Source organism: Arthrobacter sp. THG-b23 (genome assembly GCF_059091265.1).
This window is the reverse complement of the sequence record NZ_JBNHGM010000006.1, coordinates 57,555-112,882: the sequence shown is the minus strand read 5'-3', so window position 1 is coordinate 112,882 and position 55,328 is coordinate 57,555. Positions and strand designations below refer to the sequence as shown.

General features: G+C 68.1%; 56 protein-coding genes and 1 riboswitch (2 of these 57 cut by a window edge). Of the genes, 30 read left to right on the top strand and 26 right to left on the bottom strand.

Annotation, left to right across the window (positions count from 1 at the left end; translation table 11 throughout):
• From AC5RVD_RS12235 to AC5RVD_RS12215, 5 genes are all read left to right on the top strand, one after another.
• Positions 1-650: the 3' portion of a type III polyketide synthase gene (locus AC5RVD_RS12235; protein WP_494127045.1), read on the top strand. 526 nt of this gene lie to the left of the window's left edge; the window shows 650 of its 1,176 coding nt (coding positions 527-1,176); its start codon lies off the left edge, out of view; the stop codon is at positions 648-650.
• Positions 651-667: 17 nt separating this feature from the next.
• Positions 668-1,393: a class I SAM-dependent methyltransferase gene (locus AC5RVD_RS12230; protein WP_494127044.1), complete on the top strand. Its 726-nt coding sequence runs from the start codon at positions 668-670 to the stop codon at positions 1,391-1,393.
• On the top strand, positions 1,377-2,657 hold the full coding sequence (locus AC5RVD_RS12225; protein WP_494127043.1) for an FAD-dependent oxidoreductase: 1,281 nt from the start codon (positions 1,377-1,379) through the stop codon (positions 2,655-2,657). The genes AC5RVD_RS12230 and AC5RVD_RS12225 overlap by 17 nt, the downstream gene beginning before the upstream one ends.
• A 117-nt stretch (positions 2,658-2,774) precedes the next feature.
• On the top strand, positions 2,775-4,007 hold the full coding sequence (gene mshA / locus AC5RVD_RS12220; protein ID WP_494112696.1) for a D-inositol-3-phosphate glycosyltransferase: 1,233 nt from the start codon (positions 2,775-2,777) through the stop codon (positions 4,005-4,007).
• Between the two features lie 58 nt (positions 4,008-4,065).
• Complete coding sequence (locus AC5RVD_RS12215; RefSeq protein WP_494127042.1) at positions 4,066-4,578, top strand: GNAT family N-acetyltransferase; 513 nt, start codon at positions 4,066-4,068, stop codon at positions 4,576-4,578.
• On the opposite strand, the gene AC5RVD_RS12210 is transcribed toward AC5RVD_RS12215, so the two are convergent.
• Positions 4,575-5,804, bottom strand: coding sequence for a kynureninase (locus AC5RVD_RS12210; protein WP_494127041.1), 1,230 nt, complete (start codon positions 5,802-5,804; stop codon positions 4,575-4,577). The two genes, AC5RVD_RS12215 and AC5RVD_RS12210, sit on opposite strands and share 4 nt — an antisense overlap.
• A 154-nt stretch (positions 5,805-5,958) precedes the next feature.
• Here AC5RVD_RS12210 and AC5RVD_RS12205 point away from each other — a divergent pair, with 154 nt between their 5' ends.
• Both AC5RVD_RS12205 and AC5RVD_RS12200 read left to right on the top strand, forming a co-directional pair.
• Positions 5,959-6,402, top strand: coding sequence for a YciI family protein (locus tag AC5RVD_RS12205; RefSeq protein ID WP_494127040.1), 444 nt, complete (start codon positions 5,959-5,961; stop codon positions 6,400-6,402).
• A 50-nt stretch (positions 6,403-6,452) separates the two neighbouring features.
• Positions 6,453-7,670, top strand: a complete 1,218-nt coding sequence (locus tag AC5RVD_RS12200; RefSeq protein ID WP_494127103.1) for an RNA polymerase sigma factor — start codon at positions 6,453-6,455, stop codon at positions 7,668-7,670.
• Positions 7,671-7,690: 20 nt separating this feature from the next.
• On the opposite strand, the gene AC5RVD_RS12195 is transcribed toward AC5RVD_RS12200, so the two are convergent.
• From AC5RVD_RS12195 to AC5RVD_RS12185, 3 genes are read right to left on the bottom strand one after another with little or no spacing between them, the layout of a single operon-like run.
• Positions 7,691-8,587 carry a MaoC family dehydratase gene (locus AC5RVD_RS12195; protein WP_494112700.1) on the bottom strand — a complete coding sequence of 299 codons (897 nt, stop codon included), beginning with the start codon at positions 8,585-8,587 and terminating at the stop codon, positions 7,691-7,693.
• The gene (locus AC5RVD_RS12190) at positions 8,584-9,924 is read right to left on the bottom strand and encodes a 3-oxoacyl-ACP reductase (RefSeq protein WP_494127039.1); all 1,341 of its coding nucleotides are present in this window, start codon (positions 9,922-9,924) and stop codon (positions 8,584-8,586) included. Before AC5RVD_RS12190 ends, AC5RVD_RS12195 begins: the two co-directional genes overlap by 4 nt.
• The gene (locus AC5RVD_RS12185; protein WP_494127038.1) at positions 9,924-11,261 is read right to left on the bottom strand and encodes an acetyl-CoA C-acetyltransferase; all 1,338 of its coding nucleotides are present in this window, start codon (positions 11,259-11,261) and stop codon (positions 9,924-9,926) included. The genes AC5RVD_RS12190 and AC5RVD_RS12185 overlap by 1 nt, the downstream gene beginning before the upstream one ends.
• Positions 11,262-11,341: 80 nt before the next feature.
• Between AC5RVD_RS12185 and AC5RVD_RS12180 the strand changes: the two genes are divergently transcribed.
• The 6 genes from AC5RVD_RS12180 (at position 11,342) to AC5RVD_RS12155 (ending at position 21,331) form a co-directional block, all read left to right on the top strand.
• Positions 11,342-12,127, top strand: coding sequence for a TetR/AcrR family transcriptional regulator (locus AC5RVD_RS12180; protein WP_494112703.1), 786 nt, complete (start codon positions 11,342-11,344; stop codon positions 12,125-12,127).
• 62 nt (positions 12,128-12,189) lie between these two features.
• Positions 12,190-14,301, top strand: a complete 2,112-nt coding sequence (locus AC5RVD_RS12175; protein WP_494127037.1) for an acyl-CoA dehydrogenase family protein — start codon at positions 12,190-12,192, stop codon at positions 14,299-14,301.
• Between the two features lie 238 nt (positions 14,302-14,539).
• Complete coding sequence (locus AC5RVD_RS12170; protein ID WP_494127036.1) at positions 14,540-16,003, top strand: DUF3375 domain-containing protein; 1,464 nt, start codon at positions 14,540-14,542, stop codon at positions 16,001-16,003.
• Positions 16,000-16,833: a DUF4194 domain-containing protein gene (locus AC5RVD_RS12165; RefSeq protein ID WP_494127035.1), complete on the top strand. Its 834-nt coding sequence runs from the start codon at positions 16,000-16,002 to the stop codon at positions 16,831-16,833. Before AC5RVD_RS12170 ends, AC5RVD_RS12165 begins: the two co-directional genes overlap by 4 nt.
• 1 nt (position 16,834) lies before the next feature.
• Positions 16,835-20,161, top strand: a complete 3,327-nt coding sequence (locus AC5RVD_RS12160) for an ATP-binding protein (protein ID WP_494127034.1) — start codon at positions 16,835-16,837, stop codon at positions 20,159-20,161.
• A 147-nt stretch (positions 20,162-20,308) separates the two neighbouring features.
• A complete protein-coding gene (locus tag AC5RVD_RS12155; protein WP_494112708.1) occupies positions 20,309-21,331 on the top strand; it encodes a DUF808 domain-containing protein in 1,023 nt (340 codons plus the stop codon).
• A 154-nt stretch (positions 21,332-21,485) separates the two neighbouring features.
• On the opposite strand, the gene AC5RVD_RS12150 is transcribed toward AC5RVD_RS12155, so the two are convergent.
• On the bottom strand, positions 21,486-21,755 hold the full coding sequence (locus tag AC5RVD_RS12150) for a DNA gyrase subunit A (protein ID WP_494112709.1): 270 nt from the start codon (positions 21,753-21,755) through the stop codon (positions 21,486-21,488).
• A 65-nt stretch (positions 21,756-21,820) separates the two neighbouring features.
• Between AC5RVD_RS12150 and AC5RVD_RS12145 the strand changes: the two genes are divergently transcribed.
• Positions 21,821-22,258, top strand: a complete 438-nt coding sequence (locus AC5RVD_RS12145; RefSeq protein WP_494112710.1) for a protein-tyrosine phosphatase family protein — start codon at positions 21,821-21,823, stop codon at positions 22,256-22,258.
• 23 nt (positions 22,259-22,281) lie between these two features.
• On the opposite strand, the gene glgA is transcribed toward AC5RVD_RS12145, so the two are convergent.
• A complete protein-coding gene (glgA, locus tag AC5RVD_RS12140) occupies positions 22,282-23,478 on the bottom strand; it encodes a glycogen synthase (protein WP_494112711.1) in 1,197 nt (398 codons plus the stop codon).
• Positions 23,479-23,580: 102 nt separating this feature from the next.
• Here glgA and glgC point away from each other — a divergent pair, with 102 nt between their 5' ends.
• The 4 genes from glgC to AC5RVD_RS12120 all read left to right on the top strand — a co-directional run bounded on the left by glgC (position 23,581) and on the right by AC5RVD_RS12120 (position 29,565).
• Positions 23,581-24,861 carry a glucose-1-phosphate adenylyltransferase gene (gene glgC, locus AC5RVD_RS12135; protein ID WP_494112712.1) on the top strand — a complete coding sequence of 427 codons (1,281 nt, stop codon included), beginning with the start codon at positions 23,581-23,583 and terminating at the stop codon, positions 24,859-24,861.
• Between the two features lie 199 nt (positions 24,862-25,060).
• Entirely contained in the window at positions 25,061-26,080 is a 1,020-nt protein-coding gene (locus tag AC5RVD_RS12130) for a YeiH family protein (protein ID WP_494112771.1), read from the top strand.
• Between the two features lie 40 nt (positions 26,081-26,120).
• Complete coding sequence (pepN, locus tag AC5RVD_RS12125) at positions 26,121-28,736, top strand: aminopeptidase N (RefSeq protein ID WP_494112713.1); 2,616 nt, start codon at positions 26,121-26,123, stop codon at positions 28,734-28,736.
• Between the two features lie 175 nt (positions 28,737-28,911).
• Positions 28,912-29,565, top strand: coding sequence for a dihydrofolate reductase family protein (locus AC5RVD_RS12120; protein WP_494127033.1), 654 nt, complete (start codon positions 28,912-28,914; stop codon positions 29,563-29,565).
• Between the two features lie 26 nt (positions 29,566-29,591).
• Here AC5RVD_RS12120 and lplAB read toward each other — a convergent pair whose 3' ends face one another.
• The 3 genes from lplAB to AC5RVD_RS12105 all read right to left on the bottom strand — a co-directional run bounded on the left by lplAB (position 29,592) and on the right by AC5RVD_RS12105 (position 31,584).
• Positions 29,592-30,653 (bottom strand): lipoate-protein ligase LplAB, encoded by a 1,062-nt coding sequence (lplAB, locus tag AC5RVD_RS12115; RefSeq protein WP_494112715.1) that lies wholly within the window; start codon positions 30,651-30,653, stop codon positions 29,592-29,594.
• Between the two features lie 270 nt (positions 30,654-30,923).
• On the bottom strand, positions 30,924-31,259 hold the full coding sequence (locus AC5RVD_RS12110) for a DMT family transporter (protein ID WP_494112716.1): 336 nt from the start codon (positions 31,257-31,259) through the stop codon (positions 30,924-30,926).
• A gap of 10 nt (positions 31,260-31,269) precedes the next feature.
• A complete protein-coding gene (locus AC5RVD_RS12105; protein WP_493978495.1) occupies positions 31,270-31,584 on the bottom strand; it encodes a DMT family transporter in 315 nt (104 codons plus the stop codon).
• Between the two features lie 10 nt (positions 31,585-31,594).
• A riboswitch (guanidine-III (ykkC-III) riboswitch) is annotated at positions 31,595-31,660 on the bottom strand.
• Between the two features lie 95 nt (positions 31,661-31,755).
• Here AC5RVD_RS12105 and AC5RVD_RS12100 point away from each other — a divergent pair.
• Both AC5RVD_RS12100 and AC5RVD_RS12095 read left to right on the top strand, forming a co-directional pair.
• The gene (locus tag AC5RVD_RS12100) at positions 31,756-31,899 is read left to right on the top strand and encodes a hypothetical protein (protein WP_494127032.1); all 144 of its coding nucleotides are present in this window, start codon (positions 31,756-31,758) and stop codon (positions 31,897-31,899) included.
• Between the two features lie 36 nt (positions 31,900-31,935).
• Positions 31,936-32,490: a mycothiol transferase gene (locus AC5RVD_RS12095; RefSeq protein WP_494112717.1), complete on the top strand. Its 555-nt coding sequence runs from the start codon at positions 31,936-31,938 to the stop codon at positions 32,488-32,490.
• 43 nt (positions 32,491-32,533) lie between these two features.
• On the opposite strand, the gene AC5RVD_RS12090 is transcribed toward AC5RVD_RS12095, so the two are convergent.
• Positions 32,534-32,782, bottom strand: coding sequence for a hypothetical protein (locus AC5RVD_RS12090; protein WP_494112718.1), 249 nt, complete (start codon positions 32,780-32,782; stop codon positions 32,534-32,536).
• Between the two features lie 172 nt (positions 32,783-32,954).
• On the opposite strand from AC5RVD_RS12090, the gene AC5RVD_RS12085 reads away from it, so the two are divergent.
• Both AC5RVD_RS12085 and AC5RVD_RS12080 read left to right on the top strand, forming a co-directional pair.
• On the top strand, positions 32,955-33,323 hold the full coding sequence (locus tag AC5RVD_RS12085; RefSeq protein WP_494112719.1) for a hypothetical protein: 369 nt from the start codon (positions 32,955-32,957) through the stop codon (positions 33,321-33,323).
• Between the two features lie 281 nt (positions 33,324-33,604).
• Positions 33,605-34,471: an HNH endonuclease family protein gene (locus AC5RVD_RS12080; protein WP_494127031.1), complete on the top strand. Its 867-nt coding sequence runs from the start codon at positions 33,605-33,607 to the stop codon at positions 34,469-34,471.
• Between the two features lie 8 nt (positions 34,472-34,479).
• On the opposite strand, the gene AC5RVD_RS12075 is transcribed toward AC5RVD_RS12080, so the two are convergent.
• Positions 34,480-35,049, bottom strand: a complete 570-nt coding sequence (locus tag AC5RVD_RS12075) for a DapH/DapD/GlmU-related protein (RefSeq protein ID WP_494112721.1) — start codon at positions 35,047-35,049, stop codon at positions 34,480-34,482.
• A 384-nt stretch (positions 35,050-35,433) separates the two neighbouring features.
• Here AC5RVD_RS12075 and AC5RVD_RS12070 point away from each other — a divergent pair, with 384 nt between their 5' ends.
• Positions 35,434-36,282, top strand: a complete 849-nt coding sequence (locus tag AC5RVD_RS12070) for a hypothetical protein (RefSeq protein ID WP_494112722.1) — start codon at positions 35,434-35,436, stop codon at positions 36,280-36,282.
• Positions 36,283-36,364: 82 nt separating this feature from the next.
• Here AC5RVD_RS12070 and AC5RVD_RS12065 read toward each other — a convergent pair whose 3' ends face one another.
• The 5 genes from AC5RVD_RS12065 to AC5RVD_RS12045 form a co-directional block, all read right to left on the bottom strand.
• Complete coding sequence (locus AC5RVD_RS12065) at positions 36,365-36,859, bottom strand: hypothetical protein (RefSeq protein ID WP_494112723.1); 495 nt, start codon at positions 36,857-36,859, stop codon at positions 36,365-36,367.
• 154 nt (positions 36,860-37,013) lie between these two features.
• The gene (locus AC5RVD_RS12060; RefSeq protein ID WP_493978504.1) at positions 37,014-37,271 is read right to left on the bottom strand and encodes a type B 50S ribosomal protein L31; all 258 of its coding nucleotides are present in this window, start codon (positions 37,269-37,271) and stop codon (positions 37,014-37,016) included.
• Positions 37,272-37,376: 105 nt separating this feature from the next.
• The gene (locus AC5RVD_RS12055; protein ID WP_494112724.1) at positions 37,377-38,189 is read right to left on the bottom strand and encodes a TrmH family RNA methyltransferase; all 813 of its coding nucleotides are present in this window, start codon (positions 38,187-38,189) and stop codon (positions 37,377-37,379) included.
• Entirely contained in the window at positions 38,186-38,962 is a 777-nt protein-coding gene (locus tag AC5RVD_RS12050; protein WP_494112725.1) for a sulfite exporter TauE/SafE family protein, read from the bottom strand. The genes AC5RVD_RS12055 and AC5RVD_RS12050 overlap by 4 nt, the downstream gene beginning before the upstream one ends.
• Before the next feature lie 14 nt (positions 38,963-38,976).
• Complete coding sequence (locus tag AC5RVD_RS12045; RefSeq protein ID WP_494112726.1) at positions 38,977-39,765, bottom strand: ABC transporter ATP-binding protein; 789 nt, start codon at positions 39,763-39,765, stop codon at positions 38,977-38,979.
• Between the two features lie 106 nt (positions 39,766-39,871).
• Here AC5RVD_RS12045 and serB point away from each other — a divergent pair, with 106 nt between their 5' ends.
• Both serB and AC5RVD_RS12035 read left to right on the top strand, forming a co-directional pair.
• Positions 39,872-40,765 (top strand): phosphoserine phosphatase SerB, encoded by an 894-nt coding sequence (gene serB / locus AC5RVD_RS12040; RefSeq protein WP_494112727.1) that lies wholly within the window; start codon positions 39,872-39,874, stop codon positions 40,763-40,765.
• A 171-nt stretch (positions 40,766-40,936) separates the two neighbouring features.
• Positions 40,937-42,826 carry a transketolase gene (locus tag AC5RVD_RS12035; RefSeq protein ID WP_494127030.1) on the top strand — a complete coding sequence of 630 codons (1,890 nt, stop codon included), beginning with the start codon at positions 40,937-40,939 and terminating at the stop codon, positions 42,824-42,826.
• A gap of 18 nt (positions 42,827-42,844) precedes the next feature.
• Here the strand turns inward: AC5RVD_RS12035 and AC5RVD_RS12030 are convergent, their stop codons facing one another.
• Both AC5RVD_RS12030 and AC5RVD_RS12025 read right to left on the bottom strand, forming a co-directional pair.
• Positions 42,845-43,597, bottom strand: coding sequence for an SDR family oxidoreductase (locus tag AC5RVD_RS12030; protein WP_494127029.1), 753 nt, complete (start codon positions 43,595-43,597; stop codon positions 42,845-42,847).
• A gap of 154 nt (positions 43,598-43,751) precedes the next feature.
• Positions 43,752-44,486, bottom strand: a complete 735-nt coding sequence (locus AC5RVD_RS12025) for a beta-ketoacyl-ACP reductase (RefSeq protein ID WP_494127028.1) — start codon at positions 44,484-44,486, stop codon at positions 43,752-43,754.
• Between the two features lie 117 nt (positions 44,487-44,603).
• Between AC5RVD_RS12025 and AC5RVD_RS12020 the strand changes: the two genes are divergently transcribed.
• From AC5RVD_RS12020 to AC5RVD_RS12010, 3 genes are read left to right on the top strand one after another with little or no spacing between them, the layout of a single operon-like run.
• Positions 44,604-45,188 (top strand): DUF3099 domain-containing protein, encoded by a 585-nt coding sequence (locus tag AC5RVD_RS12020; RefSeq protein WP_494112730.1) that lies wholly within the window; start codon positions 44,604-44,606, stop codon positions 45,186-45,188.
• Entirely contained in the window at positions 45,185-45,415 is a 231-nt protein-coding gene (locus AC5RVD_RS12015; protein ID WP_494112731.1) for a hypothetical protein, read from the top strand. The genes AC5RVD_RS12020 and AC5RVD_RS12015 overlap by 4 nt, the downstream gene beginning before the upstream one ends.
• Positions 45,416-46,315: an SURF1 family cytochrome oxidase biogenesis protein gene (locus AC5RVD_RS12010; RefSeq protein WP_494127027.1), complete on the top strand. Its 900-nt coding sequence runs from the start codon at positions 45,416-45,418 to the stop codon at positions 46,313-46,315. It begins immediately after the preceding gene.
• A 111-nt stretch (positions 46,316-46,426) separates the two neighbouring features.
• Here the strand turns inward: AC5RVD_RS12010 and abc-f are convergent, their stop codons facing one another.
• Entirely contained in the window at positions 46,427-48,025 is a 1,599-nt protein-coding gene (gene abc-f / locus AC5RVD_RS12005) for a ribosomal protection-like ABC-F family protein (RefSeq protein ID WP_494108813.1), read from the bottom strand.
• A 145-nt stretch (positions 48,026-48,170) separates the two neighbouring features.
• On the opposite strand from abc-f, the gene ypfJ reads away from it, so the two are divergent.
• On the top strand, positions 48,171-49,070 hold the full coding sequence (gene ypfJ, locus AC5RVD_RS12000; RefSeq protein ID WP_494120627.1) for a KPN_02809 family neutral zinc metallopeptidase: 900 nt from the start codon (positions 48,171-48,173) through the stop codon (positions 49,068-49,070).
• Positions 49,071-49,085: 15 nt separating this feature from the next.
• Here the strand turns inward: ypfJ and AC5RVD_RS11995 are convergent, their stop codons facing one another.
• The 7 genes from AC5RVD_RS11995 to AC5RVD_RS11965 all read right to left on the bottom strand — a co-directional run bounded on the left by AC5RVD_RS11995 (position 49,086) and on the right by AC5RVD_RS11965 (position 55,022).
• On the bottom strand, positions 49,086-49,883 hold the full coding sequence (locus tag AC5RVD_RS11995; RefSeq protein WP_494127026.1) for a Pr6Pr family membrane protein: 798 nt from the start codon (positions 49,881-49,883) through the stop codon (positions 49,086-49,088).
• 89 nt (positions 49,884-49,972) lie between these two features.
• Entirely contained in the window at positions 49,973-50,302 is a 330-nt protein-coding gene (locus tag AC5RVD_RS11990) for a metal-sulfur cluster assembly factor (RefSeq protein ID WP_493978517.1), read from the bottom strand.
• 2 nt (positions 50,303-50,304) lie between these two features.
• Positions 50,305-51,066: a Fe-S cluster assembly ATPase SufC gene (sufC, locus tag AC5RVD_RS11985; protein ID WP_494112735.1), complete on the bottom strand. Its 762-nt coding sequence runs from the start codon at positions 51,064-51,066 to the stop codon at positions 50,305-50,307.
• 59 nt (positions 51,067-51,125) lie between these two features.
• Positions 51,126-51,485 carry a non-heme iron oxygenase ferredoxin subunit gene (locus AC5RVD_RS11980; protein WP_493987283.1) on the bottom strand — a complete coding sequence of 120 codons (360 nt, stop codon included), beginning with the start codon at positions 51,483-51,485 and terminating at the stop codon, positions 51,126-51,128.
• Positions 51,485-52,768, bottom strand: coding sequence for a Fe-S cluster assembly protein SufD (gene sufD / locus AC5RVD_RS11975; RefSeq protein WP_494127025.1), 1,284 nt, complete (start codon positions 52,766-52,768; stop codon positions 51,485-51,487). Before sufD ends, AC5RVD_RS11980 begins: the two co-directional genes overlap by 1 nt.
• Complete coding sequence (gene sufB, locus AC5RVD_RS11970) at positions 52,768-54,252, bottom strand: Fe-S cluster assembly protein SufB (RefSeq protein WP_494127024.1); 1,485 nt, start codon at positions 54,250-54,252, stop codon at positions 52,768-52,770. The genes sufD and sufB overlap by 1 nt, the downstream gene beginning before the upstream one ends.
• Positions 54,252-55,022, bottom strand: a complete 771-nt coding sequence (locus AC5RVD_RS11965; RefSeq protein WP_494112739.1) for a helix-turn-helix transcriptional regulator — start codon at positions 55,020-55,022, stop codon at positions 54,252-54,254. Before AC5RVD_RS11965 ends, sufB begins: the two co-directional genes overlap by 1 nt.
• Positions 55,023-55,185: 163 nt before the next feature.
• Here AC5RVD_RS11965 and AC5RVD_RS11960 point away from each other — a divergent pair, with 163 nt between their 5' ends.
• Positions 55,186-55,328, top strand: partial view of an ABC transporter ATP-binding protein gene (locus AC5RVD_RS11960; RefSeq protein ID WP_494127102.1) — the 5' end (the start) only. The gene runs 751 nt beyond the window's last position; 143 of the gene's 894 nt are visible here — the first part of the coding sequence; it begins with the start codon at positions 55,186-55,188; its stop codon lies beyond the right edge, outside the window.

Sequence of the window (55,328 nt, the reverse complement as noted above, 5' to 3'; positions counted from 1 at the left end):
AGGCCGTGGTGATGGTGGTATCGGCAGAACTCTGCACGCTGCACGTGCGTACGTCCAACGACCCGGACACCATCGTGGGGTCCTCGCTGTTCGCGGACGGTGCGGCGGCCGCGGTCATCACCGGGCGCGACATGGCGGAGACCGGACCGGCCATCCGGCTGGACCACTTCGAAACCGTCCTGACCCCGGTTGGCGAGGAATCCATGGCCTGGAACATCGGCGACGAAGGCTTCGAAATGGTCCTGGGGACCTATGTTCCCCACATCATCGACGAACACATCGTCGGCGCCCTTGAACCACTCTTGGCCCGTGAACCGGCCGTGGCGGCCAAACCGTACCGCGACATCGAACACTGGGCGATCCACCCGGGCGGGCGCAGCATTCTGGACAAGGTCGAGGCCAAGCTGGAGCTGACCGGGGAACAGCTCCTCCCGGCCCGCGAAACGCTGCGGCGGTACGGGAACATGTCCAGCGCCACCGTGATGTTCGTGCTCAAGCACATCCTGGAACAACCGGCAGGGTCGGCCGAGGAGCGGATCTGCTCGATGGCGTTCGGCCCGGGCCTGACAGTGGAAACCGGGCTGTTCACCAAGACCGTGCCGGCCGCGACCCTCCACGCCCGCCAGGTCCCCGCGGCAGCGGCGGTGTAGGGCGGGAACGGACCGCCGTGGCCGCACGCTCACCGGCACGCAATGCGTCAACGTTCCTGGCCCGCCGCGCCACGGATGCCGTGGAGGAAATGGACAGGCCGGACCGCGATCCCGCCATGCTGCGGCGCACCTACGCCCAGTTTCCGCTGATCAACCGGGCGGTGTCCGGTTGGCACGGCATCTACCGGCGCCTGCTTCGCCCGCGCCTGGCCGGCATCGAGGCCCCCACCCTGCTGGATATCGGCTCCGGCGGCGGCGACGTTCCCCGGCTGCTCGCCCGCCTGGCGGCCCGGGACGGCCTGGACCTGCGGATCACGGCCATCGATCCCGACCCGCGCGCGCATGCCTTCGCGGCGTCCCGGCCGCAGTCGCCCGGCCTGGAGTTCCGGCAGGCCTTCAGCTCGGAGCTGGTCGCCGAAGGACGCAGCTTCGACGCCGTGGTGTCCAACCACTTGCTCCACCACCTGACCGCCCCCGAGCTGGCCGGGTTGCTGGCCGACTCGCAGCGGTTGTCCCGCGCCCTCGCAGTGCACAGCGACATCATCCGCAGCCGGACGGCGTATGTGCTGTTCGCCGCCGGGACGCTGCCGTTTTTCCACCGCTCCTTCATCCGGCGGGACGGCCTGACCTCCATCCGCCGCAGCTACACCCCGGACGAGCTGCGCGCGGCCGTCCCGCCCGGCTGGCGGGTGCTGCCTGATTCACGCTTCCGGCAGCTGTTAATCCATGAGACCAATGCCTGAGGCGGCGCTCCCCCGGAGCCGGCCCGACGAAGCGATTGCGGACCGCGTGCTCGATGTCGCCGTGGTCGGCGGCGGCCCGGTGGGACTGTTAATGGGCATCCTGCTGGCCCGGCGCGGAGTGGACGTGGCGGTCCTGGAGCGGCGCCGGGCCCGCAGCAGCCACTCCCGGGCGATCGGGATCCATCCGCCGGCCTTGGCCGTGCTCGACGATGCCGGCGTGGGCCCAAAGCTGTTGGCGGCCGGCGTCCGCATCCGCCGGGGGGTGGCCCGCAGCCGCGGCCGGGAAGTAGCGTCGTTGTCGTTTGATGCCATTCCCGACGCGCATCCCTATGTGCTGGCCGTGCCGCAGGTCATCACCGAACGGCTGCTGGAAGAACAGTTGGAGGCGCTGCGTCCCGGGGCCCTGCGGCGCGCGGTGGCGGTGGAGGCGGCGCACGACGACGGGGCTGCGGTGACGTTGTCCTGTCGCGTGGGCGCGGGCGTGGGCGAGGGACCGGACCCGGCGGCGGGTGCAGGCACGGCGCCGGCGCGTCGCGTGGGCGCGGGACCGGACCCGGCGGCGGGTGCGGCCACGGTGCGGGCCAGGCTCGTGGTGGCGGCCGACGGCGCATATTCGGCCTTGCGCCATCAACTCGGCGTCGGGGTGCGGACCCGGGTGTATCCCGACGCCTACCTGATGGGAGACTTCGCCGACACCACCGGCGACGGCAGCACCGCCGTGCTCTATCTGGAGGCGGGCGGAATCGTCGAATCCTTTCCGCTCCCCGGCGGTACCCGGCGCTGGGTGGCCAGGATGCCCGGCGTGGTCAGCCACCCGACCGCGGGCGGCCTCGCCTCCCTGGTCGCGCGGCGGACCGGCACCGGGCCGGACCCCGGCAGCTGCTCCATGCTCAGCGCCTTCTCCGTCAGCTCCCGGATGCCGCGGCGGCTGATAGCCGGGCGCATCGCGCTGATCGGCGACGCAGCACACCAAGTCAGTCCGATCGGCGGGCAGGGCATGAACCTGGGCTGGCTGGACGCGGCCGCCTTGGCTCCGATCGTGACCGCAGCCCTGGCGGGCGAAGCGACCGGCACGGCGCTGCGCAGGTTCGAGGCGGACCGGCGGCGGGCGGCCAACACCGCCATCTGGCAGGCGCACCTGAACATGGCCTTGGGCCGGCCGCTGCCGGCGCCGGTGCTCGCCGCCCGCAACCGCCTGTTCAGCGCGCTCACCCGGGTGCCCGGCGTGCAGGACACGGTGGCCAGCCGCTTCACCATGCACTGATCCGTCATCAAGCCGCCGGGGCTTATCCGGACGGCTAAAGTGGCTCTAGACAAATTCGGCAGCACGTCGATTTCCCCAAGCCGGAGACGTCCCGGCTGACACGGTATGGAGGTGGGCATGGTCGGCGCGGACCGCATCGCCGTGCTGTCGCTGCATACCTCGCCGCTGGCCCTCCCCGGTGGAGGCGATGCCGGCGGCATGAACGTCTATGTGCGCGCCCTGGCGCGGGAACAGGCGGCGCTGGGCACCGCCGTCGACGTTTTCACCCGCTCCCTGCATGACGGGCAGGAACCCGTGGAACATCCCCGCGCCGGCGTCCGCGTGATCCACCTCGACGGGGCCCCGGCCGACACGGTGGCAAAGGAAGACCTGCCGCAGCGGCTGGACGCGCTGGAGGCCTCGCTGCGGCAGTTCACGCAGCAGGACGGCGCACGGTACGACGTGCTGCACTCGCACTATTGGCTCTCGGGGGCAGTGGGGCTGCGGCTGCAACACGACTGGCACATTCCGCTGGTGCATTCGATGCACACGATGGGACTGGTCAAGAACCTGCACCTGCAGCCCGGCGAACCGCCTGAACCGGACTCCCGGATCCGCGGGGAACAAGCCATAGCCTCCGGATCCGGCCGGCTGATCGCCAATACCCTGACCGAGGCGGCCGAGCTGGTCGATCTCTACGGCGCGGACGAGGGGACGGTAGACGTGATCCCGCCCGGCGTCGACCTGCACACCTTCCGCCCCGACGGCCGGCGCGCTGACCGGGAGGCGGCGGGAATCGGTCCGGATACCTTCCACCTGGTCTTCGCCGGCCGCCTCCAGGTGCTGAAAGGACCGCAGGTGTTGCTGGCCGCCGCGGCCGAACTGCGCCGCCAGCGGCCCGACATCCGGCTGCGGGTGTCCATCATCGGCGAGATCAGCGGAGCGGCGGGGCTGGACCTGCCGGCGCTGGCCAGGGAACTGGGGCTGGATGACATGGTGGCGCTCTCGCCGCCGGTGGAGCCGCGCGAACTGGCGGCCACCTTCCGCAGCGCCGATGTGGTCGCGGTGCCGTCCTTCAGCGAATCCTTCGGCTTGGTCGCCCTGGAAGCGCAGGCGTGCGGTACGCCCGTCGTCGCCACCAACGTGGGCGGGCTGCCGGTGGCGGTCAGCCACGGGCTCACCGGCCTGCTGGTGGATGGGCACGACCCGGCCCGGTGGGCGGGTGCCCTCCGCGAGCTGCATGACTATCCGGAGTTCCGCCAGCGCCTGGGCGCAAATGCGGCGGTACACGCCTCGTCCTTCGGCTGGGAGCAGACCGCCGCGCTGACGGCGCACAGCTACCAGCTGGCGGTCGACCACTTCCGCCGCTGAGCGCCTGCCGGGGCCGGCGGGACATGGGATCGGGCAGCCGCACGGCTAGGATTCATGGGTGCCACTTCACGATTTCCGCATCCGCCGCGCCACCCGCGACGACATCCCCGCCACGCTGGACATGAAGCTCGCCGCCTGGCGGGAAACCTACGCAGCCCAGCGTCCCGAGAGCTTCTTCGCCGCCGAAGCGGCCCGGCGGGAGCAACAGATCGACTGGTGGACGCGCGGGCTGGCGGCGGGGGCGGAGCTGTGGGTCGCCGAAGATCCCGGCGGGCGGATCATCGGCTGCTCGGGCGGCGGCCCCGTGCAGGACGACGACGCCGACGCCGGAGTGCCGCACGAACTGCAGATGCTCTATGTGCTGGCGGAGGCCCACGGGACCGGGCTCGGGCAGCGGCTGCTGGAGACAGCGATCGGTGGCGGGCCGGCGCTGCTCTGGGTCCTCGAGGACAACCCGCGCGCGCAGGCGTTTTACCGCAAGAACGGATTCAGTCCGGACGGGCGCCGCGAGCCGCTGACCGGCCTGTGGGAGGGCCTGAACGAGATCCGGATGGTCAGGCGGGGCGGTTAGATCCGTTCCAGCTCGGCGCGAATGGCGGCGATGCCGCGCCACACTTCCTGGAAGCTGGTGGACAGCGGCGAGAGCCCCAGCCGGAGGCCGTCGGGCTCGCGGAAGTCCGGTATCACGCCCTGCTCCCAGAGCCTGCCGGTGATCTGCTTAAAGTCCGGGTGGTCGATGGTGACGTGTCCGCCGCGTTCGGCCGGGTCAAGCGGCGAGGCGATGGCGACGCCGAACCCGTCCAACGCCTCCTGCACGGCCTCGACGGCAAACCCGGTCAGGGCGATCGACTTTTCCCGGACCGCTGCCAGCCCGGCCTCGTCGATCAGGGCGACCATGTCCTGCAGGGCGGTCATGCCGATGATCGGCGGAGTTCCGGACGTGAACCGGCGGATGCCGCCGGCCGGTTGATACCCCTGACCCATCTCGAAGGGTTTGGCACTGCCCAGCCAGCCTTGGATTGGCTGGCTGAGGTGCTGGTGCTCGGTCCGGACGTAGGCCCAGGCCGGGGCGCCGGGCCCGCCGTTGAGGTACTTGTAGCTGCAGCCGGCGGCAAGGTCAACGCCCCAGCCGTCCAGTTCGACGGGCAGCACCCCGGCGGAATGGCACAGATCCCACAAAACCAGGGCACCGGCGTCGTGCGCCGCGGCAGTGATGGCCGGGATGTCCGCAACATAGCCGGAGCGGTAGGCCACGTGGCTGAGCAGGACGAGCGCGGTGTCGGGCCCGACGGCTGCCCGGACCGCTTCGGCCGTTACTCCCCCGGCGTGCGGGGGCTCGAGCCAGTCCAGCTCCAGCCCGCACTCGGCGGCGATGCCTTCCACGATGAAGCGGTCGGAGGGGAAATTGTCCCGGTCCACCAGGATGCGCCGGCGGTCCGGGCGGGCGGCAATCGCGGCGCGGGCCAGTTTGTACAGCAGCACCGTGGTGGAGTCCGCCACCACGCATTGACCCGGGGCGGCTCCCAGCACGACCCGTCCCAGCTCGTCGCCGATCTGCTCCGGCAACTGGAGCCAGGCCTCGTCCCAGGCACGGATCAGCCGGCCGCCCCACTGCCGCGTCATGACCTCCCGGACCCGCTCGACGCTGGCGGCCAGCGGCCGGCCCAGCGAATTGCCGTCCAGGTAGGCCACGACGGAGCCGTCGTCGTGGCCCACGAACCGGGTACGGTATCCGGCCAGCGGGTCTGCGGCGTCGAGCATCCGGGCGCGGTCACGCAACTGATCGTCGTTGGTCATACGGCAAGCATAGAGGCGGCGGGCCGCGGGCCCGCCGAACCGCGGCGCGAAGATTCCGGAAAAAGTTTTCCGCGCCTGTCGATATCCACCCCCGCCGTACGACGGCATAGTAGAAGGCGCATGCCCGCGTCCTCGTTCCGAGAAGGAGAAAGCCATGAAGTACATGTTCATCATGCGGTCCACGGATGAAGCCCTTGAGGCGTCCAAATCCATGCCGTTCGAAGAAATGATCAACAAGATGGGCGCCTACAACGAGGCGATGATCAACGCCGGCGTCATGCTGGCTGGAGAAGGCCTGGCCGATCTTTCCGACGGCAGCGGATTCGTCGTGGACTTCTCGGAGGAACCGCCGATTGTGACCGACGGCCCGTACGGCGAGACGCACGAGCTGTTCAACGGTTTCTGGATCGTCCAGGTGGCGTCCAAGGAGGAAGCCGCGGAGTGGGCCAGCCGCTGCCCGCTGGGACCGGGCTCGAAGCTTGAGGTCCGCCGCGTGACCGAGGCCGCCGATTTCGCGGATTTTGCCGACAATGAGTACATCCGGAAGGAAGAAGGGTGGCGCGAGGAAGAGGCGAAGCTCCGCTCGGAGAACCCCTGACCGCCGGGGCGCAGGAGCCCGGGGGGACGGGGCCCGAAGCCCAAGCGGCAATCCGGCGCCGGATCGATGCGTTGTGGCGGATCGAAGGCGCCCGGATTGTCGCCGCCCTGGCCCGTGCCACCGGGGATGTCGGCTTTGCCGAGGACGTCGCGCAGGAAGCCGTGGCCGATGCGCTGGTCCAGTGGCCGCACACCGGGGTTCCCCGCAACCCGGCGGCGTGGCTGACCACAGTGGCCAGGCGCCGGGCGATCGACGCGTGGCGGCGGGCCGAACGCCTGGAGGACCGTTACCAGGTGCTGGCCCGCGGGCTGCGGGACGCAGAAGGCGTGGACTGGGACCCCGTACCCGACGACGTTCTCCGGCTTATCTTCACCGCCTGCCACCCGGTGCTCTCGCGGGAGGCGCAGGTGTGCCTGACGCTGCGGGTCGTCGCCGGCCTGTCCGCCGAGGAGATCGGCAGGCTCTTCGTGATTCCGGTCGCCACGGTGCAACAGCGCATCGTCCGGGCCAAGAAGACCCTGGCTGCGGCGAAGGTGCCCTTCGAAGTTCCCGAACCGAATGAGTGGGGCCCGCGGCTGGGCGGCGTCCTGCGGGTGGTCTACCTCCTGTTCACGGAAGGGTACGCGGCGACCTCCGGGGACCGCTGGATCCGGCCCGACCTGGCCGGTGAAGCCCTGCGCATCGGACGCGTCCTGGTTTCGCTGGTGCCCCGGGAGCCCGAAGCGCACGCGCTGGTGGCCCTGATGGAGTTCCAGGCCTCGCGTTTCGGTGCCCGCACCCGGTCCGACGGCAGTCCGGTCTTGCTCGCCGACCAGGACCGGACGCGCTGGGACCGCGCCCAGATCGAACGCGGCCGCGCCGCACTGGCCAGTGCCGACGCGCTGGGCCGGGGCCGGGGCAGCTACGCACTGCAGGCAGCCATCGCCGAATGCCATGCGGCCGCACCAAGCGTCGCCGACACCGACTGGGCTCAGATCGTGCTGCTCTACGAGGCGCTGGGCCGGGTGGCGCCGAGCCCTGTGGTCGAGCTCAACCGTGCTGTGGCCGTGTCCATGGCCACCGGGCCCGCCACGGCCCTGGCCATCGTGGACCGCCTGGTCTCGGCGGGCGCCCTGAGCGGCTCCCACCTGCTCCCCAGCGTCCGCGGCGAGCTGCTGGCCCGGCTCGGCCGGGCCGACGAGGCCCGCACCGAGTTCGCCGCCGCGGCCGCCCTGGCGAAGAATGAGCGCGAACGGGAGGTACTCGAACGCCGGGCCGCCACCGCCTGACCGGTCCGACCGGGTTCCGGTTAGCCGGCGAGTGTATGGACGCTGCCGGTGAAGTGCAGCCGGTGGCTGCGCTCCCCCCAGCCGGTGAACTCGGAAGCCTCCCACGAACCGTCGCGTTCCGTGTCATGGATCCTGACGGCCACCGTGGCGGGCAGGAAGACCGGAGCCGCGAAGTCGATGCGCCAGCTGAAGGGTTCGCTGGCCGTTGCTTCCACACTGGTCAGGACCCGGGACGCCAGGTACATCCCGTGGGCGATGGACCGCTTGAGCCCCAGCATCTTGGCGGATACCGCGCTCAGGTGGATCGGGTTGAAGTCACCGGAGACCCCCGCGTACTCGCGCCCGGCCTCCGGCCCGAGCCGCCAGCGGGCCGTCGGCTGCGGCGGCGTGAAATCGACGCGTTCCGGCCGGGCTGCCTTGTCCAGCCCGGGCAGGTAGACCGCCTTGGCCAGGTAGTCCGAGATGCCTTCCCATACGGCGTCGCCGCCGGCCTCGATCCGGGTATGCAGTTCGACCTGCGTACCCGCGTGGTGGCCGCGGAGGCCCTCGGCCCAGGCGGTCACCGTCAGGGGCTCGGCGAAGTGGACCGGCCGCAAATGCCGCACCCGGTTGGCCAGGTGGACCATGCCGAGCAGCGGCAGCGGAAAGTCCGGCCGCGTCATCACGCTCATGGCCACGGGGAACGCGACCGAGTGCAGGAACACGGAGGGCAAGGTGTCCCGGACGGTGCCGTGGACCAGCTGCTGGAACCCGCTGATCCGCTCGGGGGTGATCTGCACGCCGTCCAAGGTATGCCGTACCGGCGGGACCTCCTCGGCGTGCTGGCCGACGCCCAGCTTGTGCCGTGCGGCAGTCGACGCGGCCGTCAGGTAGAGGCGCGAGAGCGTGGGCATCTCCCCCAGGATCACCTCGTTCATGCGCCGACCATGCTTTGCCCGCAGACCCGCAGGGTCTGCCCGTTGATGCCGCCCGCTGCATCGCTGGCCAGGAAGGAGACGGCCTCGGCGACGTCGCGCGGCTGTCCGCCCTGTTGCAGCGAGGAGAGCCGGCGTGCCACTTCCCGGGTCACGAACGGCATCCGGGCGGTCATGTCCGTCTCGATAAAGCCCGGCGCGACGGCGTTGATGCTGCCGCCGGCCTCGGCGAGTTCGGTAGCCGATGCCCGGACCATGCCGATGATTCCTGCCTTGGACGCAGCGTAATTGGTCTGCCCGCGGTTGCCCGCAATGCCGCTGACAGAGGCCAGCGAAACCACGCGCGGCCGCCCGCGGAAGGCACCGGAGGCCAGCAGCTGCCCGTTCATCCTCAGCTGGGACGAGAGGTTGACTCCGATCACGGAGTCCCATTTGGCCTGATCCATGTTGGCCAGCAGTTTGTCCCGGGTGATGCCGGCGTTGTGGATCACGATGTCCAGCCCGTGGTGCCGCTCCACGGCGTGGGCGGCGATCTTCGCGCCGGCATCGGCCGCGGTGATGTCCAGCTGCAGGGCGGTGCCGCCCACCCGGTTCGCGACCTGCGCCAGCTGTTCCCCGGCCGCGGGGACATCGACGACGATGAGCTGTGCGCCGTCGCGGTGCAGTGTCTCGGCGATGGCGGCGCCAATGCCGCGCGCGGCGCCGGTGACGACGGCGACCTTGCCGGCCAGCGGACGGTCGGGATCCGCGGGGAGCAAGCCCTCGTCGGCGCCAACCAGCAGGAACTGGCCGTTGACGTAGGCGCTCCTGGCCGAGAGCAGGAAACGCAGGGGCCCGAGGACGGCCGGCGCACCGGCTTCCACGCCTTCCCCGAGGAGGATGCCATTGGCGGTGGCACCGCCGCGCAGCTCATGCGCCAGCGACCGCAACGCCCCGTCCACGGCTTGGCGGGCGGCGGCCTGCGCAGGCCGGGTGGCGCCGTCGGCAGGGCGAGAGACGGTGATGACGCGGCCGCCCGGCGCCAGATCCCGCAAGCTGGCGCCAGCGTCGAGCATCGGCCCCGAAAGGTCCTCGGGCGCTGCCATCTCGTCGAGCACCAGCACGATGCCGCCGAGGCGTTCCTTCGGTGCCGCATGACGGCGGACGTCCAGGTCCCACCCGAGCATTTCCTTGGCCACAGTGTCCGCGCCGGAGCCCGCACCGAGCACCAGGACAGGTCCGGGCAGCAACGGGGCACCGGGGCGGTAGCGCCTCAGGACGGCAGGCTGCGGCAGCCCCAGCTTCTTGGCCAGGCTCTTCACCGGTCCGGCGTTAACCAAATCCAGGTACCGGTCGGTCATCAGTTCGCCTCCAGGATGGCGACGACGCCCATGCCGCCCGCGGCGCAGACGGAAATCAGGCCGCGGGTGGTGCGGGACTCGGCGTCGGCCTTCTCGCGCAGCATCTTGGCCAGGCTGGCCACCAGGCGCCCGCCGGTCGCCGCAAACGGGTGGCCGGTGGCCAGCGAGGAGCCGTTGATGTTGAGGCGGGTGCGGTCGATGGCGCCCAGGGGCTTTTCGAGGCCGAGCTTGTTGCGGCAGAACTCCTCGCTTTCCCACGCCGCCAGGTGGCACAGCACGGTTCCGGCGAAGGCCTCGTGGATCTCGAAGAAATCGAAGTCGGCGAAGGTCAGGGCCTGCCGGGCCAGCAGCCGGGGCACGGCGTAGGCCGGCGCCATCAGCAGTCCTTCCTTGCCGTGCACAAAATCCACGGCCGCGGCTTCGGAGTCCACCACCTCTGCCAGCACCGGCAGGTCATTGCTCCGGGCGTACTCTTCGGAGCTCAGCAGCACGGTGGAGGCGCCGTCGGTCAGGGGCGTGGAGTTGCCGGCCGTCATGGTTGCCTCGGCGCCGAGGTTCTTGCCAAACACGGGCTGCAGCTTGCCCAGCTTCTCCAGGGTGGTGTCGGAGCGCAGGTTGGAGTCCTTGGCCAGGCCGCGGTAGGGCGTCATGAGGTCATCGAAGAACCCGCGCTCGTAGGCTGCCGCCAGGTTCTGGTGGCTGGCCAGGGCGAGTTCGTCCTGCGCGTCGCGGGTGATGTTCCAGGCGGCAGTGGTCAGCGCCTGGTGCTCGCCCATCGACAGCCCGGTCCGCGGCTCGGCCGTGCCCGGCGCGTTGGGCGCCAGGTCCTTGGGACGCAACTTGGCGACGGCGGTCAGCTTCTGCTGCATGCTCTTGGCGCGGTTCAGTTCCAGGAGTACCGCCCGGAGTCCTTCGCTGACCGCGATCGGTGCGTCGGAGGCAGAGTCCACGCCGCCGGCGATGGCGGAGTCGATTTGCCCCAGTTTGATCTTGTTGGCCAGGCCCATCACGGTCTCCAAACCGGTGGCGCACGCCTGCTGCAGGTCGTAGGCCGGCGTTTCGGGCGAAAGCGCGGAACCGAGCACCGCCTCGCGGGCGAGGTTGAAGTCGCGCGAGTGCTTGAGGACTGCGCCGGCCGCCACCTCGCCGATGCGTTCGTCCTGCAGCCCGAACCGTGCCACCAGCCCGTCCAAGGCCGCGGTGAGCATGTCCTGGTTGCTTGCCTGCGTGTAGGCTCCGTTCGCGCGGGCAAAGGGGATGCGGTTGCCGCCGACGACTACTGCCCTGCGCAGTCCGTTGGCGGAGCGGGTGCCGGTGGCGTCAGGTGAAGTGGCCATGTGGGCTCTCCTCGTGGTTTGGGTGCGGAGCGGAACAACGACAGTTACCGTAACCAAGCGTACCTGATACGCTGAGTTACGTGAACACCGCCACAGGCCGCCAGGCCGCCTCGAATCCGGCGACGCCGGCGGACGGCCGCTCCGCCCGCTGGGACCGTCACCGGACGGAACGCCGCCGGGAGCTGATCCGGGCCGCGCGCCACGCGGTGCACCGGCTTGGCCCCGATGCTTCCATGGAGGAGATCGCGGCAGCGGCCGGGACGTCCAAGCCCGTCTTCTACCGCTACTTCGGCGACAAGGCGGGGCTGCAGCAGGCCATGGGCGAGGTGGTGATCGGCCGGATGCAGGCCCGGCTCCAGGAGGCAGCCGCGACCGCCACTACGGCCCGGGAAGGCCTTCACGCCATGGTTTCGGTCTACCTGCAGATGGCCGAATCCTCGCCGCACGTGTACGCGTTCGTCACCCGCAACGCACCGTCCGAGCCACCGGTTGCGCAGCAGCCCGGCGCTGAGGAGGCCCGGCCGGGCGCCGCACCCGAGGACGGAAGTTCGGCCGTCCTCCACGACTTTTTCGCCAACGTCACCGCCATGATCGAGGCGCCCCTGCGCGGCCATCTTGCCGCGGCAGCGGGCAGTGCCGCGGAACTGGCGGCCGCATCCTACTGGCCCCGCGCCGCCATCGGCATGGTGCGGGCCGCCGGGGAATGCTGGCTGGCCGCTCCCGACGACGAAACCAAACCGAGCCGCGAGCTCATGACGGGCTTGCTCACCCAATGGCTGCTGGGCGGCGTCGCCCCGGGCCACGGCGCCCCCGCAGCGGGCTCCGGGCCACCCGGCCGGGCCGACACGACCACCGGCAAGGACTGAACCGGCCCTGCACCCGGCCGCCCGGCCACCCGACTCACACGTGACGACCGAAGGAACATCCGATGACGTATACGCCGCCCGCCCTGGAAACCCCGGAACCGGTTGAAGACGACGGAGCCACCGTTGATGTGGCCGAACTCGGCCGGCTCTTGCTGGGCCGCTGGGCCGACATCCGCCAGGCGGCCCGTGACCTGGCCGGCCGCCCGGAACTCCACCGCATCGACGGCCTGACGATGGAGGAGCACCGGCAGCGGGTCTCCGGACAGCTGAAGTACCTGGTGGACACGGGCGCCGTGCACCGGGCCTTCCCCGCACGGCTCGGCGGCGAAGACAATCACGGCGGCAACGTGGCCGGTTTCGAGGAACTCGTCACCGCCGACCCCTCGCTGCAGATCAAGGCCGGTGTGCAATGGGGCCTGTTCGGCGCGGCGGTGCTGCACCTGGGCACCCGGGAACACCATGACCGGTGGCTGCCGGACATCATGAGCCTGAAGACTCCCGGCGCCTTCGCCATGACCGAAACCGGCCACGGATCCGACGTGGCCAGCATCGCCACCACCGCCACCTACGATCCGGCCACGGAGGAATTCGTCATCCACACGCCTTTCCGGGCCGCGTGGAAGGACTACCTGGGCAACGCCGCCAACGACGGCCTGGCCGCCGTGGTGTTCGCCCACCTCATTACCCAAGGCGTCGATCACGGCGTCCACGCGTTCTATGTGCCCATCAGGGACGAACAACACACCTTCCTGCCCGGCATCGGCGGCGAAGACGACGGCTACAAGGGCGGCCTCAACGGCATCGACAACGGCCGGCTGCACTTCGACCACGTCCGCGTCCCGCGCACCAACCTGCTGAACAGGTATGGCGACGTGGCCGAGGACGGCACCTACTCCTCCCCCATCGCCAGCCCGGGCCGCCGCTTCTTCACCATGCTCGGCACCCTGGTGCAGGGCCGCGTTTCGCTGGACGGCGCCGCCGTGGCCGCCAGCAAGGTAGCCCTGGCCATCGCCGTGCGCTATGGCACCGAACGCCGGCAGTTCAACGCGTCCTCCGACACCGCCGAAGAGGTATTGCTGGACTACCAGCGTCACCAGCGGCGCCTGTTGCCCCGGCTGGCCACCACCTACGCGGCGTCCTTCGCGCACGAACAACTGCTGGAGAAGTTCGACGACGTCTTCTCCGGCGCCCACGACACCGACGAGGACCGGCAGGACCTGGAAACCCTGGCTGCCGCCCTGAAGTCGCTCAGCACCTGGCACGCGCTGGACACGCTGCAGGAGTGCCGCGAGGCCACCGGCGGGGCGGGTTTCCTGGCCGAAAACCGCTTCGCGGCACTGCGCGCCGACCTGGACATCTACGCCACCTTCGAAGGCGACAACACGGTGCTGCTGCAGCTGGTAGCCAAGCGGCTGCTGGCGGATTACGCCAGGGAATTCCGCCACGCAGACTTCGGCGTGATGGCCCGGTGGGTCGCCCACCAGGCGGCCGACGCCACCTTCCACCGCACCGGTCTGCGCCAGGTGGCCCAGACCTTCGCGGACACCGGTTCGGAGCGCAAGAGCGCCAACTACCTCAAGGATCCGGAGTCACAGCGCCAACTGCTCACCGACCGGGTCTCCACCATGGTCGCCGGCATCGGCGGCGCGCTCCGCAATGCCACCAGGCTGCCGCAAGCGGAGGCCGCGGCGTTGTTCAACGAACACCAGCATGAGCTGATCGAGGCCGCCCGCGCACATGCGGAACTGCTGCAGTGGGAAGCCTTCACCGCCGCACTCGCACAGATCGACGACGACGGCACCCGCCGCGTGCTGACCTGGCTGCGGGACCTGTTCGGCCTGTCGCTGGTGGAGAAGAACCTGGGCTGGTATCTCACGTACGGCCGGCTCTCCACCCAGCGCGCCCGCATCCTCGGCGGGTACATCAACCGCCTGCTGTCCCGGCTGCGCCCGCACGCCCGCGACCTGGTGGACGCCTTCGGCTATGGGCCCGAGCATCTGCGCGCGAAGATTGCCACCGGCGCCGAGCAGGAACGCCAGGCCGAAGCCATGGCCTATGCCCGGTCGCGGCGGGCCAGCGGCGATGCCCCGGTGGACGAGAAGGTGCTCGTCGCCCGCCGGAAAGCCGCCGAAAAGCTCGCCCGGAACCGCCGGAAGCTGCCGGCAAACAGCTAGGAGAACGACGGCGGGGTCCAAGCCGGGGCGATCCGTGTCGCCACGGCGGGCCCACCGCCGTCGACAGCCGATGAAGCCCGGGCGACACGGCGCACCCGTGGCGGGCCCACCGCCGTCGGCAGCGGGTGAGGCCCGGGCGACACGGCGCACCCGTGGCGGGCACCGCCGCGGTCAGCGGAGCGGGAGCGGCTAAGATTTTCTGGGCCCGCTCTTCCCTTCCGCGGGCGGAAAGCACAGCATGTCCTTCACCCAGAATGCCCTTGCCCGCTGGCAGGAGCTGCAGGCTATGTCCGCGACGCCGGGCCTCAAGCTCGCCGCCGCCAGCCCCTGGGTGCCGGCGCTGTTCCGGACCGCCTTCACCCGCTCCCGGCCGCAGCTGCCGCTGGAGGAGTTCCACCGCAACACCGACTCGTTCCTGGCCGAGCTGCGGCGCGCCGGAGCACCGCTGCGCGAGGACTGGTCCGCCCGCCAGTACGCCGACGACTGGGTGGCCCGCAGGTTCCTGTCCCGCCTGCGCGAGGGCGGCCGGTTCGTTTACGAGCCCACCGAAGCAACAGTGCGGTTCCTGGAGTACCTGGACGGCCTGACCGGGGCCTCTTCCTCCCTGAACAGCTCCCGCCTGGCCACGCTGCTCACCCGGGTCGAGGCCCTGGCCCATGAGACCGATCCGGATCCCGAGGCGCGCATCGGTGTGCTGCGGGCCGAAATCGCCGAACGGCAGGAAAAGATCCGCGCGCTGGAAGCCGGCGACGCGCCGGCGTCGTTGCCCGAGGCCGCGGCCGCGGAAGCCGCACGGGACATCCTGGCGTTGGCGGCCGGGTTGCCGGCGGACTTCAAGCGGATGCGCGACGGTCTGGAGCGCATGCTGCACACGCTGCGCGCCGAAATCGTCGAGTCGAATGCCACCAAGGGCATCACCATGGGCGAGGTGCTCGACGCGGACAAGCGGCTGCGCGGCACCAGTGAAGGCCGGACGTACGAGAGCTTCACGGCGTTCCTGAACGACGAAGACCAGCAGCAGCGCTTCCGGCAGGCCATCGCCGACGTGCTCGAGCGGGACTTCGCCGACGGCCTGGAGCAGGAGGACCGGAAGGCCCTGCAGCAGCTCATGCCCCAGCTGCGGGCCCAATCGGCCGAGATCCACCGCATCTACGGCCGGCTCTCGGAGAGCATGCACACCTTCGTGCAGTCGGACGACTACCGCGAATCGGTCCAGCTGCGCCAGGCGATTCGGGCGGCCGAGGCAGCCATCTTCAAGTCCCGTCACGGCCTGCCTGGCCGGCGGGCGGTGGTACCGGCGCCCCAGCTCTACGGCTCCGGCTTTGAATCGGTGAGCATGATCCGGCTCTATGATCCGCAGGATCACCAGGCGCCGGCCAAGTTGCCGCCACCGCCGGAGTTCGCCGAGGCGGACATCCGCCACGCGGTCCGCACGCCGCAGGCCGACGCCGCGGTGCTCTCCCGTGCGGTGCGCACCGCCGTCGAGTCCCGTGGGCCGGCGCCGTTGTCGGCGGTCTACGACCAGCTTGAACCGGAACACCGGCACCTGAACAGCCTGCGCTGGCTGCTGCACCGGGCCTTGAATTCCGGCGGCGTGCTCGATTCGGACGCGACCGAGAGCGTCACCCTGATCCAAATCGACGGCAGCGAACGCACAGCGGTGCTGCCTGCCGTTACCTTCACGAAAGCTGCAGATTCATGAACGAGTTGACCGAGGACGAGGTGGCCGAGGTGTTCCTCGCATCGCCCGCAGGGCCGGACGAGGCGGCTGCGCCGGAAGAAGAACACGACCCGCTGGAAGTAGCGGATCCCGGCGAGGCGGCTGTGGCGGAAGAAGCCGATCCCGACGAGGCTCGGGAGGAGCCCGCCCGCGACGAGATCGTGGACGGGCCGGAACTCTTCGACGGCGATACCGGCAAGCTGCCCCTAAAACTGCGCCAGGCCCTGATCCGGCTGCTGCGCGGCCCCTACCTGCACGGCGGCTCCACCGACCGTGTCTACGACACCGTGGTGGAACACCGCCGCGTCCTCGCCTCCCGGCTCAGCGAGTTGTTCCTGCAGCTGGTCATCGACGAAGACCGCAAGGTCGCCATGCTGCGGCCGGTCCCCATGGCCGAGCCGCACACCAACGCCCTGCAGCGGCAGCGGGAAATGACGCGCGAAGAGACACTGCTGCTGCTGCGCATGCGGCTCATCCAAGACCGGCATGCCGGCACCGGGACGGAGCCGCTGATCAGCCGGGCCGACGTGATCGACGTACTGCAGGACTACGTGGACCCGGAACAGCGCGATGCCAAGCACGTGGAGGATCTGGCCGACGCCTCCATCCGCAAGCTGTCCAACGAGCGCCGGCTGCTGGAAGCCACGGAACTTCCGGACGTGTGGGTCATTTCCCCGGCACTGCCGCTGGCCTTGCCCTTCGAGAACATCGGCGACATACCGGCGGTGATCGGCTCGCTGGCCGGCACTCTCCCGCCGGCGGGCGAGGCACCGGAGACGGACCAGTCGGCTTTCGACGGCGAGGAGGCCTGACATGAGCATCGAAACGATCCTTCCCATGGACGGGCTGCTGAATCCCGGCCAGCACCGCCTCAGCTGCGTGCAGCTGGTCAACTGGGGCACCTTCGACGGGGCCCACACCATCCGCGTGGACCGTGCCGGAACGTTGCTGACCGGCGGCTCCGGCGTGGGCAAGTCGACCATCTTCGACGGCATGCTCCAGGTGCTGGACGCCCGGCCAAAGATGAACGAGGCGGCCCAAACCAGCGCCGGCAGCGCCGCCGAGGAACGGCGGACCGCGTTCAGCTACATGCGCGGGCGGCTGGGCGCCACGCCGGCGGACGACGACGGCTCACGGACCGCCACGTTCTACCAGCGTCCCGGCGCCACCTGGTCGGCGGTCTGCCTCACCTTCGACAACGCCCTGGGACAGACCACCAGCCTGTCCGTGCTCCTGGACCTGCCGGCCAACGGCACCGAACACAATGTGGGCCGCTTCTACGCGCTGCACAACAAGGCGCTGGACATCCCCGCGCTGGAGGCCGGCATGCTCGGCCGGTTCAGCAAGACGTCGCTGGAGGCGCTGCTGCCGGGCAGCCAGGTCTTCGATTCGCACAAGGCGTTCGCGGAGCGTTTCCGGCAAGCGCTGGGCATCGACCAGGACAAGGCCTTCGGCCTGCTGCGGACGCTGCAGACCGGCAGGGGCCTGGGCAGCACCGTGAACGACTTCTTCCGCAACCACGTGCTGGACACGCCCCGGACGCTGGCCGCCGCCGAGGAAGCCGTGGAAGACTTCAGCCACCTCAGCAGCATCAGGCGGCAACTGGAGCGCGCGCGGCAGCAGCGGGACCTGCTGGCCCCCGTCCCACAGCTGCATCGGGAGCTGCAGCAGACGCAGTCCGAACTGGAGCACAACCGTGTGTTGGCGGACCAGGCCCTGCCGCTCTACCGGCGCCGCCTGGCGCTGGACTGCCACGGCCGGCAGATCGACCGGCTGGAAGCGGAAGCAACGGCAGCGGCGGCTGCGCTGGCAGCGGCCGAAGCGGCACGGGACGGCCTTAAGGAGAAGGCGGGGGCGCTGCGGTCGCGGTACGGCAGCGAAGGAGGCTCCGCCGTCGCCACCTTGGAACGCGAGCTCGCTGCGGCCCAGGCCGAGCTGCGCGCCCGCCAGTCCGTCGAAGATGCCGTCCGGGACGAGATCGCGGCCGCAGGGATCGAGGCCGATTTCAGTCCCGCCGGCCTCGCTGCGGCGCGCAGCCGTGCCGCCGTGCTGGCCAAGGATCTCGCCAAGGAAGCCGAGTCGGCCCGCGAACGCAGCAACGACGCCCAGGGCGAGGCCTGGACCCTCAAGGGCCGGATCCGTGCGCTGGAGGAAGAAATCGAGTCCTTCCGCCGCCGCACCAGCAACATCCGTCCCGAGAGCTTGGAACGCCGCCGGCACATCTGTGCCGCCACGGGCATCGCGGAAGAGGAACTTCCGTTTGCCGGCGAGCTGATCGATATGGTCGCCGCCGAGGCCCGCTGGCGTCCGGCCGCCGAACGCGCACTGCGGTCGCTGGCCTCGGCGATGCTGGTTCCGGGCGACCGGGTGACAGCCGTCACCCGCTACCTGAACGAGCACAATATCCGTGGCTTCCTGCGGATCATCGACGTCAGCGCCCCGCTGGACGAAAAGGCCGAAGCCGGCGACGACGACCTGGTCACCAAACTGGTCACCAAGGACACCGCCATGGGGCACTGGGTCCGGCGCAAGATCACGGCGCAGTACGACTACGTCTGCGTCGACGACCCCGACCAACTGGCACACGTCGCCCGCGGCGTCACCCTGGGCGGCGCTGTAAAGCGCAGCAGCAGCACCACGGAAAAGGACGACCGGCACACCGGGGCGTCCGATTATCTGCTCGGCTTCGACAACAGGGACAAGATTGCCGCCCTCGCCGCGCGGTTGTTGGAACTGCGCGAGACCTACGGCACGGCGGATGCCGAATCCGCCGAACGCGCCCGCGAACAGCAGGATCTGGGCCGCCGGCTGGCCGCAGCCAAGGCCGTGGCGGCCGACACCCGCGACTGGGAGGAGGTTTCCGCCGAAGCACACGCCGCCGCCGTGGCCGCGGCGGCGGAACGCCTGGAGCAGGCCCGGGATGCCAACGCGGACCTGGAGCAGTTGCGGTTCGAACTGGAGACGGCGGAACTGGATCTAACGGCCGCCACGGAGAAGATCGGTGTGCTCAAGGGCGACGCCGCCCGGCTGTCCGCGGAGCTGGATGCCGCGCACGGGCGCCGCGACGCCCTGGCCGCATCCGGTGAAACCGCCGGACAGCTGACGGACGACCAGGCTGCCGAGCTGGACGCCCTCTTTGCCCCCTACGGGGAGATCACCGACCTGGCCTTCCTGGGGGACGTCTGCACCCGGGTGGAGCGCGCACTCCTGACCTCCCGCGGCGTGCTGGAGCGGACCCAACTGGAGGCCGGCAACCAGCTGGTAAAGATCTTTGAGTCCTACGGCAGGCAGTGGGGCTCCGACCACGGCACGTCGCTGGAAGCCGCCGCCGACTACGAGGCCCGCTACCACGACATCGTGGGCGAAGGGCTGCCGCAGCGGGAGGCGGAGTTCCGCGAGTACTTCAACAACCGCACCTACGAACGCTTCAGCGACCTGCTCCAGTTGCTGGACGAAGAACGCCGCAGCATCGCTTCCCGGCTGCAGCCGCTGAACCAAATCCTGCGGCGGGTGAATTACCACGCGGACAGCCACCTGCAGATTGAAATCGCCAATGCAGTGCCGGACGCTTCGCACAAGTTCCGCACGGACCTGAAGAACGCGCTGCCGGTCATGGGCAGGCGCCAGACCGCCGAGGACATGGACGCCCGCTACCTTGCCCTGGAGCGGATCGTGGAGAAGCTGGCCGCCGAGGACGAGCGTCGCTGGCGCGCCGAGGTCCTGGACGTGCGGTCGCACGTGGATATCACCTGCACCAATCTCCTGTCCGACGGCCGCGCCTACACCAACCTGCAGGCCAGCCTGATGTCCGGCGGCGAGGGCCAGCGCTTCACCGCGTTCATCATGGCCTCGGCCTTGGCCTACCAACTGGGCATCGCCGGGCAGGGCTTCAGCACCTTCGGCACCGTGATGATGGACGAGGCCTTCGTGAAATCATCGCTGGCATTCGCCGAGGCGAGCATCAACGCGCTGCACGAATTCGGTTTCCAGCTGCTGCTGGCCGCCCCGGAGGACAAGGTGGACCTGGCCCGCTTCCTCGGTTCGGTCACCGAAATCCTGCGCGATGAATCCGCCAACCGGTCGGGCATCCTGGAACGCGGCCGCTCGCTGGCGCGACCGGTGGACATCGTGTTGCGCTGATTGGTCGTCCCCGGCCGACCTCGGTGAATGCACTCCCTCGCGTCGACGGGTGGCCCGCCGCCGTATACTTTTGAGCATGCCGATCACGCACCTAAACCGTGGAATCTACGCCCAGCAATCCGCCGTCGAGCAGTGCGGGGGCGATCTGTGAGCGGCGGTCTCGTAGCCCTGCTGGACGACGTCGCAGCCTTGGCGCGCATAGCGGCCGCCTCGGTGGATGACGTCGCAGCCGGGGCCGCCAAGGCAGGGGCCAAGGCCGCCGGCGTCGTGATCGACGACGCCGCCGTCACCCCGCAGTACGTGTCCGGGGCAGACCCGTCCCGCGAACTGCCGATGATCAAGCGGATCTTCTGGGGCTCGCTCCGGAACAAGCTTTTGATCATCCTGCCGGCGCTGCTGCTCATCAGCGCCTTCATCCCGGGCGTGATTCCGTTCATCCTCATGCTGGGCGGCACCTACCTCTGCTACGAGGGTGCCGAGAAGGTCTGGCACAAGCTCCGCGGACACCACGCGGCCGACAAGGCGCCGGCGGTCGAACGAGGACCGGAGGCTGAGGCCAAGGTCACCAAGGGCGCCATCACCACCGACTTCATCCTGTCCTGCGAGATCATGGTGATCTCGATGAACGAGGTGGCCGACGAGTCCCTGTGGGTCCGGGCGCTCATCCTGGTCGTCGTGGCGATTGCGATCACGGTGCTCGTGTACGGCGCCGTCGGGCTCATCGTCAAGATGGACGACATCGGCCTGCACCTGACCACCAAGGACTCCGCGGGCTCGCAGCGCTTCGGCGCGCTGCTCGTCAAGGGCATGCCCGCCGTGCTGGCCGCGATCACCCTCGTCGGCACGATCGCCATGCTCTGGGTCGGTGGCCACATCATGCTCCAGGGGGCATACGACCTCGGCTGGCACGCTCCCTACGACCTGGTCCACGTCCTCGAGGCCCCGTTCGTTGGGATCCCGGTGGCCGGCGGCTTCCTGGCTTGGCTCGTGAACACCCTGTGCTCGGCCGTCCTCGGACTCGCCTGGGGCCTCGTCGTCATGGCTATCGTGCACCCGCTGCTAAAAGTGCTGCCGTTCGGCAAGAAGAAGGGCGGGCACAAAGAAGGCGACGTCCGCGCCGCCATCGCGGGCTATCGCCCGCCGGGACGCGACGCCGATCCCACCTCTTAGTCTCTGCGCGCCGGGTAGAGGACTTCCCCACCGAATCCCAGCCTTGGCCCCGCATAGCGGCTCTTCCAGAAGCGGTCCCACTCTTGAGGAGCGGGACCGCTTTCGCATTCAGCCATCCAGACGCTCAACCGTAAGCGGATCGCACGTGACCAGTTCAGCGTCCATCGGGCAACTTCGACCTGAGTTCTTCTGCCTGGGCAGCAATGGCCCGCCGCTGGTCTCGGGTGAATCTTCTGGCCTGCATGTTCAGGACCGCGTGGCTGCGGGCTTGGCCCACGCCCAAAAGCTGGCCCACGCGACGGGTTGCTTCGTCCATGTCCTCTGAATCCTCAATCACCTGAAAGACCTCGTCGCGTCGATCCATTGCCTCCAGCAGCGCCTCGAGGATCATCAACTGTTCGCTCGTCTGCTCCTCCTCATTCATGCGGCGATTCTCCCACGCCGGGAAAAACCGCACGCTGCGCTCCGTCCGGGGCTATCCTCTCTGCCATGGGGCCACCGTGGGATCCTGGGCTGCCGGGTGTGCTGCGGCTGCCGTCGGGGCGACTGGTGCGAGGCCGCGCCCTGCGTGTTCCGCTGCCGCCGGGTCCCGCGCCGGAATTCGCCCTGTACCTGAAGCACCGGCCGCCGGCCTTTACCCTGTGGGAGCAACGGTGGGTACACTGGCGCGATCTCCGGCTGCCGGAAGACCTGTCCGATGCCGAGACGGCATTTCGCGAAGCGTGGCTGCGCGCCGGGGACGAACGGGTGGAGGTTGCCTGCCACGGAGGCCGGGGGCGAACCGGCACGGCCTTGGCCTGCATCGCGATTCTGGACGGCATTCCGCCTGCTGAGGCCGTCCGCTATATCCGGGAGCACTACCGCCCCGGCGCCGTCGAAACACCGTGGCAGCGACGCTTCGTGCGCCGGTTCCCCGGACGGCCCTAGCGCAGGCTGCGCAGCTGCGCCTCTTATGCCACCACGCTGCGGTACACGCCCAAGGTCTTCTCGGCGATGGAGTCCCAGGAGAAGTGCTCCTCGGCGCGCCGACGGCCCGCCTCGCCCTGGCGCCGGGCCGCGGCAGGATCATCCAGCGTCTTGGTGAGCGCGGCGGCGAAATCGCGGACGAACTGTTCCTCATCCAGCGGGGTTCCCGTCCCGTCGGTCGCCTGGGCCAACGGCACGAGCGTGCCCGTGACGCCGTCGTCGACGACCTCCGGGATACCGCCGGTGGCGCTTGCCACAACCGGGGCGCCGCAGGCCATGGCCTCAAGGTTCACGATGCCCAGCGGTTCGTAGATCGACGGGCACGCGAAGACGGTTGCATGGCTGAGCACCTGGATCAATTCGGCCCGCGGGAGCATCCGCTCGATCACCACGACGCCGTCGCGGGTCCCGCGCAGCCCGGCCACGAGGGCATTCACCGCGGCTGCCAGTTCCGGTGTGTCGGCAGCGCCAGCACACAGCACCAGCTGTACTTCCGGCGGCAGCAACGCCGCTGCGCGCAGCAGGTACGGCACACCCTTCTGCCGGGTTATCCGCCCCACGAAGACCACGCTGGGGCGGTCCGGGTCGATCCCCAAGGCGCGCACCGCGTCATCGCCCAGATCCGGTTTCCATTCCTGCACGTCCACGCCGTTGTGGACCACGTGCACCCGGTCCGGATCCACGTCGGGGTAGCTGCGCAGAATGTCCCTGCGCATCCCGGCCGACACGGCAACGACGGCGGCGGCCGCCTCATAGGCGGTGCGCTCTGCCCAGGAAGAGAGCCGGTAGCCCCCGCCCAACTGCTCGGCCTTCCACGGCCGCAAGGGTTCCAGCGAATGCGCGCTGAGCACGTGCGGCACATCGTGGAGCAGCGACCCCAAATGGCCGGCCATGTTCGCGTACCAGGTATGGGAATGGATGAGGTCCGCTCCGGCAAAGCCGTCGAGCATCTCAAGGTCGACGCCCAGGGTCTGCACCGCGGCATTGGCTTCCCGCAGTCCGGCCGGAACCCCGTAGGTGCGCACCGTAGCGCCATGGAAGTCCGACGGCCGCCCGGCCCCGAAGGCATGCACATGCAGATCCACCCGGCCGGCCAGCACCCGGCTGAGCTCGGCCACGTGGACGCCGGCCCCGCCGTAGATCTCAGGCGGGAATTCTTTTGTCACAATGTCTACACGCACGACACCTAACGTAGTGCACGCCCGACCCTTCCTCTACTGTGTGGACAAGGGGGACGTCATATGTCGGTCCGGCAATGGACCACGGATGCGATTGGATAGACAATGCCACAGAAGAAGGTCCTGGCCGTTGTACTCGCCGGCGGCGAGGGAAAGCGCCTGATGCCGCTCACCGCCGACCGGGCCAAGCCGGCCGTGCCGTTTGCCGGCAGCTACCGGCTGATCGATTTCGCGTTGTCGAATCTGGTCAACTCCGGGTACCGGGAGATCGTGGTGCTGACGCAGTACAAATCGCACAGCCTGGACCGGCACATTTCCGAAACCTGGCGCATGGCCTCGCAGTTAGGCAATTATGTGGCTTCGGTACCGGCGCAGCAACGGCGCGGCAAGAGCTGGTTCCTGGGCAGCGCCAATGCCATCTACCAGTCCCTGAACCTGATCCACGACGCCCGGCCGGACATCGTGGTGGTGGTCGGCGCGGACCACGTCTACCGGATGGACTTCTCCCAGATGGTGGAGGAGCACATAGCGTCCGGCGCGGTAGCCAGTGTGGCCGCGGTGCGCCAGCCGCTCGCGCTGGCCAATCAGTTCGGCGTGATCGAGTCCGAACCCGATGCCCCCACCAAAATCCGCGCCTTCGTGGAGAAGCCGGCGACGACCCCCGGCCTGGCGGATGACCCGCACAGTTTCCTGGCGTCCATGGGAAACTACGTCTTCAACACGGACGCACTGCTGCAGGCGCTGGAAGCCGACGCCGAGCGGCTGGACACCAACCACGACATGGGCGGCGACATCATCCCCTACTTCGTGGAACGCGGCGAAGCGGCCGTCTACGATTTCACCGCGAACGACATTCCCGGCTCCACCGGGGCGGACCAGCAGTATTGGCGCGACGTGGGCACACTGGATTCCTACTACGAAGCCCACATGGACCTGATCAGCCCGCTGCCGGCCTTCAACCTCTACAACCTGCGGTGGCCGATCTACACGCGCCAGTCGGTGTCTCCCCCGGCCAAGCTGGTCCGCGGAGTCAGCGGCACCGCCGGCACGGCGCACGATTCCCTCCTGTCCCAGGGCGTGGTGGTTTCAGGGGCAGAAGTCACCGAGTCCGTGCTCTCCTCCGACGTCTTCGTCGCCGAAGGCGCCCGGATCCACGGAAGCGTGCTGTTGGACAAGGTAACGGTGGGCGAGGGAGCCGTAGTCCGGAAGGCGATAGTGGACAAGAATGTCCGCATTCCCGCCGGGGCCACCATCGGCGTCGACCCGGAACTGGACCGCGCGCGGGGCTTCACCGTGACCGAGTCCGGGCTGACCGTCCTGAGCAAGGACCAGAACGTCCTCCTCGACCCCACGGCGAGCGCCCAGCACAAGGCAGCCTCTTTGTAGCAGCGCACACAAGGCGAGCGCTTTGTTTGCACCCCAACTCGCTCTCTCCTGAGGCCACGGCGCCGCCTGCGCCCGCCCGGCGAACCGCAGGCGGTACGGTAGCGAAGTGCCTCACCCTCAGTCACCACCGGAGCCCCGCCCTGCCCGCAACGGACAGCCGCAGGAGCCGCCCGGTCCGGGAACCCGCGCCACGCCCTGGCTGCGTCGAGTCGGACCGGGGCTGTTCCTTGCAGCGGCCGCGGTAGTTGCCGCTCACGGCCTGCACTGGCTGGCGCCGGCTGTCCCGGTGATGAGCTTCGCCGTCGTCCTGGGCATCCTCGCGGCCAACCTGCCGCCCACTGCTGCGTGGTCGGGTGGAGCGGCGCATCCCGGGTTGGCTTTCTGCGGCCGGACGTTGATGCGGGCCGGGATTGTGCTGCTGGGTGCCCGGCTGGCGCTCTCGGACCTCGCCGAGCTGGGCTGGTTCGCGCTGGTGCTGGTGGTTCTGGTGCTGCTGCTGGCGTTCGGCGGAACCTATCTGCTGGCGCGCTGGCACCGTTTGCCCGGCGACCAGCCCGTGCTGCTGGCCGCCGGATTCTCCATTTGCGGGGCCTCGGCCATCGGTGCCGTTGCCGCAGCCCGGGGCAGCCGGAGCCAGGACACGCTGATGCCCGTCGCCCTGGTGACGCTGTGCGGCACCCTGGCCATCGGCGTCCTGCCGGCCGTCATGGCTGTCACCGGCATGACCCCGGAAGTGTTCGGCTTCTGGACCGGGGCCTCCGTGCACGACGTCGGACAGGTGGTCGCCACCGCCCAGAGCGCCGGCACAGCGGCCCTGACCATCGCCGTCGTCGTCAAACTCGCCCGCGTGGTGATGCTGGCCCCCGTAACGGCCGCCGCGGCCTTGCACAGCCGGCGGGCGGCGAAGGCGAGAGCCGTCCACGCGGACGGGACCACCGGGCTAGGCAAGCAGCCGCCGGTAGTGCCGCTCTTCGTCCTCGGTTTCCTCGCCCTCCTCATGCTGCGCAGCACGGGATGGTTGCCGCAGCCGGTTCTGGATGGCATGGCGTTCGTGCAGGAGCTCCTGCTGGCCGCGGCACTGTTCGGGCTGGGCTCGGCCGTGCGCCTGCGGGAACTGCTCCGCTCCTCGCTGCCGGCCATCTCCACGGCCTTGCTCTCCTGGCTGCTGATCGCCGGACTGGGGATCGGGGCGGCCTGGCTGGCGATGGGCGGACGCTGAAGGTGCCGCGACCGGACCCGCGCATGGTTAAATGGGCCGGGTGACGAACCAGAACCTCGGCCGCGACGAAGCGGCCGCACGGTCAAGCATCCTGCAGGTGGACAGCTATGAGGTCTCGCTGGACCTGCGCAACGCCGAGGATCCCGACGCGCCGGGTTTCGTCTCCAGTACCGTCATCACGTTCAGCTGCAGCGAACCGGGCGCAACGGTGTTTGCCGACTTCATCCACGGCGGCGTCCACTCCGTCACGCTCAACGGCCGGCACCTGGACCTGGACGACGTGGTGGACGGTTCCCGGATCACGCTGCCCGGCCTCGAGGCCGAGAACCAGGCCACGATCACGGGCACCGCGCTGTACAGCAACAGCGGCGAAGGGCTCCACCGGTTCGTCGATCCGGTGGACGCCAGAACGTACCTCTACACCCAGTACGAACCCGCCGACGCGCGCCGGGTGTTCGCCAACTTCGAGCAGCCGGACCTGAAGGCCAGCTTCAGCTTCCATGTTGCCGCCCCCGACCACTGGCTGGTGGCCTCGAACGCCGCGGTGGCCGCGATCGAGCCGATGGGCTCCACGCCCGGCTACTCCGTCCGCCGCTTCGAGCCGACGCCGCGCATCTCCACCTACATCACCACCGTCTTGGCCGGGCCCTACCACGCGGCCACGGACAACTGGGAGGGCACCCTGCCCGACGGCGGACGACTGCGTGTGCCGCTCGGCGCCTACTGCCGGGCCTCGCTCGCGGACTCCTTCGATCCGGAGCACATCTTCGCCGTCACCAAGGCCGGCCTGGATTTCTTCCACGAACTCTTCGACTACCCCTACCCGTTCGGCAAGTACGAGCAGGCGTTCGTGCCCGAATACAACCTTGGCGCCATGGAGAACCCCGGTCTGGTCACCTTCACCGAGGCCTACGTGTTCTCCTCCCGGGCCACCGACGCGCAGTACCAGGCCCGCGCCAACACCATCCTGCACGAGATGGCGCACATGTGGTTCGGCGACCTGGTCACCATGAAGTGGTGGGACGACCTCTGGCTGAAGGAATCGTTCGCCGACTACATGGGGTCCCTGGCGTCCGCCGAGGCCACGCAATGGACCAACGCCTGGATCACCTTCGCCAACCGGCGCAAGGGCTGGGCGTACGTGCAGGACCAGCTGCCCACCACCCACCCAATCGTCGCCGACATCCCGGACCTGGAAGCCGCCAAGCAGAACTTCGACGGCATCACCTATGCCAAGGGCGCCTCGGTGCTCAAACAGCTGGTGGCCTATGCCGGCTTCGACTCCTTCGTCGGCGCCTCCCGTCGGTACTTCCGCGAACATGCCTACGGCAATACGTCGCTGGCAGATTTCCTCACCGCCCTCAGCGCGGCTTCCGGCCGGGACATGGAGCAGTGGGCGCGGCAGTGGCTGCAGACCGCCGGCATCTCCACCCTGGGCGTGGACCTCGAGTACGACGGCGGTGCGATCGCCTCTGCGGCCATCGTCCAGGAGGCAGTCGATCCGGTGACGCACGAACCGTCCTTCCGGCCGCACCGGTTGCGGCTGGGTTTGTACAACCCGGACGACTCCGGCCGGCTGGTCCGAACGGACCAGGTGGAGCTGGATGTGGCAGGGCCGCGGACCGAGCTTCCGGCGCTGGCGGGCCGGGACGTTCCCGCCCTGCTGCTGCTCAACGATGAGGACTTGAGCTACGCCAAGGTCGTCTTCGACACCCGCTCCCTGGAAACGGTGCTTTCCTCCCTGGACAAGGTCACCGATCCGCTGGCCCGCGCCCTGTGCTGGTCGACTCTCTGGGACATGACCCGCGACGGGCGCCTCCCCGCCGCCGACTATGTGGAGGCCGTGCAGCGCTTCGCGCCGGCCGAAAGCGAGAACAGCGTGCTGCAGGTGGTCCTGGACTGCGCCAAGACCGCGATGGACCGTTACGCGCCGGCGGCCATCCGGGCAGGCCTCCGGACAGACTTTTTGGCTGCCGCCCGCCGGGAGGTGGAAGCAGCGGAGCCGGGCAGCGACCGGCAGCTGACATGGGCACGGTCGCTGGCGGCCGTCGCACGCGCCGATGACGACCAGGCGCCGTTCCTGCGCGGCCTGCTGGACAAGACCACTGTGTTGGAGGGGCTGAAGCTGGACACGGATCTGCGCTGGCGCTTCTGGCAGGCGCTGGCGGCCACCGGCCACGCTTCGGCGGCGGACCTGGATGCGGCCCTGGAATCCGACCGCAATGCCGCTGCGCGTGCCGGCCACCTGGCAGCCATGACGGCCCGGCCCGTTCCGGATGTGAAGGCCCAGGCCTGGCACACCGCGGTGCATACCGATTCGCTGTCCAACGAGCTGCTGGACGCCACCATCGATGGATTCTGCCAGGGCCCACGTGAACTTCACGCCGGGTACGCGGAACCGTACTTTGAGGAACTCGATCGGATCTGGTCGGTGAAGAGCATCGAGATAGCGGGCAGGCTGGTCCGGGGGCTCTACCCCATCGCGCAGGATCTGGTCTCCGGACAGGCACCTGCGGAACACCCCGTCGTCGTACGCACCGATGCCTGGCTGGCCAACCACGCCGAGGCGCCGGCGGCGCTGCGCCGCATCGTGATTGAACAGCGCGACCATCTGCTGCGGGCACTCCGCGCGCAGCAGGCCGGCGCCCGCGGATAAGCGGATACGGGCGCCCGAGCGGAAGACGGCGGACGAGCGGCTGAAGGCGCATCGGCGAACGTTGGCGGACCGACAGCCGCTGGACGGTTCCCTGCGCCGCCGCCTTGGAATAGGCTGTCGTCTTCCAAGGCCCCGGACCGCCCCGGACGTTCGGGCTTCAGGCGCAGGAGGATTCGTGCCCAGGCTGCGAGTGCACAATTTTTCCGTCTCGCTCGACGGCTATGCAGCCGGCCCGCGCCAGCGCGTGGAGGACCCGTTGGGAGTCGGCGGTGAACAGCTGCATGAGTGGGTGTTCCGCACCGCTGCCGGCAAGCGCATGAGCGGCGAAGGCGGCGGCTCCACCGGGGTGGACAACGACTTCGTCGAGGCCGGGCAGGAGGGCATCGGGGCCACCATCATGGGCCGGAACATGTTCGGACCGGTCCGCGGCGAGTGGCCCTCCGTGGAGTGGAGGGGCTGGTGGGGCGAAGACCCGCCGTTCCATCATCCGGTCTTCGTGCTGACGAACTACCCGCGGCCGCCCATCACCATGGCCGGCGGGACCGTCTTCCACTTTGTCGACGACGGGATCGAGTCCGCCCTGCGGCAGGCCATCGATGCCGCCGCCGGGCAGGACGTCCGGCTCGGCGGCGGCGCATCCGCCGTCCGGCAATACCTGCGAGCGCGGCTCGTGGACGAACTGCACCTGGCCATCGTGCCCGTCTTGCTGGGCTCCGGCGAGCGCGTGTTCGACAACCTGGACGCCGCGGCTCTCGGCTACGAATGCGTCGAATTCGCCGCCTCGCCCGCCGCGGCACACGCCCGTCTGGTCAGGAGCACGGACCGGTAGCCCGCCCGCGGCTCCCGCCGCTCACCCTACGGCACCCGGTACAGCCACTCTTCCGTGCCGAACTTGGTATCCACGAGTTCCCGGGCCATGGCCAGCTCTTCCTCGGAGAATACGCTGTCCTCGGCGGCATAGCGGTCCTTGAAGGTCCGGATCATCACGTCGATGATTTCCTCGCGGGTCAGGCCGGTCTGCCGGCGCAGCGGATCCACCCGCTTCTTGGCGCTGGAAATACCCTTGTCGGAGATCTTTTCCTTGCCGATCCGAAGGACGTCGGTCATCTTGTCCGCGTCGATGTCGTAGGACATGGTCACGTGGTGCAGCATTCCGCCATTGGCCAACCGCTTTTGCGCCGCGCCGCCGATCTTGCCCTCCGGCGTGGCGATGTCGTTGAGCGGCTGGTAGAACGCCTTGATGCCGACCTTCTCCAGCGACGCCATCACCCAGGCGTCGAGGTACGCGTAGGACGCCTCGAAGCTCTGTCCGTCCACCAGCGTCTGCGGCAGGTACAGCGAGTAGGTAATCGCGTTACCGCGTTCCATGAACATGGCGCCGCCGCCGCTGATCCGGCGCACCACGGTGATGCCGTGGCGTTCCACCCCGTCCGGGTGCACTTCGTTGCGGACCGACTGGAAGCTGCCGATCACCACCGACGGCGCCTCCCATTCCCAGAACCTCAGCGTCGGCGGGCGCTTCCCGGCCCCCACCTGGCGGGTCAGGACCTCGTCCATCGCGACATGAAGGTGCGTCGGCAGCGGGGTGGGCGGAATAACCTGCCATTGATGGTCAAGCCAACCGGTGGCCTTGTTGAGCGCGCGACGCACCGCCACGGCAACCGCATCGGCCGAGAAGCCAAACATTTGCGCGTCCGGCCGCAACGCAGCATTAATCGAGCTGGCATAGTGTCCGTGGGTGCTTTCGATGCTCATCCCGTCAAGCGCGGCATTGATGTCCGCCAGTGCTTCATCTGGTTCCAGAAAGAAATCGCCGCTGACCGACGGCCGCGTGATCTGTCCGTCCGCCACATCGAAGTCCACGACAACGAGCTTGCCGCCCTGGACCTTGTACTCTCCGTGGCGGTGGTCGGTCATGTGCGCTCCTTCTGCTTTCCGGCGGACGGGTACAGGCCGCCACGCGGTGCGGCCGAAGATTTTCCCAGTCTAATCAAGGCCTGCGGGCAGCCCGTCCAGCGCGGGACTCAGGTTCCTCCCAGCTCTTGCCGGGGATGTGCCCAGAACCCGTGCGTAGTGTCATAGACACCTCATCACGGTGCGAGTGAAAGAGGGGCCGGACGTGCCCGGTCCAAGCGCCGGCAGGTATGGAGTAACTCCCCCAACCTCTCCATACCTGCCGGCGCTTTTTCACGCCTTCTTCTCGTCTCCCGTGTCGGCAAGCTTCAGCCCGATCACGCAAGCGATAATCCCGGCAACGAACAACAGTTTGAGCACGCTGGCAGGTTCTCCGCCGAACACCATGGCGTAGCCGACGGTCAACGCCGCCCCCGCGCCGGTCCACACCGCATACGCTGTGCCAATGGGGATGCCGCGCATGGCATAGCCCAGGCCCACCATGCTCAGGGTCAGGGCCACGAAGAACACCACGGCGGGCACCGTGCGGCTCAGTCCGTCCGACATCCCCAGCGCTGTTGCCCACACAGCTTCCAGGACGGCGCTGATCAACAAGACAGTCCAATGCATGCCAGCCCCTTTAGCCGATCGCCTTGAGGCCGACAACGCAGCCGATGATGCCCAGCAGCAGGAGGACGCGTATCAGCGTCGCTTTCTCGGCGCCGGTGACCATGGCAACGGCCGCGGTCAGCACCGCACCGATGCCGACCCAGACCGCATAGGCGGTCCCTACCGGTATGGCAGTCATGGCGTAGGCCAGGCCGGCCATGCTCAAGGCCATGGATACTACGAAAATGATGGTGGGCCAGAGCCGGCGGAAATTCTTCGATGCGCCCAGGGCCGTGGCCCAGACGGCTTCCAGGACGCCGGACAGAACAAGTATCAGCCATTCCATGTGTGATTCCTTTGGCCAGTCTTGTCGCACACCGGGTACTGAACCGTCGTCCGGAGACCCAAGGAACAGGTCTTGGACTAGAAAATAGCAAAGTACGACCCCGGTGCGCAGCTTTGGTGGCCAACCTCACCAGCCCCTTGGTCAGGCCTTCGTCGTTGATGGCCCTCCCGGTTGTTTGGAGCTTCCCTGCGCACCAATCCCCTGCAGGCATCGAACCTGGGGAGCCGTGTTGCTACCGTCGTGCGCAAGACGGTGCAACGGCGCGAGAACGTGGGCGTCGCGGTCGAAGACCTGGCGGCCGCGAAGGGCTTTTGAAGAACCCAGTCACCCTGAAGGACGAGGAGGCAACCGGTGAACGAAGAGATCTACGAGGGCAACCCCGAGCCGCCGATTGCCGGCGACGAGACCGCCACGCTGCTGGGCTTTCTGGAGCGGCAGCGCGCTACCTTTGCCTGGAAGACCGGTGGGCTGGACGCGGCCGCCCTGCAACAGAAGCTCAACCCCTCATCGATGACGCTGGGCGGCATGCTCAAGCACCTGGCCCGCTTCGAGGACGACATGTCCACCGAGTGGCTGCATGGCCGTGCCCAACTCCCGCCATGGAACGCCGTCGACTGGGACACCGACCACGACTGGGACTGGCGCTCCGCCCACGAGGACTCCCCCGAGCAGCTCTATGAACAGTGGCGCGACGCCGTGACCCGCTCCCGTGCCTTGTTCGCCGAGGCCCTGAGGGACGGCGGTCCGGGACGGCGGGGCACAGTCGTCTCCAACCCCGACGTTGAGCTACCGAATCTGCGCTACATCCTGCTCAACATGATCGAGGAGTACGCCCGCCATAACGGCCATGCCGACCTCATCCGTGAGTCGGTGGACGGGCTCGTCGGCCAGGACCCGCCGGGTTAGGAACGGCCTAAGGTGCCCAGCGGGAGATCCTGCGCGGCACGGGCTACCCGGCGCGCCGTTTCGCCAGGCGCCACACAGCCCGAAGGGCCGATATCAGGGCAACCACGAAGCCGAGGGCGCCTAGCCCAAGGAAAATGAGAACGAAACCGATCCTGACAGGAGAAGGAGGCAGTCCTTGGTCGGCCTCGCTGATTCCCCCGAAACCGATCCAGGTAAACAAGGCCAACACCAGACCAAGGAACATCATAGAGATGCCGGATGCGACGCCTGCCGCAACGAAGATTTCTTTCATAAAAACTGCTGGCCCCTTTCACTGCGCTGACGTTGCATGCTGTGGAAGTCCTTGGGACATCAAACGGGCGGCCATTCCTCGAACTATCGAATGATATCCCCTGTCGGGATACCCTGATCAGAAAAGCCTTGACGCTAAAGGCCGAAACTGAAAGAAGGGAATGCGGAGAACATTGAAGATCGCGGTTGCCTCAGTGATCGGCATAATCATGGTCATCGCTGCGTTGTTCTTCTTGGGACGCCCCCAGTGGGGAGGAAACGCCATCGAGGGTTTGACGCTGATCGCCGTCGGGGTATTTGTAGCCAGGCTCGCATGGGGCGGCAAAAAGAGCATCTCCCAACCGATGACGGAACCCGGAGAGGCCCTCAACGATCTATACCTAGGCGCCACTTACGCAGGCCCCAGACTCGTCGCCCCTCCTCAGGGAAAGCATGCAGAGTTGGTCATCGATGATGATGAGCGACTGAAGTTCCTCGAGGCCCTCAAGGAGGCAGACGCACGCTCACACCGCGACGCCTCTGAGGAACGGCACCGCCCCTAATTTCCAACCTTCTCCTCCACATCAAATTATTCCCGGGACTCGCCCTGGCCGGTTTTCGGATTATTTGCCCCTTCATTCCCCTTGGGCGCCGTTAGCTGATTGGCTTTTGTCGGAAGGATCTGCGTTCATTGAATCGACGTTCGCACCATGCTGATCCAGCATGAAAGGAAGGCGGACACGAAGGCCCGCGCACAGGGGCAGGCCTTTTGTATGGCAGGATCATTCTCAGGCAATCGCACTGAATCCGTGCCTCACTTTTGCCGGACATATTGGGGGAAAACTTGCGCAAAAATCCGGGCCGAATACTGGCCGCCATCGCGACCGCCGGAGCCCTGCTGCTTGGTGGGTTCACGGCCGCAGCCCCGGCTGAGGCCCTCGGTCCGAAGGCCACGGGGCCGAGCGCCTCCTCGGTGCTGAACACCCTGCCGGTCAAGGGCAAGGCCGCCAAGACCGGCTATTCCCGCGACAAGTTCGGCCCCTCGTGGCAGGACACCGACCGCAACGGCTGCGATACCCGGAACGATATCCTCAAGCGCGACCTCACCAAGGACAGGTTCAAGCCCGGCACGAATAACTGCGTCGTCGCTTCCGGGACCCTGAAAGATCCCTACACCGGCAAGACCATCAGCTACGTTCGCGGCGGCAACAAGGTCGACATCGACCACGTCGTGGCACTGGGCCAGGCTTGGGTGTCCGGCGCCCAGAAGCTCTCCACCGCCCAGCGCACCGCCCTGGCCAACGACCCGCTGAACCTGCTGGCCGTGGATGCCTCCGCGAATCGAGCCAAGGGCGACCGCGAGGCCAGCGCGTGGCTGCCCAAGAACAAGTCCTTCCGTTGTCCCCTCGTTGCCACCCAAATCGCGGTCAAAAAGAAGTACGCCCTGTCGGTCACTCCCACCGAGAAGGCCGCCATGAGGAAGGTTCTCACCTCCTGCCCTGGGCAGAAGACCGTGAAGGTCGCCGCCCTCAAGCCCGCCGGCAAGGCAACGCCGACGAAGGCCGCCAAGTCCTCCACGGCGTTAAAGGTCTCCCCCGGTGCTTTCTGCGCCTCGTCCGTGAAGGGCAAGAAGGGCATCGGCAAGACCAATGGCAAGACCTACACCTGCAAGGCGTCCTCCACGGACAGCCGCCTCCGCTGGCGGGCCTGATTCGGGGTTCAGGAGGAAAGGAAGCGCACCACTCGTGCGGGTGAACCCACAACAATGGAATTTTCGGGCACGTCCTTCGTAACTACGGAGGCAGCCGCCACGACAGCATTTTCGCCAATGGTCACGCCGGGCAGAATGGTGGCGTTCGATCCGATCCAGACATTGCGGGCGATGACGATGGGAGCCGGGTGCATGTCCGCGCGGCGGCTCGGCGCAAGGTCGTGGTTGAGTGTGGCCATCACGGAGTTGTGCCCGATGAGGCAGTCGTCCCCAATCACCACGCCGCCTTGGTCCTGAAATTTGCACCCTGAGTTGATGAAAATCCTCTTCCCGAGTGTGATGTTCTTCCCGAAGTCGGCGTAGAAGGGCGGGAAAACCGTCACGGATTCGTCAACCGGCTTGCCGGTCAGCTGAGCCAACAGCTCCCTCACCCGCGCGGGTTCCTGATAGGCGCCGTTAAGCTCGCCGGTAATGCGCAGGGCATCCTGGCTGACCCGGTGCATGACCCCATGCAACGGCGAGTTCCCCGTGATGGTTTGGCCGGCATTCAGGGCTTCAAGGAGATCTTCGAGTTCCATCGTGTCCTTCATGTTCTCGGAAGGAGTTCGCCCAGACGTGGCCATGCATCCCAGCCTATGTTGCAGCCGGCAGCTGGTGACACCCTCTCGGGGGATTCCAATTCAGGGACACTGGCATGGGTTGGCTACCGCGCCGACGTCGAAAACCCACCGCACCGCCCCTCCAGATGCGACGATGATCGAATGCAGAGCAGGGCTGACTTTCTCCTTGAGGGACCGCGCGGGCGACGCCTATGCCTCGAGCTGGCGAAGGCGCTCAGCCCGGCCGTCAGAACGGCCGCATCCGGGCTGGCATACGAACTCGATCCTGGAAGGGGCTCCTCAACAGTCCTGCTGACCGTTGGTCAAGGTGTTGCTCCCGCTCCTGCATCACCGGAAGAGGTTGTGGCAGCGATTGCTTCCCTCGATCCGGGTGCCCTGAACGGTGTACTCATTCAATCGGCGCTGCAACAAGCCCTTGCGTCGGCCAAGTACTGGCAGGAGCCGGAGGGTGAAGACGTGCTCGCCGGGCATCCCGCCGTCATTGCGGCCCTCTACACCGTGGCCGAACAGGTCATTGATTCTTCGACAGGGTGGCGCTGGGGTCAGCCTCGCGGGACCGGGCAGTGGGCAATTGACTGGCGATCAGCCCAGGACCCTTCGCCGCTGCCCAAAGACCCGCAGCGGACTTTGGCTGAGTGGGCACGAGGAGAGCGAGCCGAAGAAGCTCGGGCTGCGATCGATCGGCCCCGTGACCCCGGGGCACCCTGGTCCGGCACGTGGTGGTCCATCCCGCAGGGCTTGCTCCAGACCGTCGGACAGGTTCCGGCAGGACTGGACCTTGTCGAAGACAGCCTCGGCTGGGAAGATGCGACCACGATCCCGGTCCGTGGAGTGGGCCGGACGTATGAGATCCGCAGTGGTGATGACTGGATTCGACTGTGCCGCGCCTTTCCGCTGGACGTTACCGCCTCCCGTCGGCATGACTGGTACCGCACCACCGGACAGGCCGGCCGTTGGGTGATTCCGGACTGGGAACGAGTCGCCCACGAATGGGATGCAGTCCATCTAACTGTTGTGGCATACCTTAACAGCGCTGGGCGAGCGCTCCAGATCGATTCAGACGCGGCAAGCGTCATTGCTGGCTGGAACCCGGATACCACGATCTGGTTGACCGACGTCGCACGCGAATGGGAAGGGCCGCGGCAGATATGGCGTCGCGCGCCCCAGGATGGCTGCTGGTCTCCGGCGTGACCGCAAACGGCTGTTCGATCCAGCTGGTGACAACACGCAATGAGCTACGCCCCTGATGACGCGACAACTCCGGCCCGGCAACCTACCCGTCCGTGGCGCAGAACAGCTGCAGTTCAGCGTCTCCGTCGCGGATGTAGTGCAGACCGGTGAACCCGTGTCCCCCGGCGAAGCGGGACTGCAGGGAGGAGCCGTCCTCCAGCTGGTACAGCATGTTCGCCAGCGCGTTGCCGGCCTCGTCGGTGATGGCCAGGGACACGGCGCGCCCGTCCGGGGCCTCCCCTGTATAGCTTCCGGACAGCCGGAACGAGCCGGCGATCAACTCCTGCCGGTCTGCCGCCGGGCCGTCGACCCTGGGCAGGAGCAACTGGCCGGCCTCCTCTCCGGCGCTGCTGCCAAAGTCCGGACGGTACTGCGTGGTGCAGGCGATTTCGGCCGGCAGCTGCTGTTGCCCTGCTGCGCATCCCGAGAGCAGAAGGGCGGAAACAGCCAGCGTGACCGGACCCCCGACCACCCGCGGGCGGCGATGGTCCCGGTGCCGCCCAGCGCGGACCGCTTCACGGTGTGGAGTTGGTGCCATGGCAGCAGCCTAACGTCGCGGCCGGCGCGGGGACGTCAGGAACCGGTGCACGACGCGCCACGCCCGCGCCCTAGCCGAACCGATAAGCCGACGCATTAAACGGCGAAGCCCGCACCAAACGGTGCGGGCTTCGCTGGGGCTTGCGGGCGAAGGGTTACTTCTTGCCGCCGAAGCCCTTGAAGCGTGCGTTGAAGCGCTCCACGCGGCCGGCGCTGTCCATGATGCGCTGCTTGCCGGTGTAGAACGGGTGGGACTCCGAGGAGATTTCAACCTCGATCAGCGGGTAGCTGTTGCCGTCTTCCCACTCCACCGTCCGCTTGGACGTCGCGGTGGACTTGGTCAGGAAGGAAACGCCGGAGGCCAGGTCGCGGAACACAACCGGGGCGTATGCCGGATGGATATCAGACTTCATAGTTGTACCTTTTCTACGCGCCCCTGGATTTTGCCAGCGGCTAGAAGGATGGAAAGATGGCAGCCCCATTAGGGCCAGCACACAACTCTACCGCATTCGGCGGGCTCACGTCGAAGTGACACGGCAGGCCCAGAACGCCACCGCGCTGGCGGCCGCAACATTCAGCGAGTCCACTCCCGCACGCATCGGGATCATCACGGTCAGGTCCACCAAGTCGAGCGTTTGCTGTTTCACGCCGGCGCCCTCGGTGCCCAGCACCAGTGCCAGCCTGTCGTAGCTGCGCCGCTCCAACTCATCCAAGGAGATGGCGTCCCCGGTCAGCTCCAACGCCGCCGTCGTGAAACCGGCGTCGCGCAGCGCGTTAATGTCCTCCGGCCACTCCGGCAGCCGGGCCCACGGAATCTGGAAGACCGTGCCCATGGAGACCCGGATGCTGCGCCGGTACAACGGGTCGGCGCACTGTGGACTGAGCAGCACCGCGTCCATGCCCATGGCGGCAGCGGACCGGAAGATCGCGCCCACGTTGGTGTGGTCCACGATGTCCTCCAGCACTGCCACCCGGCGGGCGCCGGCCAGCACGTCCTCGACCGGCAGCGGCGCGGGCCGGTGCATGGCGGCCATTGCCCCGCGGTGCAGGTGGAATCCGGTGATCGCCTCCAGCACCTCGGGCGTCCCGACGAACACCGGCACGTCGGGGAACCGGCCGATGACGTCGCGCAGGTCGTCCAGCCACTTGTCGGTCAGGAAGAACGACCGAGGGGTGTGGCCCGCCGCGATGGCCCGGCGCAGCACCTTGGAGCTTTCCGCGATGTACATGCCCTCGGCGGGCTCGCGGCGCCGGCGCAGCGCGGTGTCCGTCAGCTGCGCGTAGTCGGCCACGCGCGGGTCGGCGGCGGAGTCCAGGCGCACCAGGTTCATGCGAAGAGGTTCCTGACCAGCACGAACAACGCCACCAGGCCAAGGGTGACAATAACGCCGCGCAGCACCACCGGCTTCAGCCGGCGTCCCACCGCGGACCCGATCAGCGCGCCGATCAACGAACTGATGGCGATGACCAGCACCACCGGCCATTCGATCCGGTCGAACGCGAAGAGCATGTAGGAGATGGCGGCGATGATGTTCACGCCCAACACCAGCACGTTCTTGACCGCGTTGGCCTGCTGCAGGGTGCCGTGCAGGAAGACCCCGAGGATTCCCACCAGCAGCACGCCCTGCGCGGCCACGAAGTAGCCGCCGTAGACACCGGCAAAATAGACCAGCCCCAGCAGCAGCCACGGACGCGGCCGGGTGCGGGCCTGCGCGGCCTGGCGGTCGCGCACCCAGGCCTGGAGCTTGGGTTGGAACACCACGAACAGCAGCGCCACCACGATCAGGAACGGCGCCGCCACGCCGAAGACTTCCTCCGGCAGGTGCAGCAGCAGCCAGGCACCGGTGATCCCGCCCAGCAGCGAGGCTGGCAGCAGGATGGCCAGGGTGCGGCGCAGCCCCGCCAGTTCCCTCCGGTAGCCGTAGACGCCGCCCACGTTGCCGGCAATCAGGCCCATCGCGTTCGAAATGGTCGCGGTCACCGGCGCATAGCCCAGTGCCACGAGAATGGGGAACGTGACCAGCGTCCCGGAGCCAACAATGCTGTTGATGGTCCCGGCCCACAGGCCGCCCAACCCGATCAGGGCAGCGTTCAGAACATCCATGAGGCAGGCGCCGCTTAGGCGCGCTTGGCTACGGCAGTGTAGCGGCCGCCGTCGTGCTTGACGCTCAGCGGCATGTCAAAGGCGGCGCTCAGGTTCTCTTCGGTCAACACCTCGGCGATGGGCCCCTGGGCCACCACCCCGCCTTCGCGCAGCAGCATGGCGTGCGTGAAGCCCGGCGGCACTTCCTCCAGATGGTGGGTGACCAGCACCAAAGCCGGCGCGTCCTCGTCCTGGGCCAGTTCGCTCAGCCGCCGCACCAGATCCTCGCGGCCGGCCAGGTCCAGGCCGGCGCCCGGCTCATCCAGCAGCAGCAGTTCAGGGTCGGACATCAGGGCCCGGGCAATCTGCACGCGCTTGCGTTCGCCCTCGCTCAGCGTGGCGAAGGTGCGGTTCATGAAGGTGGACATGCCCCAGGCATCCAGCAGCCGGAAGGCGCGGCGCTCGTCCATCTTGTCGTACTGTTCGCGCCAGCGGCCGGTCACCCCGTAGGCGGCGGTGACCACCACATTGAGCACCTGCTCGTGCTCGGGGATCTGGCCCGCCAGAGCGGTGGAGGCCAAACCGATCCGCGGCCGCAGCTCGAACACGTCGACCTTGCCCATGGTCTCGTCCAGGATCCCGGCGATCCCGCGGGTGGGGTGCAGGCGAGCGCCGGCGATCTGCAGCAGCGTGGTCTTGCCCGCCCCGTTCGGGCCGAGCACCACCCAGCGCTCCCCCTCCTTGACCTGCCAGTCAATGCCGTCGAGCAGGGTTTTCCGCCCGCGGACAACAGTGACCCCGGCAAATTCAAGTACATCGCTCATATCAGTAGACAGTAGGCTAAAACGCGTAGCATTCGCCAAACGCGACGCCGGAGCCTGCCATGATGGATCCGGCCCTCCCTCCAGCTTTGCGCAGAACGGAATCACTATGCCCTCGCTCCTCCGTGTCGTCTCCTACGGCCGGGAACTCCCCGATGCCTATCTCGCCGCCGTTCAGGCCGCGGTCACCGGAGCCGGCGGGAGCATCATCGAGCTGGAGAACGCGGCCAACGACCGTTTCCAGGTCACCGTCCTGACGGTGGAGTACGACGGCGGTGCCCCCGACGGCGTCGCAGCCCTACGGGCGGCGCTGGCCCCCGTCCTCACGGATGACCTGGGCACCGCCGTGATGGATGCGTCGCTGGCCGGGCCGCAGCGCAAGCTGCTGCTGATGGACGTGGACTCCACGCTCATCCAGCAGGAGGTCATCGAACTGCTGGCCGAGCATGCCGGCAAGCGGGACGAGGTTGCCGCCGTGACCGAAGCGGCGATGCGCGGCGAACTGGACTTCGCCCAGAGCCTGCACGCCCGGGTGGCAACCCTGAAGGACCTTCCCCTCGACGTGATCGACCGCGTCCGTGCCGCGGTGCGGCTGACGGACGGGGCCCGGGAACTGGTCGAGGCCTTCCTGGCCGCCGGCCACGCGGTAGCCGTGGTCTCCGGCGGCTTCAGCCAAATCCTGGATCCGCTGGCCGCCGAGCTCAGGCTGACCTACCACCGCGCCAACCTGCTGGGCATCGACGCGGAGATGCTGACCGGCAAGGTGGACGGCGACGTGGTGGACCGCGCGGTGAAAGAGGCATTGTTGCGCGAATGGGCGGCGGCGGAGGCAATCGACCTGGCGCAGACCATTGCCATCGGCGACGGCGCCAACGACCTGGACATGCTCGCCGCCGCCGGCCTGGGCGTCGCGTTCAACGCCAAGCCTGCCGTCCGGGAGGCCGCCGACGCCGCCATCAACATTCCCTACCTGGACGTGGCGCGCTACTTCGCCGGCCTCTGACGCTTCTGCGGCCGCCGGACCGGCAATCCAGGCGTGCTGATTTTCGCCGGACGAGGCCCCTACCGCCGGGCCATGTGCCGGAGTAGGGTCGGTTGAACCTCCCCCGGACAGCGTCCCGGCTGCCGGCCTACGGGCAGGATTCCCGGAACCTGCCGCGAAGGAGAATCTGCGATGAGCACGCACTCCACAACGACCACAACCCTGGAGCCGGACGTGGCGGAGACCTGCCGGCGCCTGGCGGCGCAGCTGCGGGTCGACTCCATCCGAACCACCACCCGCGCCGGCTCCGGCCACGCCACCTCGTCGCTCTCGGCGGCCGACCTCATGGCGGTGCTCCTGGCGAACCACCTGCGCTATGACTGGCAGCGGCCCGACCTGGCGGCGAACGACCATCTGGTTTTCTCCAAGGGGCACGCCTCGCCGCTGCTCTATGCCATGTTCCGGGCCGCCGGAGTGATCGACGAAACGGAACTGCTCGACACCTACCGGCAGTTTGGCAGCCGGCTGCAGGGACATCCCACGCCTGCCCTGCCCTGGGTGGACGTGGCAACCGGCTCACTCGGCCAGGGGCTGCCCGTCGCCGTCGGCATCGCCATGGCCGGCAAGTACCTGGACCGGCTCCCCTACCGGACGTGGGTCCTCTGCGGGGACAGCGAGATGACCGAAGGGTCCATGTGGGAGGCGCTGGACAAGGCCGCCTACTACCGGCTGGGAAATCTGACGGCGATCGTGGATGTGAACCGGCTGGGCCAGAACGGGCCGACCGCACTGGGCTGGGACCTCGACCGGTACGCCGCCAGGATCCGGGCCTTCGGCGCGCAACCGCTGCCGATCGACGGCCACGACCTGGCAGCCATCCACGAAGCCTTCGCCACGGCGCGTGCCACCACCGACCGGCCCAGCGTCATCCTGGCCCGCACGGTCAAGGGCAAAGGCGTTCCCGCGGTGGAGGACAGGGACGGCTGGCACGGCAAGGCACTGCCGGAGGACGTCGCCGGGGCCGCCATCGAGGCGCTGGGCGGCCCCACGCACCACCGGATCGCCACGCTGGAACCGGAACCCGGCGATCCTGCCATCACGCCCGACCCCGCGGCCGCCGTCGACCTTCCCGCCTACACGGTGGGCGATTCCGTCGCCACCCGGACGGCCTTCGGCGACGCCGTGGCTGCCCTCGCCGCCCGGCCCGAGGTGGTGGTCCTCGATGGTGAGGTGGGCAACTCCACCAAGGCCGGGGAATTCAGCAAGGCCGCGCCGGAGCGCTTTTTCGAAATGTTCATCTCCGAACAGCAGATGGTGGCTGCGGCGGCGGGGCTCTCCGTGCGCGGGTATGTGCCGTTCGCCGCCAGTTTTGCAGCGTTCCTCGTCTCCCGCGGTTACGACTTCATCCGGATGGCGGGGGTTTCCAAGGTGGACATCCGCCTGGTCGGAACCCATGCCGGCGTCGAGATCGGCCAGGACGGGCCTTCGCAGATGGCGCTGGAGGACCTGGCCGCCATGCGGGCGATCCACACCTCAACCGTCCTCTACCCCGCCGACGCACCCTCGGCCGCCCGGTTGGTCCGCACCATGGCTGACACTTCCGGCATCTGCTACCTCCGCGCGACCCGGGGCGACTACCCCGTGCTGTACGGGGACGGCGAAGAGTTCCCCATCGGCGGGGCGAAGGTGCACCGGGCCACCGACGACGACGCCGTCGCGCTCGTCGGCGCGGGCGTCACCGTGCACGAGTGCCTGGCCGCGTCCGCCCAACTCGCCGACGAAGGCATCGCCGCGCGGGTGATTGACCTGTATTCGATCAAGCCCATCGACCAGGAGACGCTGCTGGCAGCGTGCCGGGCCACCGGAGGCCGGATCATCACGGTGGAGGACCACTATCCCGAAGGCGGGCTCGGGTCAGCCGTCGCCGGTTCGCTGACGCAGGCGCGGGTACCGGACCTCAAGCTGGTCCGGTTGGCCGTGGAAGGTTTGCCGACGTCCGGCGCGCCACACGACCTGCTGGACGCCGCGGGCATCTCCGCGCGGCATATCGTTGAGGCGGCGCGCCGACTGGTTCGGGAGTAGTCCGGGCCCTGCGGCGTCTTAGTCCTGCGCCTGCAGGAAGGACTCGGCCCCGCCCACGTATTCCGTGTGGCCGGAGGGGACGTCGGCGGTGACCATCTTGGCCACTTCCGCGCCGAACTCTTCCACCGAGTAAAGCTTGCCGGCCTCTGCGCGGCGGGCTTCGATCGCGCCGGGGCGGGCACGGTCCAGCAGCGTCGCGGTCACGGTGCCTTCGATCATGTCGCCGGATACGACCACCAGCGAGATGCCCTTGGCGTCCAGCTCCGGCAGCAGATCGCGCAGCGCGTCTTCGCCGGCGCGCTTGCTCAGGGCCACCGGCTCATACTCCGGCATGGTCGGCACGGTGCGGATGAAGTGGGCCTGGTGGCTGGTGACAAACACCACCCGGGAGCCTGCCGGCATCACCTCGGCCGCCGCCTTGAGCATGTTCACCTGCGCGTCGCGGTTCAGGCGCAGGGCATAATCCTCGCCCATGCTGGACTCCATGCCGCCGGACGCGTTGAGCACCAGCACATCGACGCCGCCGAAGTTCTGCCGGGCGGCTTCGACCAGTGCCTGCGAGCCCTCTGCCGCGGTGAGATCGGCGGCAACGGCGACGGCGCGGCCGCCGGCTTCTTCGATCTGCGCCACTACCTTGTTCGCGCGGGGTGCCTTCTGGCGGTAGTTGACCACCACCGACGCTCCCTCGGCAGCCAGGAGCTTGGCCACCTCGGCGCCGATGCCGCGCGATGATCCCGTTACGATTGCTGCTTTGCCGTCCAGTGCGCCCATGGCTGCTCCTCGAGGTTCTGAGTGGTGGTCCGGTCGGCCCGTTGTAGGAAACGCTCAACCGGAAAAGGCTTCGGGTTCCATCTTGCCAGTCCCCGAAGCCTTATCCGTTGTAGAGAGCCCACAAAACGCAGGCCCGAACACCTGCCTGACCTGCCTAGTGGCCCATTCCCAGTCCGCCGTCCACCGGAATCACCGCGCCGGAGATGTAGGCGGCTTCGTCGCTGGCAATCCAGCGGACCACGTTCGCAACTTCTTCGGGTTCGGCAAAGCGGCCGGCCGGGATGGAAGCCAGGTAGTTCTTCTGGGTGTCTTCCGGCAGTACTGCCGTCATCTCCGTGTTGACGAAGCCCGGGGCCACGACGTTGGCGGTGATGTTGCGGGATCCTAGCTCGCGGGTCAGCGACCGGGCGATGCCCACCAGGCCGGCCTTGGACGCGGCATAGTTGATCTGGCCCGGCGACCCGTAGAGACCCACCACCGAGGAGATCAGCACCACCCGGCCCTTCCGCAGCCGGATCATGCCCTTGGAGGCGCGCTTGATCACCCGGAACGCGCCGGACAGGTTGGTATCCACCACGCTGGTGAAGTCTTCTTCGCTCATCCGCAGCAGCAGCGTGTCGCGCGTGACGCCGGCGTTGGCGACCAGGACCTCCACCGGACCGTGGGCAGCCTCGACTTCGGCGAAGGCAGCGTCCACCGACGCGGCATCCGTCACATCGGCCTTCACGCCCAGGAGTCCGTCGGGAACCTCGCCGCTGCGGTAAGTGATCGCCACCTTGTCGCCGTTCGCCTCGAAGGCCCGGGCAATCGCCAGCCCGATTCCCCTGTTGCCGCCGGTGACCAGCACGCTGCGGCCGGACTGCTGTTCGTTGCTCACTCTTACCTCCATCAGGCTGCTGTTTTCCTATGGAATCCTAGCCCGGGATATTCGTCGGTCGGTCATCGTCGGGCGGCTTTAGACATTCCGGCCAGCGTGGGAGAATTGATACAGCCCTGATGGAGTGTGATGAGCAAGCAGCCTGACGAGAAGCCGGAAGTCCTGAGCATTACGGACGTCCCTGAAAGCCATACCGATGAAATGCACCGGCGCATGGTCAAGTACACGCTCGCCATGGGTATCCGGTTGGCTTGTTTGCTGCTCTTCTTCTTCATCGACAGCTGGTTCCGCTGGTTCTTCGTGGCCGGCGCCGTCTTCCTGCCGTGGATCGCCGTGATCATCGCCAATGGCGGCAGCGACAAATCGAACCTGCAGCACAGCACCGCCTTGCTGGACCAGGCGCCGCAGCCGGAGCTGGAGGCCCCCTCCGCCCGCACGGCAAACGCCGGGGCAGACACCGACCAGGTCCTCAGCGGGGAACTTATCGACGACGCCGAACCGGAAGCGGCCAGCAGCCCCGGCGCGTCCTCCCCGCCCGTCCGCCCCGCCTCCGACCGGCCGGAGCCGCCGGGCCCGGCACCGACAGCGGCCGACGGGCCCGCCGTTGCGGACGCTACCCCGCCGGAGGATCCCCACGTGGACGACGAGCCGGCCGAATTCACCGGAAATCTGAGCCCCGTCACCAAGCGGCGCTGGCGGAAGGCGGCCGCATGAACCTCTTGGACCAGCTCGGCGGCGGGGCGGCGGCCGCCTCCCCCGTCTGTTCGCGGAAGGGCTGCCGCCAGGATGCGCAGTGGCAGCTGCTGTGGAACAACCCGAAAATCCATACCCCCGAGCGCCGCAAAATCTGGCTCGCGTGCGGCGCACACCGGGAATGGCTGCAGGACTATCTGATCCAGCGCAGCCTCTGGCGCGAAACGCTCCCCTTGGAAGGTGCCTGAATGTCCTACCGATTCCTGCTCAGCGGCAAGTGGCTGGGCTGGCTGCTGATCGTTGCCCTGCTGGCCGCGCTGTGCGTGGTGCTGGGCAACTGGCAGATGGAACGCCGGGACCAGGCCCGCGACGTCATCGCGGCGGTGGAGAACAATTACGACGCCGATCCGGTGCCGTTCGGCGAGGTGCCGGACATCTTCGCCACCGCCGATGACTCGGTGGAATGGACGCCGGTGGTCCTCACCGGCGAGTACGACGACGCCGGGCAGCGGATCGTGCGGAACCGTCCCCTGAACGGCCGGCCGGGCTACGAGGTGCTCGTCCCGTTGCGCCTCCAGAACGGCAGCGCCGTGGTGATCAACCGGGGCTGGCTCCCGATCGGCAACAACCAGGCCGGCCACCCGGACACCATTCCCGCCGCCCCGGACGGCGACGTCACCGTCGTCGCCCGCGTCAAGCCCGGCGAGGGCCCCGTCAGCCGCGGGGCCCCGGAAGGCCAGCTCGCGTCCATCCAGCTGGACGCCTATGCAGCAGAACTGGGCTACCCCGTCCATACCGGCAGCTACGGCCTGATGGCGGCGGAATCTCCCGCTGCTGCCGTGCAACCCGTGCAGATCCCCAAGCCGGCCATCGACGAAGGCCCGCACCTGTCGTACTCCATGCAGTGGTACGCCTTCGGCGTGCTGCTGTTCGTCGGCTACGGCTATGCCGCCCGCCAGCAGGCGCACCACAGCCGGTACGCGGAGGAAGAGGAGGCGTTGAGCGGTTACCACCAGGCCAATCCGGCACCGCGCGCCGCGGCTCCGAACCGCCGGCGCAAGCGGCCGACGGCCGAAGAAGAGGAAGACGCCCTGTTGGACGCCCAGGGGTTCCGCACCGACGGCACCCTGCTCAGCCGCGACGACTGAACTCCAGCGCCGTCTATAACCGAAATTGCACGGCGCTTAGACACCTCGCTCGTTCCTCGCTCGGCGATGCGCGCCTTGGCAATTTCGATTGCGACGGCGCTGTGCCCGGAATCAGGCCAGGGTGACCAGGTCCAGGTAGTCCTCGTTCCAGAGGTCTTCGACGCCGTCCGGCAGCAGCACGACGCGCTCCGGGTTCAGGGCCGCCACCGCCCCTTCATCGTGGCTCACCATGACGACGGCGCCGCTGTAGTTGCGCAGAGCGCCCAGGATTTCCGCCCGGCTGGCCGGATCAAGGTTGTTGGTCGGCTCATCCAGCAGCAGCACATTGGCCGATGACGCGACAATGGTGGCCAGGGCGAGCCGGGTCTTTTCGCCACCGGAGAGCACCCCCGCCGGCTTGTTCACGTCGTCCCCCGAGAACAGGAAGGAACCGAGGATGTTCCGCACCTCGGCATCCTGCAGGTCGGGCGCGGCCGTGCGCATGTTCTCCAGCACGGTCCGGTCCACATCCAGCGTCTCGTGTTCCTGCGCGTAGTAGCCGATCTTCAGTCCGTGGCCGGGCAGCACATCGCCGGTGTCGGGCGTGTCCACCCCGGCCAGCATGCGCAGCAGCGTGGTCTTGCCCGCGCCGTTCAGCCCCAGGATCACCACGCGGGAGCCCCGGTCGATGGCCAGGTCCACGTCCGTGAAGATCTCCAATGAGCCATAGGACTTGCTGAGGCCTTCGGCGGTGAGCGGAGTCTTGCCGCAGGGTGCCGGATCGGGGAAGCGCAGCGCCGCCACCTTGTCCTGTGCGCGCACCTCATCCAAGCCGCTGAGCAGGCGTTCGGCACGCTTGGCCATGTTCTGGGCCGCCACCGCCTTGGTGGCCTTGGCGCGCATCTTATTCGCCTGGTCCATCAGGACCTGGGCCTTCTTTTCGGCGTTGGCGCGCTCACGCTTGCGGGCCCGCTCGTCGGTCTCGCGCTGGGACAGGTAGCGCTTCCAGTTCATGTTGTAGATGTCGATGGTGGCGCGGTTGGCGTCCAGGTGGAAGACCTTGTTGACGGTCGCTTCCAGCAGCCCGGTGTCGTGGCTGATCACGATCAGGCCGCCCTGGTGGTTTTTCAGGAACTCGCGCAGCCAGCTGATCGAGTCCGCGTCCAGGTGGTTGGTCGGCTCATCGAGCAGCATGGTGTCCGCACCGGAATACAGGATCCGGGCCAGCTCGACGCGGCGGCGCTGGCCGCCGGAGAGCGTCCGCAGGGGCTGGTTCAGAATCCGCTCCGGCAGGGCCAGGTTGGAGGAGATGGCGGCCGCCTCGGCCTCGGCCGCGTAGCCGCCGCCGGAGATGAACTCGGCCTCCAGCCGGTCGTAGCGGCGCATCGCCTTCGCCTGGACGTCGGCGTCGGTGCTGGCCATTTCCGACTGCGTTTCCCTCAGCTTGCGGGTCACCACGTCGAGGCCCCGCACCGAGAGGATGCGGTCGCGGGCCAGCTGTTCCATGTCGGGGGTGCGGGGGTCCTGGGGCAGGTAGCCGATCTCACCGGTGCGCACCACGGTCCCGGCGGCAGGCATGCCTTCTCCGGCCAGGACGCGGGTCAGCGTGGTCTTGCCGGCGCCGTTGCGGCCCACCAGCCCCACCTTGTCGCCCTTGTCCACACGGAAGGACACCGCCTCCATGAGCAGACGGGCCCCGGCACGCAGCTCAAGATCGTTGACGGTAATCACAGTGGAAGCCTTTCGAAGGGGTGCGGAGAGGGGATGCCCGGGCGCCGTCCAGACGGGACGGGCGGAAATCAACCTTTCCAGTCTACCGGCAACCCGAAGCCGTCCCCACCCCTCCGCGGCGTGATCGGACGGTTATCCTTGGCGAATGAGTTTCTCCCGCGGCTCCCGGCTGGATACGTCACAGGTTCAGGACCGCCGCGGCGGCCTGGGCGGCAAGATCGCGATCGGAGGCGGCGGCCTGTTGGTCCTCATTGCCAGCCTGCTGGGTGTTCCGCCCGAAGTGCTGGAGGGCTTCGGCGTGGGCGGCGGCCAGGAACAGCAGCAGGCGGGAGGTTCCGTCCTGCAGGAAGAGTGCCGCACCGGCGCCGACGCCAACGAGCGCACCGACTGCCGCATCGTGGGTACCGTCAACAGCCTCAACGATTTCTGGGCCGGCTATCTCCCCCGCTACAACATGCAGTATCCCGCCCCGCAGACCGTCCTTTTCGACGGCGGCGTCAGCACCGGCTGCGGCAGGGCCAGCAGTGCGGTGGGCCCGTTTTATTGTCCATCTGATCAGACGGCGTACTTTGACACGTCCTTTTTCACCGAGCTGACCACCCGCTTTGGTGCGAGCGGGGGGCCGCTGGCCGAGGAGTATGTGGTGGCCCACGAGTTCGGGCACCACATCCAGAACCTGACCGGCGCCATCGGCTACGCCCGGCAGGATCCCCAGGGTCCCGAGTCCGGTGCAGTCCGGGTGGAACTGCAGGCGGACTGCTATGCCGGCGTGTGGGCAGGCAATGCCACGGAGCAGATCGACGAAAGGACCGGAGAACCGTTCATGCAGCCGCTGACCCAGCGGGACCTGCAGGACGCCCTCTCCGCCGCGGCCGCCGTGGGCGACGACCGCATCCAGCAAGCCGCCGCGGGGCAGGTCAACCCCCACACCTGGACCCACGGCTCCAGCGAGCAACGGCAGCGCTGGTTCCTGCACGGCTACCGGACCGGGGACGCCGGCCGGTGCGACACTTTCTCCGCCCCGGACCTCGACCGCCCCGCCTGAGGCAGGCTGTGAAGGCTACAGGTCGCGCGGGTCCACCGGGTCGGTCTCGCTGATGCCCGCGGCGAAGGGCGGTGCGCCCCCGGAGGTCCCGGCCCTGCCGCCGTCGGGATCGCCGGGTCCGAAGCCGGGCAGATAACCGTCGGGCTCGCGGCCCATCGTTGTGTCCAGCAGCAGGAAGACCGTGCCCGCTCCCAGCCAGACCAGGATCAGGCCGATCCCCGTCATCAGCAGCTCCCCCGGCCCCGCCGTCCCCAGACCATACGGCAGCCAGCCCGTCGCGGCACCCCTGACCCCCGTCCAGAGCAGCCAGAAACCCGGGAAGGCCAGGCCGAGCGTAACCGCCCCGGCGCCGATGCGGGGCCGCGGACCGAAGATGAGCCAGCCGGTCAGGACGACCACGGGCAGCACGTAATGCAGGAGCCGGTCCGCCATCACCCCTGCCGCGCTCAACCCTGCGGCTTCGGGAAAACCGCGGAACCGGGTGAACTGGGCCAGGAAGACCAGCAGCATGGCCGCCAGGGTGGCGGTCCGGGCTGCCCGCCAGAGCCGTCCCCCGGCCATGGTCGAATCCATCAACAGCGTGAGGCTCACCACGAAGACCAGCAGCGCGGCCTGCACCCCCGGCGCGCTGGCGTAGTTCCACCAGGAATGTGCGGCGGCGGCACCATAACCGGGGGCTGCCGGCACGGCGGTGATTCCGACGGCGAGGCCCACCACGGCCAGCAGCGCAGTGAGGCCGTGGTAGGCCGAAGCGACGTGGATCTCGTCATAGCGTCCCCGCCGCCGCTTTGCTGCCGCACTCGACACTCCCATGACCCGATCCTAGCCCGCGGGCCGGTGCCAACACAGCAGCGGACCGGCCACCCGAAGGTGACCGGTCCGCCGTCGTCGATTCGTCGGGCTCAGATATTGAACCCGAGGGCGCGCATCTGGTCGCGGCCGTCGTCGGTGATCCGTTCCGGACCCCACGGCGGCATCCACACCCAGTTGAGGCGCCACTCATCCACCACGCCGTCCAGCGCCTGGCCGGTCTGCTCCTCGAGGACGTCGGTGAGCGGGCAGGCGGCGGTGGTCAGCGTCATGTCGATGAGCAGGGCACCGTCGTCGGCGTACTTCAGCCCGTACAGCAGGCCGAGGTCCACGATGTTGACGCCCAGCTCAGGGTCGATGACGTCCTTGAGCGCTTCCTCGACGTCCTCCAGGGACGTCTGCGGGGCTTTGGCTTCTGTCATGATCAGGCCTTTGCTGCTGTCAGGTAGCGGTCGTATCCCTCTTCTTCGAGACGGTCGGCCAGTTCGGGGCCGCCCTCTTCGGCGATGTGGCCATCTACGAAGACGTGCACGAAGTCGGGCTTGATGTAGCGCAGGATGCGGGTGTAGTGGGTGATGAGCAGGGTGCCCATCGCGCCCCCGGCATGCACCCGGTTGTGGCCTTCGGAGACCACCTTGAGCGCATCCACGTCCAGGCCGGAGTCGGTTTCGTCCATGATGGCGAACTTGGGCTTGAAGAGTTCGAGCTGGAGGATCTCCACGCGCTTCTTCTCGCCGCCGGAGAAGCCTTCGTTCACGTTGCGCTGGGCGAAGTCGGCGTCGATGCGCAGCTGGCCCATCGCTTCCTTGACGTCCTTGGTCCAGGTACGCAGGCTCGGGGCCTCGCCGTCGAGGGCGGTCTTGGCGGTGCGCAGGAAGTTGGTCATGGTCACGCCGGGTACCTCGACTGGGTACTGCATGGCCAGGAACAGGCCGGCGCGGGCGCGCTCGTCCACGCTCATGGCCAGCACATCTTCGCCGTCCATGGTGATGGAGCCGGAGTCGACGTTGTAGCGCGGGTGCCCGGCGATGGTGGCCGCCAAGGTGGACTTGCCGGAACCGTTCGGGCCCATGATGGCGTGGATTTCGCCGGTGTTGATCGTCAGGGACACGCCCTTGAGGATCTGCTTGCTGCCCTGCTCGGTGTCGATGCTGACGTGCAGGTCCTTGATTTCAAGAGTAGACATCTGTCTGCTTTCTCCTTTGCGCCCGGTGGGGGCGGGCGCCGTTCACGTGATTGAAGTTTTTAGTTGAGGTCCGGGGCAGGTGCCCCGTTCAGGACGTTCGTGACGTCCACGTAGACGCCGTCGCCGTCGAGCGTCAGCGCGAACACCGGGACGGGTTCGAACGCCGGCAGGCTCAGCGGCTCGCCGGTGCGCAGATCAAATTGGGACCCGTGGCCCCAGCATTCGATCGCGCAGCCTTCGACGTCGCCTTCGGAGAGGGAGACGTCCGCGTGCGAACAGGTGTCCCCGATGGCGTGGAGTTCGCCCTCAGAGTCCCTGACGATGGCTACCGGGTAGTCATCGATCAGGATGCGCACTGCCTGGTTGACCTGTACGTCAGAGGCCTGGCACACCAGTTCGCCGCGCGGAGTCCCGCTCATCAGAGGTTGCCCGCCTCGAGCTCGCGTTCCAGTGCGGCGTTGAGCCGCTCTTCGAGGGCGGGGACCCGGATCTGCTGAATGACCTCGTTAAGGAAACCGCGGACCACCAGGCGGCGGGCGACGTCTTGGGGGATGCCGCGCGCCATCAGGTAGAACAGGTGCTCGTCGTCGAAGCGGCCGGTGGTGCTGGCGTGGCCGGCACCTTCGATCAGTCCGGTCTCGATTTCGAGGTTCGGCACCGAGTCGGCGCGCGCGCCGTCGGTCAGCACCAGGTTCCGGTTTGCCTCGTAGCTGTCTGTGCCCTCGGCTTCCTTGCGGATCAACACGTCGCCCACCCAGACGGTGTGCGCGTTCTTGCCCTGCAGGGCGCCCTTGTACAGCACCCGCGACTTGCAGTTCGGCATCGCGTGGTCCACGAACAGGCGGTGCTCAAGGTGCTGTCCGGCGTCGGCGAAGTAGAGGCCGAACATTTCCACGTCGCCGCCGGTGGCAGTGAAACGGGTGGACGGCGTGACGCGGACCAAATCGCCGCCCAGGCTGACGGTCACGTGCTTGAACTTCGCGTCGCGGCCCACGCGGGCCTGCTGCGAGGAGGCGTGAACGGCGTCGTCGGCCCATTCCTGCACCGAGACGACGGTGAGCTCGGCGCCGTCCTGCACGTCGATCTCCACGTTCTGCGAGACCGTTGCACTGCCCTTGTGGTCCAGTACGACGACGGCCTTGGAGAACTTTTCGGCCACGATGACCAGATGCTGCGCGGACAGCTCGGTGCTGTTGCCTTCCACCACCACGGCGACGCCGGAATCCAGCTGGGCTTCGGCCGGAATGGTCACCACGGTCGCTTCGGTGAACGCCTCCCAGGCCGCCGCGGAGACGCGGTCCTCGGGGATGCCCGCAACGCCGATGCGTGCATCGCTCCGGCCCACGGTCTCGACCAGGACGCCGGCCGGCAGGTCGGCGCCTTCGGGCCCGGTGACGGTGACGGCCGGTGCGGTACCGGTCAGCGCGTCGCGCTGCAGGCCGCGCAGGCGCTTGAGCGGGGTGAACCGCCAGTCTTCCTCGCGTCCGGTGAGCTGGCCGAAGTCTTCTGCCTTGTACGAGGTCAGGCGGCCGGCGCGGGAGCTGTCCGGAACCCCGACGCCGCCTCCGTGGCTGTGGCTTTTCGCGCTGGCCCCGGCCAGCGGGCCTGCGGCAGCGTTGGCCGGGGAGAGGTTTTCGCCTTCCTCCGTGAATCCGTCGATGGCCGGAGCACCGATACGTGCCTTCTCAGTGATCTCAGTCATTAACCTACGGATCCTTCCATCTGCAGTTCAATCAAGCGGTTCAGCTCGAGGGCGTATTCCATCGGCAGCTCGCGGGCGATCGGCTCGATGAAACCGCGCACGATCATCGCCATTGCTTCGTCTTCGGCCATGCCGCGCGTCATCAGGTAGAACAGCTGCTCTTCGCTGACGCGGGACACGGTCGCCTCGTGGCCCATGGTGACGTCGTCTTCGCGGACGTCGATGTACGGGTACGTGTCCGACCGCGAGATGGTGTCCACCAGCAGGGCGTCGCAGACCACGCTGTTCTTGGTGTTCTTCGCGCCTTCGCGCACCTGGACCAGGCCTCGGTAGGCCGAGCGGCCGCCGCCGCGGGCCACGGACTTGGCCACGATCGCGCTGGACGTGTTCGGCGCGAGGTGGACCATCTTCGAGCCCGTGTCCTGGTGCTGGCCCGCACCGGCGAAGGCGATGGACAGCGTCTCGCCCTTGGCGTGCTCGCCGGTCAGGTAGACGGCCGGGTACTTCATGGTGACCTTGGAGCCGATGTTGCCGTCGACCCACTCCATGGTGGCGCCCTCATGGGCGATGGCCCGCTTGGTGACCAGGTTGTACACGTTGTTGGACCAGTTCTGGATCGTCGTGTACCGGACGCGCGCGCCCTTCTTCACGATGATTTCCACGACGGCGGAGTGCAGCGAGTCGGAGCTGTAGATCGGCGCCGTGCAGCCCTCGATGTAGTGCACGTAGGAGTCTTCGTCGGCGATGATCAGCGTGCGCTCGAACTGGCCCATGTTCTCGGTGTTGATCCGGAAGTAGGCCTGCAGCGGGATATCCACGTGCACGCCCTTGGGGACGTAGACGAAGGACCCGCCGGACCAGACGGCCGTGTTCAGCGAGGCGAACTTGTTGTCGCCCACCGGGATAACCGAACCGAAGTACTCCTGGAAGATCTCCGGGTGTTCCTTCAGGCCGGTGTCGGTGTCCAGGAAGATCACGCCCTGGGCTTCCAGGTCTTCGCGGAGCTGGTGGTAGACCACCTCGGACTCGTACTGGGCGGCAACGCCGGAAACCAGGCGTTCACGCTCTGCCTCGGGGATGCCCAGCTTTTCGTAGGTGACCCGGATGTCCTCGGGCAGGTCCTCCCACGTCTTGGCCTGCTTCTCCGTGGAACGGACGAAGTACTTGATGTTGTCGAAGTCGATGCCGGACAGGTCGGCGCCCCAGGTGGGCATCGGCTTGCGGTCGAAGTACTTCAAGCCCTTCAAACGCAAATCCAGCATCCACTCCGGCTCGCCCTTCTTGGCGGAGATGTCGCGGACCACTTCTTCATTCAGACCGCGGCGGGCGTTGGCGCCGGCGGTGTCGGCGTCGGACCAGCCGTATTCGTAGGTCCCGATGCCATGCAGCTCGGGGTTCTTTTCCAGGATTTCGGAAATGGTGGTGTCGGCTACTTCGGTCGTCCCGACCGCGTTCCTCATGCTCTGATCCACTTGGTCCGTCATCACGGCCTCTCTTGCAGATTGATGGATACTCGTCTCGTGCCTGTCGCCGGTTCGACGGGTCGAACCGCAGACCTTGTTCGACCCACCGGGATGTGGGTCGTACAAACATGTCCCCCGCTGGCCAGCGTGGACAGTCGCCTGACATCCACCCCGAGCAGCCGGGAGAAAACTTCAGTTTCGCTGTCGCAGAAGACGGGGAAGTCTGCTGCCAGCTGCTGCACCGGGCAGTGCCCCTGGCACAGCTGGACGGCCAGCATGGTGCTGTGCGGCGCCTTGGACCCCACCACGTTGGTGGAGCCAACGAAGCCGTCGGCGCTCAGCGCCTCGGCCAGGGCCTTGGCCCGCTCTTCGATTCCGGGCCCTGCCGCCTCCACCACCGGACGGTAGCGTTCTTCCATGTCCCGGTAGCGGTTGCGCGCGAACTCAGCGACCGCCTCGCGGCCGGCAGCCTCGCCCAAGGCCGCCAACGCGGTACGGGCAATATCCAGATAGTCGTTGCCGAGCCGTGTCTGGCCCTGCCGGCTCAGCACGTACTTCCGCGCCGGTCGGCCGGCTCCGGTGGCCGAATTCGCGGTGAGCTTGACCTCGATCAAGCCCTTGCGGGACAGGGCATCCAGGTGGCGCCGCACGGCCGCGGGGGTGAAGCCCAGTATCTCGCCGAGCCCGGCGGCGCTGACGGGTCCGTGTTCCAAAACGGCATTCAACACCCGGTCCCGGGTCCGCTCCTCGGACTCCGGTGCCTGGGCACGCAAAGAAGCACTACTGGTCATGGAATACACAACACAATCATGACGTATTCTATTCCGCCCTACCAGTAAGGCAGGCCTTAGCGGAGCATCCCTCCGTGGACCGCTCTACGTCCCGTAGAATGTTCGGGTGCCTACCTCCGAACCCTGCCTGGATATCCAGGGACTCGTGAAAGATCTGGGACCGGTGGAGGCCCTGGACAACAAGATGGTCCGCGTCATCGACGGGGCCCATCTGCGCGCCTACCCCGGGCAGGTCACGGCCTTGCTCGGACCTAACGGCGCGGGCAAGACCACCACTTTAGCCTGCGCGCAGGGCCTCATGCGTCC

Bases quoted from the DNA above. Each gene is read 5' to 3' on its own strand.
- AC5RVD_RS12225 (WP_494127043.1), top strand. From the start codon at position 1,377: ATGAGACCAATGCCTGAGGCGGCGCTCCCCCGGAGCCGGCCCGACGAA.
- mshA (WP_494112696.1), top strand. From the start codon at position 2,775: ATGGTCGGCGCGGACCGCATCGCCGTGCTGTCGCTGCATACCTCGCCG.
- AC5RVD_RS12210 (WP_494127041.1), bottom strand. From the start codon at position 5,804: ATGACCAACGACGATCAGTTGCGTGACCGCGCCCGGATGCTCGACGCC.
- AC5RVD_RS12205 (WP_494127040.1), top strand. From the start codon at position 5,959: ATGAAGTACATGTTCATCATGCGGTCCACGGATGAAGCCCTTGAGGCG.
- AC5RVD_RS12195 (WP_494112700.1), bottom strand. From the start codon at position 8,587: ATGAACGAGGTGATCCTGGGGGAGATGCCCACGCTCTCGCGCCTCTAC.
- AC5RVD_RS12190 (WP_494127039.1), bottom strand. From the start codon at position 9,924: ATGACCGACCGGTACCTGGATTTGGTTAACGCCGGACCGGTGAAGAGC.
- AC5RVD_RS12185 (WP_494127038.1), bottom strand. From the start codon at position 11,261: ATGGCCACTTCACCTGACGCCACCGGCACCCGCTCCGCCAACGGACTG.
- AC5RVD_RS12175 (WP_494127037.1), top strand. From the start codon at position 12,190: ATGACGTATACGCCGCCCGCCCTGGAAACCCCGGAACCGGTTGAAGAC.
- AC5RVD_RS12170 (WP_494127036.1), top strand. From the start codon at position 14,540: ATGTCCTTCACCCAGAATGCCCTTGCCCGCTGGCAGGAGCTGCAGGCT.
- AC5RVD_RS12165 (WP_494127035.1), top strand. From the start codon at position 16,000: ATGAACGAGTTGACCGAGGACGAGGTGGCCGAGGTGTTCCTCGCATCG.
- AC5RVD_RS12160 (WP_494127034.1), top strand. From the start codon at position 16,835: ATGAGCATCGAAACGATCCTTCCCATGGACGGGCTGCTGAATCCCGGC.
- AC5RVD_RS12150 (WP_494112709.1), bottom strand. From the start codon at position 21,755: ATGAATGAGGAGGAGCAGACGAGCGAACAGTTGATGATCCTCGAGGCG.
- AC5RVD_RS12145 (WP_494112710.1), top strand. From the start codon at position 21,821: ATGGGGCCACCGTGGGATCCTGGGCTGCCGGGTGTGCTGCGGCTGCCG.
- glgC (WP_494112712.1), top strand. From the start codon at position 23,581: ATGCCACAGAAGAAGGTCCTGGCCGTTGTACTCGCCGGCGGCGAGGGA.
- lplAB (WP_494112715.1), bottom strand. From the start codon at position 30,653: ATGACCGACCACCGCCACGGAGAGTACAAGGTCCAGGGCGGCAAGCTC.
- AC5RVD_RS12110 (WP_494112716.1), bottom strand. From the start codon at position 31,259: ATGCATTGGACTGTCTTGTTGATCAGCGCCGTCCTGGAAGCTGTGTGG.
- AC5RVD_RS12105 (WP_493978495.1), bottom strand. From the start codon at position 31,584: ATGGAATGGCTGATACTTGTTCTGTCCGGCGTCCTGGAAGCCGTCTGG.
- AC5RVD_RS12090 (WP_494112718.1), bottom strand. From the start codon at position 32,782: ATGAAAGAAATCTTCGTTGCGGCAGGCGTCGCATCCGGCATCTCTATG.
- AC5RVD_RS12075 (WP_494112721.1), bottom strand. From the start codon at position 35,049: ATGGAACTCGAAGATCTCCTTGAAGCCCTGAATGCCGGCCAAACCATC.
- AC5RVD_RS12065 (WP_494112723.1), bottom strand. From the start codon at position 36,859: ATGGCACCAACTCCACACCGTGAAGCGGTCCGCGCTGGGCGGCACCGG.
- AC5RVD_RS12060 (WP_493978504.1), bottom strand. From the start codon at position 37,271: ATGAAGTCTGATATCCATCCGGCATACGCCCCGGTTGTGTTCCGCGAC.
- AC5RVD_RS12055 (WP_494112724.1), bottom strand. From the start codon at position 38,189: ATGAACCTGGTGCGCCTGGACTCCGCCGCCGACCCGCGCGTGGCCGAC.
- AC5RVD_RS12050 (WP_494112725.1), bottom strand. From the start codon at position 38,962: ATGGATGTTCTGAACGCTGCCCTGATCGGGTTGGGCGGCCTGTGGGCC.
- AC5RVD_RS12045 (WP_494112726.1), bottom strand. From the start codon at position 39,765: ATGAGCGATGTACTTGAATTTGCCGGGGTCACTGTTGTCCGCGGGCGG.
- serB (WP_494112727.1), top strand. From the start codon at position 39,872: ATGCCCTCGCTCCTCCGTGTCGTCTCCTACGGCCGGGAACTCCCCGAT.
- AC5RVD_RS12035 (WP_494127030.1), top strand. From the start codon at position 40,937: ATGAGCACGCACTCCACAACGACCACAACCCTGGAGCCGGACGTGGCG.
- AC5RVD_RS12030 (WP_494127029.1), bottom strand. From the start codon at position 43,597: ATGGGCGCACTGGACGGCAAAGCAGCAATCGTAACGGGATCATCGCGC.
- AC5RVD_RS12025 (WP_494127028.1), bottom strand. From the start codon at position 44,486: ATGGAGGTAAGAGTGAGCAACGAACAGCAGTCCGGCCGCAGCGTGCTG.
- AC5RVD_RS12020 (WP_494112730.1), top strand. From the start codon at position 44,604: ATGAGCAAGCAGCCTGACGAGAAGCCGGAAGTCCTGAGCATTACGGAC.
- AC5RVD_RS12015 (WP_494112731.1), top strand. From the start codon at position 45,185: ATGAACCTCTTGGACCAGCTCGGCGGCGGGGCGGCGGCCGCCTCCCCC.
- AC5RVD_RS12010 (WP_494127027.1), top strand. From the start codon at position 45,416: ATGTCCTACCGATTCCTGCTCAGCGGCAAGTGGCTGGGCTGGCTGCTG.
- ypfJ (WP_494120627.1), top strand. From the start codon at position 48,171: ATGAGTTTCTCCCGCGGCTCCCGGCTGGATACGTCACAGGTTCAGGAC.
- AC5RVD_RS11995 (WP_494127026.1), bottom strand. From the start codon at position 49,883: ATGGGAGTGTCGAGTGCGGCAGCAAAGCGGCGGCGGGGACGCTATGAC.
- AC5RVD_RS11990 (WP_493978517.1), bottom strand. From the start codon at position 50,302: ATGACAGAAGCCAAAGCCCCGCAGACGTCCCTGGAGGACGTCGAGGAA.
- sufC (WP_494112735.1), bottom strand. From the start codon at position 51,066: ATGTCTACTCTTGAAATCAAGGACCTGCACGTCAGCATCGACACCGAG.
- AC5RVD_RS11980 (WP_493987283.1), bottom strand. From the start codon at position 51,485: ATGAGCGGGACTCCGCGCGGCGAACTGGTGTGCCAGGCCTCTGACGTA.
- sufD (WP_494127025.1), bottom strand. From the start codon at position 52,768: ATGACTGAGATCACTGAGAAGGCACGTATCGGTGCTCCGGCCATCGAC.
- sufB (WP_494127024.1), bottom strand. From the start codon at position 54,252: ATGACGGACCAAGTGGATCAGAGCATGAGGAACGCGGTCGGGACGACC.
- AC5RVD_RS11965 (WP_494112739.1), bottom strand. From the start codon at position 55,022: ATGACCAGTAGTGCTTCTTTGCGTGCCCAGGCACCGGAGTCCGAGGAG.